This is a genomic window from Glaesserella sp. (genome assembly GCF_041817755.1).
GTDB lineage: Bacteria > Pseudomonadota > Gammaproteobacteria > Enterobacterales > Pasteurellaceae > Glaesserella.
Genome location: NZ_JBGYBX010000060.1, coordinates 1 through 54798, shown reverse-complemented (window position 1 = coordinate 54798; position 54798 = coordinate 1). Strand labels below are relative to the sequence as shown.

The 54798-nt window shown below is 44.5% G+C and carries 49 protein-coding genes and 1 pseudogene; 21 read left to right on the top strand and 29 right to left on the bottom strand.

Features of this window, described 5'->3' with window-relative positions; all coding sequences use genetic code 11:
* Nucleotides 1-356: 356 nt before the first annotated feature.
* The 4 genes from putP to ACEYKX_RS09675 all read left to right on the top strand — a co-directional run bounded on the left by putP (nt 357) and on the right by ACEYKX_RS09675 (nt 8546).
* Nucleotides 357-1865, top strand: coding sequence for a sodium/proline symporter PutP (gene putP / locus ACEYKX_RS09690; protein WP_373766757.1), 1509 nt, complete (start codon nt 357-359; stop codon nt 1863-1865).
* Nucleotides 1866-1981: 116 nt separating this feature from the next.
* Complete coding sequence (putA, locus tag ACEYKX_RS09685; RefSeq protein ID WP_373766758.1) at nt 1982-5593, top strand: bifunctional proline dehydrogenase/L-glutamate gamma-semialdehyde dehydrogenase PutA; 3612 nt, start codon at nt 1982-1984, stop codon at nt 5591-5593.
* A 279-nt stretch (nt 5594-5872) separates the two neighbouring features.
* Complete coding sequence (locus tag ACEYKX_RS09680; RefSeq protein ID WP_373766759.1) at nt 5873-6850, top strand: ribonucleotide-diphosphate reductase subunit beta; 978 nt, start codon at nt 5873-5875, stop codon at nt 6848-6850.
* Nucleotides 6837-8546 carry a ribonucleoside-diphosphate reductase subunit alpha gene (locus tag ACEYKX_RS09675; RefSeq protein ID WP_373766760.1) on the top strand — a complete coding sequence of 570 codons (1710 nt, stop codon included), beginning with the start codon at nt 6837-6839 and terminating at the stop codon, nt 8544-8546. The genes ACEYKX_RS09680 and ACEYKX_RS09675 overlap by 14 nt, the downstream gene beginning before the upstream one ends.
* An 81-nt stretch (nt 8547-8627) precedes the next feature.
* Here the strand turns inward: ACEYKX_RS09675 and ACEYKX_RS09670 are convergent, their stop codons facing one another.
* The 10 genes from ACEYKX_RS09670 to ACEYKX_RS09625 all read right to left on the bottom strand — a co-directional run bounded on the left by ACEYKX_RS09670 (nt 8628) and on the right by ACEYKX_RS09625 (nt 16165).
* Nucleotides 8628-9323 carry a VIT family protein gene (locus ACEYKX_RS09670; RefSeq protein ID WP_373766761.1) on the bottom strand — a complete coding sequence of 232 codons (696 nt, stop codon included), beginning with the start codon at nt 9321-9323 and terminating at the stop codon, nt 8628-8630.
* Between the two features lie 141 nt (nt 9324-9464).
* Entirely contained in the window at nt 9465-10046 is a 582-nt protein-coding gene (locus tag ACEYKX_RS09665; RefSeq protein WP_373766953.1) for a cytochrome c3 family protein, read from the bottom strand.
* A 17-nt stretch (nt 10047-10063) separates the two neighbouring features.
* Nucleotides 10064-10492: a nitrate reductase cytochrome c-type subunit gene (locus ACEYKX_RS09660; RefSeq protein ID WP_373766954.1), complete on the bottom strand. Its 429-nt coding sequence runs from the start codon at nt 10490-10492 to the stop codon at nt 10064-10066.
* A 21-nt stretch (nt 10493-10513) separates the two neighbouring features.
* A complete protein-coding gene (gene napH / locus ACEYKX_RS09655; RefSeq protein ID WP_373766762.1) occupies nt 10514-11392 on the bottom strand; it encodes a quinol dehydrogenase ferredoxin subunit NapH in 879 nt (292 codons plus the stop codon).
* Entirely contained in the window at nt 11392-12135 is a 744-nt protein-coding gene (gene napG / locus ACEYKX_RS09650) for a ferredoxin-type protein NapG (protein WP_373766763.1), read from the bottom strand. The genes napH and napG overlap by 1 nt, the downstream gene beginning before the upstream one ends.
* 92 nt (nt 12136-12227) lie before the next feature.
* Entirely contained in the window at nt 12228-14717 is a 2490-nt protein-coding gene (gene napA / locus ACEYKX_RS09645; RefSeq protein ID WP_373766764.1) for a nitrate reductase catalytic subunit NapA, read from the bottom strand.
* A 35-nt stretch (nt 14718-14752) separates the two neighbouring features.
* On the bottom strand, nt 14753-15040 hold the full coding sequence (locus tag ACEYKX_RS09640) for a chaperone NapD (protein ID WP_373766765.1): 288 nt from the start codon (nt 15038-15040) through the stop codon (nt 14753-14755).
* A 6-nt stretch (nt 15041-15046) separates the two neighbouring features.
* Entirely contained in the window at nt 15047-15583 is a 537-nt protein-coding gene (gene napF, locus ACEYKX_RS09635; protein WP_373766766.1) for a ferredoxin-type protein NapF, read from the bottom strand.
* Nucleotides 15584-15754: 171 nt separating this feature from the next.
* Nucleotides 15755-15880 carry a type B 50S ribosomal protein L36 gene (gene ykgO, locus ACEYKX_RS09630; RefSeq protein WP_005713329.1) on the bottom strand — a complete coding sequence of 42 codons (126 nt, stop codon included), beginning with the start codon at nt 15878-15880 and terminating at the stop codon, nt 15755-15757.
* An 18-nt stretch (nt 15881-15898) separates the two neighbouring features.
* Nucleotides 15899-16165, bottom strand: a complete 267-nt coding sequence (locus tag ACEYKX_RS09625) for a type B 50S ribosomal protein L31 (protein ID WP_373766767.1) — start codon at nt 16163-16165, stop codon at nt 15899-15901.
* A 213-nt stretch (nt 16166-16378) separates the two neighbouring features.
* On the opposite strand from ACEYKX_RS09625, the gene rpe reads away from it, so the two are divergent.
* The gene (gene rpe, locus ACEYKX_RS09620) at nt 16379-17053 is read left to right on the top strand and encodes a ribulose-phosphate 3-epimerase (protein WP_373766768.1); all 675 of its coding nucleotides are present in this window, start codon (nt 16379-16381) and stop codon (nt 17051-17053) included.
* Between the two features lie 58 nt (nt 17054-17111).
* On the opposite strand, the gene cysI is transcribed toward rpe, so the two are convergent.
* The 10 genes from cysI to ACEYKX_RS09570 form a co-directional block, all read right to left on the bottom strand.
* On the bottom strand, nt 17112-18890 hold the full coding sequence (gene cysI, locus ACEYKX_RS09615; protein WP_373766769.1) for an assimilatory sulfite reductase (NADPH) hemoprotein subunit: 1779 nt from the start codon (nt 18888-18890) through the stop codon (nt 17112-17114).
* Between the two features lie 70 nt (nt 18891-18960).
* Entirely contained in the window at nt 18961-20763 is a 1803-nt protein-coding gene (locus ACEYKX_RS09610) for an assimilatory sulfite reductase (NADPH) flavoprotein subunit (protein WP_373766770.1), read from the bottom strand.
* Between the two features lie 31 nt (nt 20764-20794).
* Nucleotides 20795-22090 carry a sulfate adenylyltransferase subunit 1 gene (locus ACEYKX_RS09605; protein WP_373766771.1) on the bottom strand — a complete coding sequence of 432 codons (1296 nt, stop codon included), beginning with the start codon at nt 22088-22090 and terminating at the stop codon, nt 20795-20797.
* 18 nt (nt 22091-22108) lie between these two features.
* On the bottom strand, nt 22109-23035 hold the full coding sequence (cysD, locus tag ACEYKX_RS09600; protein WP_373766772.1) for a sulfate adenylyltransferase subunit CysD: 927 nt from the start codon (nt 23033-23035) through the stop codon (nt 22109-22111).
* 9 nt (nt 23036-23044) lie between these two features.
* Nucleotides 23045-23779 carry a phosphoadenylyl-sulfate reductase gene (locus ACEYKX_RS09595; RefSeq protein WP_373766773.1) on the bottom strand — a complete coding sequence of 245 codons (735 nt, stop codon included), beginning with the start codon at nt 23777-23779 and terminating at the stop codon, nt 23045-23047.
* Between the two features lie 280 nt (nt 23780-24059).
* Entirely contained in the window at nt 24060-25523 is a 1464-nt protein-coding gene (gene cysG / locus ACEYKX_RS09590) for a siroheme synthase CysG (RefSeq protein WP_373766774.1), read from the bottom strand.
* A 175-nt stretch (nt 25524-25698) separates the two neighbouring features.
* Nucleotides 25699-26772 carry a sulfate/molybdate ABC transporter ATP-binding protein gene (locus ACEYKX_RS09585; RefSeq protein ID WP_373766775.1) on the bottom strand — a complete coding sequence of 358 codons (1074 nt, stop codon included), beginning with the start codon at nt 26770-26772 and terminating at the stop codon, nt 25699-25701.
* Nucleotides 26773-26780: 8 nt separating this feature from the next.
* Nucleotides 26781-27605 (bottom strand): sulfate ABC transporter permease subunit CysW, encoded by an 825-nt coding sequence (gene cysW / locus ACEYKX_RS09580; protein ID WP_373766776.1) that lies wholly within the window; start codon nt 27603-27605, stop codon nt 26781-26783.
* A gap of 9 nt (nt 27606-27614) precedes the next feature.
* Nucleotides 27615-28424 carry a sulfate ABC transporter permease subunit CysT gene (cysT, locus tag ACEYKX_RS09575; protein ID WP_373766955.1) on the bottom strand — a complete coding sequence of 270 codons (810 nt, stop codon included), beginning with the start codon at nt 28422-28424 and terminating at the stop codon, nt 27615-27617.
* A gap of 54 nt (nt 28425-28478) precedes the next feature.
* Nucleotides 28479-29450, bottom strand: coding sequence for a sulfate ABC transporter substrate-binding protein (locus ACEYKX_RS09570; protein WP_373766956.1), 972 nt, complete (start codon nt 29448-29450; stop codon nt 28479-28481).
* Nucleotides 29451-29943: 493 nt separating this feature from the next.
* Between ACEYKX_RS09570 and ACEYKX_RS09565 the strand changes: the two genes are divergently transcribed.
* On the top strand, nt 29944-31413 hold the full coding sequence (locus ACEYKX_RS09565) for a glycoside hydrolase family 1 protein (RefSeq protein WP_373766777.1): 1470 nt from the start codon (nt 29944-29946) through the stop codon (nt 31411-31413).
* A gap of 19 nt (nt 31414-31432) precedes the next feature.
* Here ACEYKX_RS09565 and ACEYKX_RS09560 read toward each other — a convergent pair whose 3' ends face one another.
* Nucleotides 31433-31903 carry a hypothetical protein gene (locus ACEYKX_RS09560; protein WP_373766778.1) on the bottom strand — a complete coding sequence of 157 codons (471 nt, stop codon included), beginning with the start codon at nt 31901-31903 and terminating at the stop codon, nt 31433-31435.
* Nucleotides 31904-32028: 125 nt separating this feature from the next.
* Here ACEYKX_RS09560 and ACEYKX_RS09555 point away from each other — a divergent pair, with 125 nt between their 5' ends.
* The 11 genes and pseudogenes from ACEYKX_RS09555 to ACEYKX_RS09505 all read left to right on the top strand — a co-directional run bounded on the left by ACEYKX_RS09555 (nt 32029) and on the right by ACEYKX_RS09505 (nt 41638).
* Complete coding sequence (locus ACEYKX_RS09555) at nt 32029-33537, top strand: subtype B tannase (RefSeq protein ID WP_373766957.1); 1509 nt, start codon at nt 32029-32031, stop codon at nt 33535-33537.
* 281 nt (nt 33538-33818) lie between these two features.
* Nucleotides 33819-34262 carry a DNA polymerase III subunit chi gene (locus ACEYKX_RS09550; protein WP_373766958.1) on the top strand — a complete coding sequence of 148 codons (444 nt, stop codon included), beginning with the start codon at nt 33819-33821 and terminating at the stop codon, nt 34260-34262.
* 29 nt (nt 34263-34291) lie between these two features.
* Nucleotides 34292-34774: a hypothetical protein gene (locus ACEYKX_RS09545; protein ID WP_373766779.1), complete on the top strand. Its 483-nt coding sequence runs from the start codon at nt 34292-34294 to the stop codon at nt 34772-34774.
* 106 nt (nt 34775-34880) lie between these two features.
* Nucleotides 34881-35333, top strand: coding sequence for a DIP1984 family protein (locus ACEYKX_RS09540; protein WP_373766780.1), 453 nt, complete (start codon nt 34881-34883; stop codon nt 35331-35333).
* 271 nt (nt 35334-35604) lie between these two features.
* Entirely contained in the window at nt 35605-36114 is a 510-nt protein-coding gene (locus ACEYKX_RS09535; RefSeq protein WP_373766781.1) for a hypothetical protein, read from the top strand.
* Between the two features lie 18 nt (nt 36115-36132).
* A pseudogene (locus ACEYKX_RS09530) lies at nt 36133-36237 on the top strand (GNAT family N-acetyltransferase); the annotation flags it as partial.
* A gap of 1 nt (nt 36238) precedes the next feature.
* Nucleotides 36239-36817, top strand: coding sequence for a UPF0149 family protein (locus ACEYKX_RS09525; protein ID WP_373766782.1), 579 nt, complete (start codon nt 36239-36241; stop codon nt 36815-36817).
* Between the two features lie 11 nt (nt 36818-36828).
* Nucleotides 36829-37575 carry a Fic family protein gene (locus ACEYKX_RS09520; RefSeq protein WP_373766783.1) on the top strand — a complete coding sequence of 249 codons (747 nt, stop codon included), beginning with the start codon at nt 36829-36831 and terminating at the stop codon, nt 37573-37575.
* 1 nt (nt 37576) lies between these two features.
* Nucleotides 37577-37747 carry a hypothetical protein gene (locus ACEYKX_RS09515; RefSeq protein WP_373766784.1) on the top strand — a complete coding sequence of 57 codons (171 nt, stop codon included), beginning with the start codon at nt 37577-37579 and terminating at the stop codon, nt 37745-37747.
* Between the two features lie 475 nt (nt 37748-38222).
* Nucleotides 38223-38753: a hypothetical protein gene (locus ACEYKX_RS09510; RefSeq protein ID WP_373780714.1), complete on the top strand. Its 531-nt coding sequence runs from the start codon at nt 38223-38225 to the stop codon at nt 38751-38753.
* A gap of 20 nt (nt 38754-38773) precedes the next feature.
* Nucleotides 38774-41638: a valine--tRNA ligase gene (locus ACEYKX_RS09505; RefSeq protein WP_373766786.1), complete on the top strand. Its 2865-nt coding sequence runs from the start codon at nt 38774-38776 to the stop codon at nt 41636-41638.
* 42 nt (nt 41639-41680) lie between these two features.
* Here ACEYKX_RS09505 and ACEYKX_RS09500 read toward each other — a convergent pair whose 3' ends face one another.
* Both ACEYKX_RS09500 and ACEYKX_RS09495 read right to left on the bottom strand, forming a co-directional pair.
* Nucleotides 41681-42427: a class I SAM-dependent methyltransferase gene (locus ACEYKX_RS09500; protein WP_373766787.1), complete on the bottom strand. Its 747-nt coding sequence runs from the start codon at nt 42425-42427 to the stop codon at nt 41681-41683.
* Nucleotides 42428-42523: 96 nt separating this feature from the next.
* Nucleotides 42524-43210: a M15 family metallopeptidase gene (locus ACEYKX_RS09495; protein WP_373766788.1), complete on the bottom strand. Its 687-nt coding sequence runs from the start codon at nt 43208-43210 to the stop codon at nt 42524-42526.
* Nucleotides 43211-43308: 98 nt separating this feature from the next.
* Here ACEYKX_RS09495 and ACEYKX_RS09490 point away from each other — a divergent pair, with 98 nt between their 5' ends.
* Nucleotides 43309-44709, top strand: a complete 1401-nt coding sequence (locus ACEYKX_RS09490) for a hypothetical protein (RefSeq protein ID WP_373766789.1) — start codon at nt 43309-43311, stop codon at nt 44707-44709.
* 50 nt (nt 44710-44759) lie between these two features.
* On the opposite strand, the gene ACEYKX_RS09485 is transcribed toward ACEYKX_RS09490, so the two are convergent.
* The 4 genes from ACEYKX_RS09485 to ACEYKX_RS09470 form a co-directional block, all read right to left on the bottom strand.
* Complete coding sequence (locus ACEYKX_RS09485; protein WP_373766790.1) at nt 44760-46076, bottom strand: hypothetical protein; 1317 nt, start codon at nt 46074-46076, stop codon at nt 44760-44762.
* A gap of 148 nt (nt 46077-46224) precedes the next feature.
* The gene (locus ACEYKX_RS09480) at nt 46225-47625 is read right to left on the bottom strand and encodes a cytochrome-c peroxidase (RefSeq protein ID WP_373766791.1); all 1401 of its coding nucleotides are present in this window, start codon (nt 47623-47625) and stop codon (nt 46225-46227) included.
* A 186-nt stretch (nt 47626-47811) separates the two neighbouring features.
* The gene (gene dapE, locus ACEYKX_RS09475) at nt 47812-48945 is read right to left on the bottom strand and encodes a succinyl-diaminopimelate desuccinylase (protein WP_373766792.1); all 1134 of its coding nucleotides are present in this window, start codon (nt 48943-48945) and stop codon (nt 47812-47814) included.
* 1 nt (nt 48946) lies between these two features.
* A complete protein-coding gene (locus ACEYKX_RS09470) occupies nt 48947-49294 on the bottom strand; it encodes an ArsC family reductase (protein ID WP_373766793.1) in 348 nt (115 codons plus the stop codon).
* A 233-nt stretch (nt 49295-49527) separates the two neighbouring features.
* Between ACEYKX_RS09470 and ACEYKX_RS09465 the strand changes: the two genes are divergently transcribed.
* Complete coding sequence (locus tag ACEYKX_RS09465; RefSeq protein ID WP_373766794.1) at nt 49528-50181, top strand: DUF5358 family protein; 654 nt, start codon at nt 49528-49530, stop codon at nt 50179-50181.
* A gap of 64 nt (nt 50182-50245) precedes the next feature.
* On the opposite strand, the gene folP is transcribed toward ACEYKX_RS09465, so the two are convergent.
* The gene (gene folP / locus ACEYKX_RS09460) at nt 50246-51088 is read right to left on the bottom strand and encodes a dihydropteroate synthase (RefSeq protein WP_373766959.1); all 843 of its coding nucleotides are present in this window, start codon (nt 51086-51088) and stop codon (nt 50246-50248) included.
* 199 nt (nt 51089-51287) lie between these two features.
* On the bottom strand, nt 51288-52250 hold the full coding sequence (gene rluC / locus ACEYKX_RS09455) for a 23S rRNA pseudouridine(955/2504/2580) synthase RluC (RefSeq protein ID WP_373766795.1): 963 nt from the start codon (nt 52248-52250) through the stop codon (nt 51288-51290).
* A 107-nt stretch (nt 52251-52357) separates the two neighbouring features.
* Between rluC and ACEYKX_RS09450 the strand changes: the two genes are divergently transcribed.
* Together ACEYKX_RS09450 and ACEYKX_RS09445 are read left to right on the top strand one after the other, a co-directional pair.
* Nucleotides 52358-53224 carry a mechanosensitive ion channel family protein gene (locus tag ACEYKX_RS09450; protein ID WP_373766796.1) on the top strand — a complete coding sequence of 289 codons (867 nt, stop codon included), beginning with the start codon at nt 52358-52360 and terminating at the stop codon, nt 53222-53224.
* 427 nt (nt 53225-53651) lie between these two features.
* Nucleotides 53652-54798, top strand: a 1147-nt coding sequence (locus ACEYKX_RS09445) for an Rne/Rng family ribonuclease (protein WP_373780713.1), incomplete at its 3' end; no start/stop codon positions are given.

The window sequence follows — 54798 nt, the reverse complement described above, 5'->3', positions numbered from 1 at the left end:
GGCACCATCAGGGTTTTAATACGAGAGAAACCGCAAGTTAGAGATAGCTTGCGGTTTTTTTTATTTTGCGGAAGTAATGAACAGAAGAAGAAAAGAAGAGAAGAATGAGGCTGACAAGCGGTCGGATTGCGGGGGAATTTTGCAAATTTTTAGTGATATCCGACTGCTTTTAGAATAATAAATGTTATCTTCATCACAGAATTATTACGAAAATGTTACAAAATGATATTGTTTGTTTTATACTCAAATTATCAAAAATAGGGTGCAAATAGTAGTCAGTTGATAACAAGTTACGTTAAGAGGCTGTAATTTCTGCTATATTGAGGTCATTCAACATTTTATTAGGGAGAAACCTTATGTTTGGCTTTGATCCGACGACAACGACATTTCTGATTTATATTATAGGAATGGTCTTGATTGGTTTTATTGCTTATCGTTTTACGCATAATTTATCCGACTATATTTTAGGCGGGCGTCGATTAGGTAGTTTTGTAACAGGCTTATCTGCCGGTGCTTCAGATATGTCGGGTTGGCTATTGATGGGATTGCCGGGAGCCGTATATGCCGCAGGTTTGGTCGAAGGTTGGATTGCTATCGGTTTGACGATCGGCGCTTACTTTAACTGGTTATTTGTAGCTGGTCGTTTGCGTATGCACACGGAATACAACGCGAATGCTTTAACTTTGCCTGACTATTTCCATCATCGTTTTGGTGATAACACAAAAATTCTCAAAATTGTGTCTGCTACCATTATTCTATTCTTCTTTGCCATTTATTGTGCTTCGGGTGTAGTTGCTGGAGCAAGATTATTCGAAAACCTCTTTGGCGTTCCCTATGCGACGGCATTATGGTATGGTGCATTAGCTACTATTATCTATACATTTATTGGTGGTTTTTTAGCAGTAAGCTGGACGGATACTATTCAAGCTAGTTTGATGTTATTTGCGCTCTTCTTAACCCCTATTTTTGTGTTAATTCATCTAGGTGGCTTTGCGGATACACATAATGTGATTGTGGCAGCAGGGCAATCTGTTGGTAAAGATTTTACTGATATGTTTACAGGCACAACCTTTGTCGGTCTATTAAGTTTAGCAGCTTGGGGATTGGGGTATTTTGGTCAGCCGCATATTTTAGCGCGTTTTATGGCAGCTGATAGTGTCAAATCAATGCCAAATGCTCGTCGTATTAGTATGACTTGGATGATTATCTGTTTATTTGGCGCGGTAGGTATCGGCTTCTTCGGACAAGCCTATTTTTTTGCAAATCCTGAACAGGCGGCAGTGGTTAATCAAAATAATGAACAAGTCTTTATTGAATTATCTAAGTTACTTTTTAATCCTTGGATTGCCGGGATTTTATTATCGGCAATTTTAGCGGCAGTAATGAGTACATTAAGTTGTCAGTTGTTGATCTGTTCAAGTGCAATTACCGAAGATTTTTATAAAGGTATGATTAGACCAAATGCAAGTCAAAAAGAGCTAGTTTGGTTAGGTCGTATGATGGTGCTCGTGATTTCAGTGATTGCTATTGTCATTGCTCAAGATCCAACAAGCCAAGTATTAAAATTAGTTGAAAATGCGTGGGCAGGTTTTGGCTGTGCCTTTGGGCCTGTGGTTATTCTTTCGCTCTTTTGGAAACGAATGAATGCAGCTGGTGCAATGGCCGGAATGTTAGTCGGGGCTTTAGTTGTAGTATTCTGGGATAAATTATTACCACATAGCGCTATTTACGAGATGATCCCTGGTTTTATTCTTTCTTTTATAGCGATTATTATCGTTTCACTGATTACTCCTGTGCCTCGGACGGAATTGGTTGAAACATTCGAAAAAGCGGAAAAAGCGTATATAGAAGAAATGAAACGCTGATAAAAAAAACGGTTTACCATGTGGTGAGCCGTTTTTTGCATTTGGAAATGCGATACAAGCGGTGCGATCACCAATATTTTTTGCAAACATTTTAATTACATAAACGGGAGAGAATTATGTCAACCATATCTCATTATCAAATCTTACCTCGTGGAACAGGTATTCGTTCCGTTTTAAGTGAACATTATCGCTATGATGAAGAAACATTAGTGAAGCAGTTAATGGCACAAGCATGTGTGGATGAACAGGCTAATGAAATAAAAGTGCTAACGAAAAAATTAGTCGAGAAAGTCCGTGCGGCACGTAAAAAAGCCAGTGGTGTGGATGCATTAATGCATGAGTTTTCTTTATCGAGTGAAGAAGGTGTGGCGTTAATGTGTTTGGCTGAAGCCTTATTGCGTATCCCGGACAACACGACAGCCGATAAATTAATTCGTGATAAAATTGCTAAAGGAGATTGGCGTTCACATGTTGGTAACAGCCCTTCTTTATTTGTTAATGCGGCAGCGTGGGGATTAGTCGTTACAGGTAAGCTGGTGGCTACTCACAGTGAAAGTAGTTTAGCTTCTTCGCTTTCTCGTCTTATTTCCAAAGGCGGTGAGCCATTAATCCGTAAAGGTGTGGATGTGGCAATGCGTTTACTCGGAAAACAGTTTGTGACGGGGGAAACGATTCAAGAAGCGATTAAAAACGGTGAAAAGCGTTTCGCCGTGGGCTATCGTTATAGTTACGATATGTTAGGTGAGGCTGCATTCACCGAAGAAGATGCCAAACGTTATTATGATGATTATGTCGCATCCATTCATGCGGTAGGTGCAACTTCTCGTGGTTTAGGCGTTTATAAGTCATCGGGTGTGTCTGTTAAACTTTCTGCGATTCACCCTCGTTATAGCCTTGCTCAACATAAGCGAGTTATTGATGAACTTTATCCACGTTTAAAACAGCTCTTCTTATTAGCCAAACAATACGATATTGGCCTAAATATTGATGCGGAAGAAGCCGATCGTTTAGAGATTTCTTTAGACTTAATGGACAGATTGCTAACCGATCCCGATTTAGCCGGTTTTAACGGTGTAGGCTTTGTTGTTCAGGCGTATCAGAAACGTTGCCCTTATGTGATTGAGTATTTAATCGAAAAAGCTCGGGCGAATAATCGTAAGCTGATGATTCGTTTAGTAAAAGGCGCTTATTGGGATACAGAAATCAAACGTGCCCAAACCGATGGTGCGGAAGGCTATCCGGTATTCTCCCGTAAAGTGCATACGGATTTAAACTACATTGTCTGTGCGAAAAAATTATTGTCGGCACAAGATGTCATTTACCCGCAATTTGCTACCCACAATGCACAAACACTTTCAACGATTTATCACTTGGCACAAGGTAAGCAATTTGAATTCCAATGTTTACACGGCATGGGCGAGACTTTATATGACCAAGTGGTCGGTACGAATAATCTGAATGTACAGTGCCGTATTTATGCGCCTGTGGGGTCTTATCAAACGTTATTGGCGTACTTGGTTCGTCGCTTATTAGAAAACGGGGCAAACAGCTCGTTTGTGAACCAAATTGTCGATGAAAATCTAAGTATTGATGATTTAGCTCGTGATCCGGTCGATAAAGCGAAAGAGACTGATGGCACGATGCATCCGAAAATTCCATTGCCGGTGAAACTTTTTGGCGAGCAGCGTCAAAATTCTAAAGGTTATGATTTAACTGATGCGGTTCATTTAAAAGCATTAGAACAACAGCTCAATCAACTGGCAACACAGCAATATCGCGCTGTTCCGCAAGTGTCAGGTGTTACCGGGTTTAACGGAGAAGTCAGACATATTCATAACCCGGCAAATGTGTTTGAGATTGTCGGCGAAGTGGTAGATGCCACAGGAGCGGACATTACAACCGCCTTTAATGTTGCAGAACAATTTAAATCCGAGTGGCAAAATACGTCTCCGATTGTACGAGCGGAAGCGTTAGAGAAAATGGCGGATTTAATGGAAGCCAATATGCCACAGCTCTTCGATTTAGCGGTGCGAGAAGCAGGCAAAACCTTAAACAATGCGATTGCAGAAGTGCGTGAAGCAGTTGATTTCTGTCGTTATTATGCGAAAGAAGTCCGTCAAAATCCGGAAGGGTATCGTAATCCGCGTGGCATAGTGGTGGCGATTAGCCCGTGGAACTTCCCATTGGCGATTTTTGTCGGCGAAGTCTCTTCAGCATTGGTTGCGGGAAATGTGGTGTTGGCAAAACCGGCGGAACAAACATCGTTAATGGCACACTATGCGGTCAGCTTATTCTATCAAGCGGGTATCCCAACCCAAGCGTTACAATGCTTACCGGGTAGCGGAAAAATGGTCGGTACGGCATTAGTGACTGATCCGAGAGTCAATGGGGTGATTTTCACCGGTTCAACGGAGACGGCGAAAAACATCAATCGCAATTTGCAAAAAAATGAGACGATCGTACCGCTTGTCGCTGAAACGGGTGGACAAAATGCGATGATTGTTGATAGTTCTGCATTAGGTGAGCAAGTGGTGGCGGATGTCTTGAACTCTGCCTTTGACTCTGCCGGACAACGTTGTTCTGCTTTACGTGTGCTTTATTTACAACGGGATGTCGCCGATCATATTCTTACAATGCTCAAAGGCGCAATGGCAGAATTAAAAGTCGGCAGACCGCAAAATCTCAATACGGATGTGGGGCCTGTAATTGACAAAGTGGCTCAAACGCGTTTGCTGAATCATATTGCTGAAATTAAAAAAGTGGCGAAGTTATGCTATCAAGTTCCGATTGATGCGGAAATTGAAAGAACGGGTATTTTCGTTCCGCCGACGGTACTGGAAATTGACAATATCAGTCAATTAAAACACGAAGTCTTCGGCCCGGTATTACACGTTATTCGCTTTGATGCGGACAGATTACCGCAAATCATGGCGGATATTAATTCGACCGGCTTCGGTTTAACCAGCGGTTTGCATAGCCGTATTGACGAAACCGTTGATTTGTGGCTCGACAGCGTTCATGCGGGTAACCTTTACGTGAACCGCAATACAGTTGGTGCAGTCGTCGGTGTTCAACCGTTTGGCGGTATGGGCTTATCCGGTACAGGGCCAAAAGCGGGCGGACCGCTTTATTTGCAACGTTTAGCTAATCGAAGTGCATGGACACTGCCGAACTTAGAGGGCGGTAAAACGGTGGATACGGCAACATTGGTCAATGGCATTAACGTGGTGTTATTCGGAACGGAACAGCAAAATGCCCGTGATTTAGTGACCAGCTTATCTCGCCAATCGCCGTTAGGCAAAATCTTCAACATGCAGGGTATTACGGGCGAAAGCAACTTTATGCGTTTAGAAGCCCGACCGGTGATTGCAATCGGTAAAGGCTCACTCTATCAACAAGCGCAAGCGTTGATTGCGATTACGGTTTGCGGTGCTAAAGCGGTAGTTGAACGTGAAAGTGAATTGGCAAAACATGCGGTGCATTTTGAAGGGCTGTTAATGGTCGTGGAAGATTTCAACAGTTTGGCAAATTTAAGTGTGTTGATTGCTTTAGACCCGATTTCAGTTGCTGAGAAACAACACCATGCGGAACGTTCAGGGGCGATTCTGACGTACATCGACAATTTGGATTTAGCTCTATCGCTTTTCCCGTTAGTCCATGAAAAAGCGATCAGCATTAACACCGCAGCCGCGGGCGGAAATGCCAGCTTAATGAGTGAGATGGACTAACCTCTCTGTTGACAAGCGGTCGGATTTCCTTCTTTTTTTGCAAAAAATCTTAGGTATCCGACCGCTTGCAAAACACAATATCTTGTGCTTATAAATTTTAAAACCACAATATATTGATTTAAAGACGAGATTTTTACAAAAAAATTTTTCCGTTTAAAATCAATCACTCCCTACGAACGAATCACGTTCCGAGCGGATGTTCGCATTTGTCAAGATCTTGAAGAGTTCGAAATTTTCACTAGAATACACACCAATTTCAACCTTCTAATTGGACCACTTATGTCGCGTAATATCTTTCAAAAACGTATTCAGATTAAGCCTTACGAATACCCGGAGCTGCTTGAATTTAAAGATGCCATTCGCCACTCTTATTGGTTACATACTGAATTTAACTTTACCGGGGATATTCAGGATTACCGCACCAACATCAACGATCACGAACGCCATGTATTAACGCGGGCAATGCTTGCGATTTCACAAGTGGAAGTGAATGTAAAACGTTTCTGGGGCGAGTTGTACCGCTATTTCCCGAAACCGGAAATGGATGATGTGGGCGGTACGTTTGCCGAAAGTGAAGTGCGTCATAAAGATGCCTATTCCTTCTTACTGGAAAAGTTAGGGTTAAATGACATGTTCACGCAAATCACGGCGATCGAACCGTTGATGAATCGTATCCGTTATATGGAAGATTTTATGCGTGAGAAAGATACGGGTAAAGGGCAGTTCGTGTTGTCTTTAGTGCTGTTTTCTTTATTCGTAGAACATATTTCGCTATTTGGACAGTTCCTTATCATGATGTCGTTTAATAAACATAAAAATTTATTTAAGGGCATTTCCAATGCGGTAGAGGCAACATCCAAAGAAGAAGAAATTCACGGACGTTTCGGTATTGCGCTTTATGAAATCTTACGGGATGAACATAGTGAGCTGTTTACGCCGGCGTTTTTTGAAGAACTGAAAACATTATCCAGCCAAGCATTTGAAGCGGAAAGAAGTATTTTAGACTGGATTTTTGAGGAAGGGGACTTGAGCTTTATTACGCGTGCGACCGTTGAAAATTACATCATGAATCGTTACAACAATTCGTTAATGACATTAGGATTGGAGCCGCCTTACGACGTTGATCCGGCGTTATTAAAAGAAACCGAATGGTTTGATATTGAAATTCTTTCCACCAAAGAAACCGATTTCTTTAACAAACGTAGTACCGATTACAGCAAAAAAATGAAACAGATTACTGCCGATGACTTATTCTAATCCTTTTTATCAACCGAAGTTATTTGAACTCGGTTATACGGACGATAAACGTCCTGATTTTGAGTGGCTTAATGATGATAGCCGCTTGTTTTTACAACGCGGCTACCTGCTTGAAGGTACAACCGCATTAGATCGCATCCGTTTTATTGCCGAACACGCAGAACGTCGACTTGGTATTGAAGGTTACGCGGATAAATTCTATTACTACATGGGACGCGGGTACTTTTCGCTTTCTTCACCGATTTGGTCAAATTTCGGTTTGGATCGCGGTTTACCGATTTCCTGTTTCGGTAGCTATATCGGCGATTCGATCCACGAGATTATGGTGACGACGGCGGAAGTCGGTATGATGAGTAAAATCGGCGGCGGGACTTCAGCCTATTTCGGCGGTATTCGTCCACGCGGTAGTGCGATTAAAAATAACGGGAAATCGGACGGTTCCTTTAACTTCAGTAAGTTGTTTGATACAGTGATTGACGTTATTTCACAAGGTACGTCACGTAAAGGGCAGTTTGCCGGTTATATCGACATTGAACACGGCGATATTGATGAATGGTTGGATATTCATACTGAAGGAAACCCGATTCAATTGATGTATTACGGCGTGTGTGTCGGTCGTGAATGGCTTGAGTCGATGAAAGCGGGCGATCCGTATAAGCGTCAGCTTTGGGCAAAATTGTTGCAACGTAAAACCGAAACCGGTATCCCGTATTTATTCTTTAAAGATAATGCGAACGCCGGTCGCCCGGATGTGTATAAAGATAAAAACATGACGGTTCACGCCTCTAATCTTTGTACTGAAATTATGCTGCCGTCCAGTAGTGACGAAAGCTTCGTTTGCTGTTTGTCATCCATGAATTTATTGTATTTTGATGAGTGGAAAGATACGGATGCACCAGAAGTATTGACATATTTCTTGGATGTCGTGATGAGCGAATTCATCGAGAAAAGTGCTGAAATTCCGTTCTTAGAACGAGCAAACCGTTTTGCCAGACGCCATCGTGCACTCGGATTAGGCGTATTGGGTTGGCACAGCTATTTGCAGGCAAACAATATTGCCTTTGACAGCTTTGAAGCCATGCAAAAAAACAACCTGATTTTCAAAACGTTGCAAGAGAAAACCTTACGCGCTTCCCAAGAGTTGGCAAAACGTTTCGGAGAGCCGGAGCTTTTACAGGGATACGGTCGTCGTAATACCACCTTAATGAGTATTGCCCCGACAAAATCGAGCAGTTTCATTTTAGGTAGCGTATCACCGTCGGTAGAGCCGTTTAAGTCGAATTATTATGTCAAAGATTTGGCGAAGATTAAGACGGTTTACAAAAATCCGTTTTTAGAAAAATTGCTTCGTGAAAGAGGCATTGACACGGAAGAGACCTGGGAAAGTATTTTGTTAAATGACGGTTCGGTGCAACATTTACCGGAATTATCCGATCATGAAAAGGAAGTATTTAAAACCTTTTCCGAAATCAGTCAATTGAGTGTAATTCAGCAAGCGGCGCAACGTCAAAAATATATTGACCAAGGGCAAAGTATTAACATTATGGTACATCCAGCAACGCCGGCACGTGATTTGAACCAGCTATACTTAACGGCGGAAGAGCTGGGCTTGAAATCCATTTACTATCAGTATTCTATGAGTGCGGCACAGGTCTTTAACCGCAACTTATTGAGCTGTAGTAGTTGTGAAGGTTAAGTCCTCACAACCGTGAATAACAAGAGGTCTGATCTTTGCAAAATTTTGCAGATATCAGACCGCTTGTTTTATTGGGGAAGATTAAACCGTGACACCAATAATTTTACCGATTATTCCGGTGGTGCCCATAGCGATGATCCCCCAGACCACAATGCGGGTGATTGCCGGAAGAACCGGCGCACCGCCCAATTTGGCTGAGACATAACCTAATGTGGCAAGACCGATCAATGTTGAGATGATGAGTGCAACCAACATAAGATTTGCCGGAAATAATAGAATTACCAATAATGGGATCGTCGCCCCTATCGCAAAAGCACCAGCCGAGGAAAATGCCGCTTGCAACGGATTGGCAAACGAGTCTTCGGAAATACCAATCTCATCTCTCATATGGGCGTCCAATGCATTACATGCGGTAAGTTGTTTGGCAACCTCCATGGAAAGTTCGGGAGTTAATCCGCGTTGTTGATAAATATTGGCAAGCTCTTGTAATTCTTCTTCTGGGTGAGTTTCCAATTCACGTTTCTCCATTTCCATATCGGCTTTTTCCGTATCAGCCTGGCTGTAAACCGATACGTATTCACCTGCTGCCATCGAAATAGCACCACCAACCAATGCAGCGATGCCGGTTAACAGCAATGTGTGAAATTCTGGTTGGGCGGCAACCATACCGGTCATTAAGCTTGCCGTTGAAATCAAGCCGTCGTTTGCACCAAGCACACCGGCACGTAACCAATTACTGCGGTGGCTTAAGTGATGTTCCCCATGTTTAATGTGCATAATGAATCCCGATAAAAATGAATACTTCGCATTGGTCTAATGTGTTGGGTAAAATGTAGCAGTGGTTTAAAAAATAACGGTGAGATTTTGCAAGAAATACGCCAAATCTCACCGCTTGTCATGTATTGAGTGTCTTATTTACTACTCTTTATTTAAATATCCCGGTTTTACTCCGTGCATACTTGGCAGCTGGTGAGCAATTCCTTTGTGACAATCGATACAGGTCTTGCCTTCCTGTTCTGCCATCGCATGCATTTTGGCCGCAACGGTTTTTTGTTGGGTAAAGTCCATATCGGAGAAATTATGACAGTTGCGACATTCTTGTGAATTATTGGCTTTCATCCGAGCCCATTCACGTTCCGCCATTTCCAAGCGGTGTGCTTCAAATTTTTCTTTGGTATCTACTTTACCTGTGAGGTGAGCAAATACTTCTCGAGAAGCCACAATTTTACGTGTCCATTTTGGGATGAATTCGTGAGGTAAGTGACAGTCCGCACAATCTGCTTTCACGCCGCTGCGGTTTGAATAGTGAACGGAGGCACGATATTCGGGTACCACGTCATTCATATGACAGTCGGAGCAAAATTCTTCGGTATTGGTTTGTTCTAAGGCTGTATTGAAACCACCCCAAAATAAGATACCACCAATCGCAGAAACTAAAATGAGAAAACCGATGCCGATTTTGCTTGGAGTCTTGAACCAAGCCCAAAACTTTTTAATCAATTTAATCATAACGACTCCTAGTTATTACCGTAGCCTTTCATCGGCTGGAATTCGTTCGGTACGATCGGTTTCACATCCGCCATCGGCACATGACAAGATAAGCAGAAATAACGGCGCGGTGCGGTTGTTCCCGCCACGACATTGCCGTCACGATCGGTAAAATGGGTCGGGCTGATACGGGTTGCGCCTGTGACGCGTGAAGCCTCAACACTATGACAGTTTAAACATTGGTTAACGTTTTTCGTCACTTGATAGCCGGTAACTGCGTGCGGAATCATCGGTGGCTGGTTAACATAACTTAATGCCGCCAGCGGTGTTTCTTTCGGCTCATTATGGAACGCCGGTGCGACATTTTCGGCCGCCGCTTGAAAATTATTGCCCACAGGTTCGTTGGCTAAGGTTGATGCCGCAAAGCAAGCCATTAACATCACAAAGGTTTTTTTCATCATTTGGTTCACTCCAACAAATTAATTGACCGTTTTCACCGGAATATCCCGTGTAAAACGGTGAGTAAAAGTAAATACTTTTTCTGCGCAGACATCAATGCAACGTCCGCAACTAATACAATCTTTTGAAAGCACAAGCAGGCTTTCATTATTTTTTCCGTGTAGCGGGGCGCGTAGAACTTGCGGCTCCGGACAAACGTTATAGCAGTCCATGCAGTTGTCGCATAAGCTGCGATCTTTGACTTTAATGCGTAATACGCTTTTTGCCCCGATAATGCCGTAGGTTGCCCCCACCGGGCAAAGATGTCCGCACCAACCGTGTTCGGCAATCAGTAAATCGAATAAAAAGACCGCTAACACCAGCCACAGGGTTGCCCCAAAACCATAAATTAACGCCCGACCGAAGGCTGCAACGGGGTTAAGCCATTCCCACAACAGTAAGCCACTTACCGCACTGCCTATCAGGATCATCACTAAAATGCCGTAACGTAAATTACGTGAAATCTTGGCACTTTGGCGAATACCCAATTTGCGTCTCAACCAAGCGGCACAGTCGGTCACGATATTGAGCGGGCAGACCCAGCCGCAAAACACTTTGCTGCCGAGTAACGCATAACTACCTACGACCACTAAAGCACCTATCAATGTTGTCATTTCAGGTAAATAGCCGGTAGCTAAACTTTCCGCCACAATCAGCGGATCCGACATCGGTATCACATCAAATAACAGGCTGCCGGAATAGTTGCCTTTTAAAATCCAGTAACCCCAATACGGACCAGACCAAAACATGAACAAGATCGCCAGCTGGCTGACTCGCCGCCAAAACAGAAAACGGTTGGCGTACCAAAAACCCCATTTTTCACGGGCTTCTTTTCCTGCGTATTTCGGTGAATTTGCCATTAGTTACCCTCCGGTCTACGTGTCGGTAAGGTAATCAAGCCTTCCGGTGCAAGAGACTTGCCAGCTTTTTCCGCTTCTTGCCAACCGAAGCGGTAATGTCCGCCAAGGATACCTTTCGCCAACGACATTGGTAAGACTTTGATTGCCGCTTCTTCCAAGACACAACCTTGTTCGCATTTTCCGCAGCCGGTGCACGCCTCGGAATGTACCGTCGGGATAAATACCGTATGCAGTTTAGTCCGCTCGTTTTGATGTCTTTCTAAGGTAATCGCTTTATCAATCAGCGGACAAACACGATAACAAACATCGCAACGCAATCCTTGCCAGTTAAGGCAAGTTTCGTGGTCAAGCAGTACCGCCAAGCCCATTCTTGCATCATCAATATTCTCTTGTGTCGCATCTAATGCACCGCTCGGGCATGCTTTTGCACAAGGGATATCGGGACACATTTCACAAGGCTTATCACGGGCAATAAAGTAGGGGGTTCCTGCTTCCATCGGCGATATGAGTGAAGCCAAATGCAACATGTCATGCGGGCAAGCTTGGACGCATTGTCCGCAGCGAATGCAAGCCGCAGAGAAGTCGTCATCGTTTTCCAACGCAAAAGGCGGACGAATCGCCACGCCTTCGCGCGCAAGGCTTTGTTTTTGCTGTAAAGCTAAAATTAAACCGATACCGCATACGCCGGCAGCGGTTCTGGTCGCGTTTTTAAAAAATTGGCGACGATTTTGATCAATTTTCACAACGCCCCCTTTTTGCAAAATTTCAGTGAAATCCGACCGCTTGTCAGGTCATTTTCGGAACTATTCCCCCAACTAGGGGGAATATATAAGTCCTAGATTTTTTCCACTTTCACCGCACATTTTTTAAAGTCGGTTTCTTTTGAAATCGGATCCGTTGCGTCAAGGGTTAGCATGTTTGCCATCTGACCGGCGTCGAAGAATGTGGTATACACTAATCCTTCCGGTACTTTGTTGCGGCCACGGGTATCAATATGCGAAATCATCTCACCGCGACGGGATGAAATCTTAATTTTATCGCCGTGACGTAAACCACGTTTTTTCGCATCGGTTGGGTGCATCCATACTAAGTTGTTCGGGAATGAACGGTGTAATTCAGGTACGCGACGTGTCATTGAGCCGGTATGCCAGTGCTCTAAAATACGACCGGTACAGAGCCATAAATCATATTCCGAATCCGGGGATTCTGCAGGTGGCTCATACGGTGCGGCTAAAATAACCGCTTTACCGTCCGGGTTGCCGTAGAAACGTACGCCTTCGCCGGCTTTGACATACGGGTCATAGCCTTCACGGTAGCGCCATAAAGTTTCTTTACCGTCGACGACCGGCCAACGTAAACCACGAGAATTATGATAGAGATCGAAAGGTCCTAAATCGTGACCGTGACCACGCCCGAACTCAGCGTACTCTTCAAATAAGCCTTTGTGTAAGTAGAAGCCGAAGTGATGAGATTCATCGTTTAGCTGACCTTCTGCTAAATCACTTAGTGGGAATTTGTCAACTTGACCGTTTTTATAGAGCACTTCATATAAGGTTTTGCCTTTATATTCAGGGTTTGCCGCTAAAATCTCAGCCGGCCACATCTCATCGGTGGTGAAATATTTAGAAAATTCCACTAATTGCCAAATATCGGATTTAGATTCGCCCGGTGCTTTCACTTGTTGACGCCAGAACTGAGTACGACGTTCCGCATTACCATAAGAACCTTCTTTTTCTACCCACATTGCCGTTGGTAAAATTAAGTCGGCAGAGAGTGCTGAGGCAGTCGGGTACGGATCGGAAACCACAATAAAGTTACCTTCTTTACGCCAGCCCGGTAAGCGCTCTTGGTTCACGTTCGGACCTGCCTGAATGTTATTAGTACACATTGTCCAAAGTACGTTCATTTTGCCGTCTTTTAATGCGCGGTCTTGTGCAATGGTGTCATAGCCCATTACATCAGAGATAAGCCCTGCCGGAAGTTTCCAAATTTTCTCCGCCATTTCACGGTGTTTCGGATTGGTAATCACCATATCCGCAGGTAAACGATGTGGGAAACATCCTACTTCACGAGCAGTACCACACGCAGACGGTTGACCGGTTAATGAGAACGGTCCGTTGCCCGGTAAAGCAATTTTGCCGGTGAGCAAATGCAAGTTGTAGATTAAGTGGTTTGCCCATACGCCGCGGGTATGTTGGTTAATTCCCATTGTCCAGAGCGACATTACTTTACGATCTTTATTCGCAAACTCTTTTGCAATTGCTTCTAATTGATCGACAGGAACACCTGAAAGCTCGGATACATATTCAGCAGTGTAAGGTTTAACTAACTCTTTGAACTCTTCAAAAGAAGAATCGTGCATTTTGCCTGCGGTTTTCACGTTTTTAGCCGCTTGTTGCAGCGGGTGTTCAGGGCGTAAGCCATAGCCGATATCGGTTTCGGCACGCTTGAATTTGGTGTGTTTGTTGACGAAGTCCCAATCGATAGCATCATTTTGAATTAAGTAATTCAACACGTAGTTAAGAATTGCAAGATCGGTATTTGGCTTGAAGATGACCGGAACATCGGCTAATTCGAATGAACGGTGTTCATAAGTAGAAAGTACGATCACTTTGGTATTCGGGTTAGACAAACGACGATCGGATACACGAGACCATAAGATCGGGTGCATTTCCGCCATATTTGAACCCCAAAGAATAAAGGTTTCGGCTTGTTCAAAGTCATCATAGCAACCCATCGGCTCATCCATACCGAAAGTACGCATAAAGGCGACTGCGGCGGATGCCATACAGTGACGGGCATTTGGGTCGATATTGTTAGAACGGAAACCGGCTTTCCAAAGTTTAACTTTCGCATAGCCTTCAAAAATCGTCGTTTGACCGGAGCTATACATACCGACGGCATTTTTGCCGTTTTTCGCCATAGCTTCTTTAAATTTTTCTGCCATAGTCTTAAAGGCGACATCCCAAGAAACCGGGGTAAATTCGCCGTTTTTATCGTACTTACCGTCTTTCATTCGTAGCATCGGGCTTAACACACGGTCTTTACCGTACATGATTTTCGGTAAGAAATAGCCTTTGATACAGTTTAAGCCGCGGTTGACGAACGCTTCCGGGTCGCCTTGCGATGCCACCACACGACCGTCTTTGGTACCGACTAACACGCCACAGCCCGTACCACAGAAACGGCAAATGGCTTTATCCCATTTGATGGTGTTGTCCGATGCTTCGACGTTTCTGACCGGAATCGCCATGCCGGCAGCAACTGCCGCAGCCGCCACCGCATTTGCTTTCATAAAGTCGCGACGACTTAGATTTAAACTCATAAGATTGTCCCCACAATTTAAGGCGTTAATATAACTTAGTTAGACACTAATTCATCTTGCTCGTGATAGATTAAAGAGAGATCCAGTACTCCTTCGATATCACGCGCTTTTTCCATATTATTCAGCAAAATCTGTTGGTCATGGGATTGCATCACCACCACCAATTTGCCTTTATTTTCTTCAATCATTGGAATTTCTGTTTCCGGAATAGATAACAATGCGGCTTTCACTTGTTCAATTTTGGTGAGCTCCGCTTGTATAACCAAACCGCATACATGCCAATTCGGTGCAACGTCCATTCCAAGATATTGGTTTTCACTCATTATTTTTTAATACTCTTGGTACATCACTTTAATCACGGAGACAGGACAGCTTGAAATACACGCCCCGCAACCGTTACAACTCGCTAAATTCAAATAAGGCGTTGCCGTACCGCCGATTTCCCGTTTAAAACGAATCGCTCGGTTTTCGCAACTGTCCTCACAACGACGGCATTCCACGCCGTGAAAAGCAACACAACTTTCCTTAATCTCTACTTTATGTTCCCATGGTGTTTCGGTGGTGAGACGGAATACCGTTTCTTCACATGCGTTTACGCAAGCTTGGCAGAAGGTACATTCTCCCCGACCGTGCATAAAGTCGACTTCCGGATACCCTCCGGCACCTTTGACTAAAATTTGCGTTTCACAAGCCGTCACGCATTTATCACAAGCGGTGCATTTATCGAAAAAATTTGCAAGATCCGTCCAAGGCGGGCGAATGGCATGATGCCCTTGTTGAACGGTTTTTTTATCTTGCAGGGATTTCAAAAAATGCCCACACAAAAAGCTACGGCGTGGTAAAGAACGTTCGGCTAAATCAGTCAAAAATAGTTTACTAAAAGGATAGGTTATTTATGCTATAAATTGTAACATTTCTAAAACATAAAAATGCAATTGGAATACATTTTATGAACTTTGTTTGACAATAATCAACAAAAAAGCGATGAAAATCGTCAAATTCTCATCGCTATATAATTGATTTTATAAAGTTTTTATTTACCGCTGTCTTGCCTTAAAGCGAGGGTTCGTTTTGCAAATCACATATAGCTTGCCCTTTCGACGAACGACTTGGCAATCCGGATGGCGGGACTTTGCCGATTTAAGCGAATTTAAAATTTTCATATTGTCTCCTTTTATTTTTTACTTTTTCGTCAGGCTTGAAATACCTTTAAAGCGTTCGTTGAATTTACTTGCGCGTCCTTCGGTATTGGCTTCACGGCGTTTACCGGTGTAAACGGGATGTGAGGCTGAAGACGTATCTAATGGATAAAACGGATATTCTTTACCGTCTTCCCATACCATTGTTTTGTTCGTTGCGGCACAAGAACGAATAATCCAGCCTTGCTGTACGCTTCCGTCATAAAACAGCACTTCACGATAATTATCAGGATGAATCCCTTTTTTCATATATTCTCCTACTTAAAAACTCGGCTTTAAAACCATAAATTAAATATGGAATTATTTTGCCTGAAAGAAAGCTAAAAAGCTATAATTTTTTTATGGTTTTTATTGTTTTTTTCGACCCTAAACAAACGGAATCACGAAATTGCGAAGCGGATCGACGTTTTAGCGGGTAAAATATGTTAGGCTATGCCGATTTTGTAAGCAGGAGGATTTACCATGGCAAAACAACCTTACCTTATCGCACCGTCCATTTTATCCGCCGATCTCGCCCGCTTAGGCGATGATGTGGCTGAAGTCTTAAAAGCAGGTGCGGACTTAATTCACTTTGATGTAATGGACAATCACTATGTACCGAATTTAACCTTCGGTCCGGCAATTTGTAAGGCGTTGAGAGATTACGGCATTGGCTGCCCGATCGACGTACATTTAATGACAAAACCGGTCGATCGTTTGATTCCCGATTTCGCCAAAGCAGGCGCGGACATCATCACGTTCCATCCGGAAGCGACGGAACATATCGATCGCACGTTACAATTAGTTCGTGATCACGGTTGTAAATCCGGCTTGGTGTTTAATCCGGCTACGCCGCTGAGTTATTTGGATTATGTGATGGATAAAGTCGATGTGATTTTACTGATGTCGGTTAACCCCGGATTCGGCGGACAGGCGTTTATTCCCGCAACATTGAATAAATTAAGAGAAGTGCGTCGCCGTATTGATGCCAGTGGATTTAATATTCGCTTGGAAGTGGACGGCGGAGTAAAGGTCAATAATATTGCGGAGATTGCGGAAGCCGGTGCGGATATGTTTGTTGCCGGTTCGGCCATTTTTGACCAACCGGATTACAAGGCAGTGATCGCACAAATGCGGGCGGAATTGGCGGAGGTATAATGAAAAACGGCACATACCGAACAGGTTGTGCCGTTTTGTTATTTGCAAATTTTAACGGTTAACCGACCGCTTGTACGGAAATGACTTTACTTGCATCCCAAAAATCGACCGGTGCATTGACGACCGGTCGGATAATCCCCGCTCGAATGACATAATCGCCGAATGCTTCATTGGTTTCCCGTTCGAGCGCCCAGCGTCCGATTAACGTATCCAATTCCCGAATAATCTCATCTAACGTAATGTTTTCTTTGTATAAGCGCGGAATTCTCACGCCTTCGCGATCGCCGCCGATATGCAAGTTATAACGTCCGACGGCTTTGCCGACCAAGCCGATTTCCGACAACATAGCCCGTCCGCAACCGTTCGGGCAGCCGGTAATGCGGGTAATGATGTAGTCGTTCGACAGATGGTGTTTTGCCATCACTTTATCAAGTTCGCTGATGAAGTCCGGCAATGCACGCTCCGCTTCCGCCATGGCCAACGGGCAAGTCGGAAACGCTACGCAAGACATGGAATATTCGCGCTGTTTGGTGACATCGGGGCGAATTAAACCGTATTGACGCGCCAAAGCTTCGATTTGTGCTTTATCGTCTTCCGCCACATTGGCGATGATGATGTTTTGGTTGGCGGTAATACGGAAATCGCCTTTATGGACTTTTGCCAATTCCAACATGCCGGTCATTAGCGGTTTGCCCGGTTGATCGGTAATCCGACCGCTTTCAATAAAACAAGTCAAATGCCATTTATTGTCAATGCCTTTCACCCAACCGATACGGTCGCCGCGTTCGGTAAATTTAAACGGACGGGTCGGTTCGAATGTTGATCCCATGCGTTTCTCGACTTCTTCGCGGAAACCGTCCAAGGTCATATTTTGAATGGTATAACGGGTGCGGGCATTTTTGCGGTCATGGCGGTTACCGAAATCCCGTTGGGTTTTAACCACGGCTTCCGCCGCCGCCAAGGTTTTATCGAGTGGGACGTAACCTAATTCCAACGAGATGTTCGGGTACGTTTTGGTATTACCGTGTTCGAACGAAAGCCCGCCGCCGACCAACACGTTAAAACCGCACAGTTGCCCGTTTTCATCTTGAATGGCGATAAAGTTCATGTCGTTACCGTACACATCGACGTCATTTAACGGCGGAATGGCAACGGCGGTTTTGAATTTACGCGGTAAGAAGGTTTTACCTAAAATCGGCTCGTCTTCTTGTTTAAACAAATCGTCCGAACTCTCAATTTTTTTACCGTCAATCCAGACGTCCAAATAGCCGCGTGAGCGCGGTAATAAATGCTCGGAAATTTTCTTGGCGAATTCGTAAGCCTGTTGATGCAGTTCCGATTCAATCGGGTTTGAGGTACACAACACGTTACGGTTCATATCGGCGGCGGTGGCGATCGAATCCAAACCGATACTGTGCAATAAGCGGTGCATCGGCTGCAACTTGCCTTTCGGTACGCCGTGATATTGGAAGGTTTGGCGGTTGGTCAAACGGATGGACTGATAATAAGTATGCTCACGGGCAAATTTGTCAATTTCAATCCATTGATACGGCTGAATAATCCCGCCCGGCAAGCGGCAGCGCAGAAGCATGAATTTTAACGGCTCGAGTTTTTCTTCCAAACGTTCGGCGCGAATGTCCCGATCGTCTTGCTCGTACATACCGTGAAAGCGGATAAGTTGGAAATTATCGCCGGTAAACCCGCCGGTCAATGGGTTTTCCAAATCGTCTAAAATGGTGCCGCGCAGGAAGTTGCTTTCTGTTTTTAAGCGTTCATTGTCGGAGAGCGGTTTATTTTGCCACGCTAATTTTTTTTCATCATTGTTGTCGTTACTCATTATTCACTCCATCTGTGTTGCTATGCTGTGTTTTATTGTTAGGCGTTTGTTTTACGCCGTGCGGGATGCCTTAATACACGTCACGTTGATAACGTTGGTTTTCCCTTAACTCACTGAGATACTCTTCCGCCTCGTCCTGACTGAGCTTGCCTTGTTGTGCAATCACCTCAAGCAGGGCGTGTTCCACATCTTTCGCCATGCGGGCGGCGTCACCGCATACATAAATATAAGCGCCCTCTTGCAGCCATTGCCAAAGTGCGGTCGCTTTTTGGCGAATTTTGTGCTGTACATAGACTTTTTCTTCTTGATCGCGTGACCAAGCGAAGTCGTATTGATGTAAAAAGCCGTCTTTGGCGAATTGCTGCCATTCCGTTTGATACAAGAAGTCTTGCGTGAAGCGTTGATTGCCGAAGATCAACCAGTTTTTCCCTTCGGCTTGTTCGGCGGCGCGTTGTTGAACAAAGGCGCGGAACGGTGCAATACCCGTGCCGGATCCGATCATAATAATCGGTTTGCGGTTATCGGCGGGCAGACGGAAACCGTCGTTATGTTCGATAAAAACCCGCACCGTGCCGTCTTCTTCCACGCGATCGGCTAAAAAGCTTGATGCGGCGCCGGCTCTCGCTTTGCCGTTGTGCTCGAAACGCACGACGCCGACGCTTAAGTGAACCTCGTCACCGACTTCCGCTTGGGAAGAGGCGATGGAATATAAACGGGGCGCAAGCGGACGTAATAAGGCGACAAAGCGTTCGGCGCTCAGCGTGGTCGGGAAGTCGCGTAATACGTCAACAAGCGGTGTGTTTTGCACGTAATTTTGCAAATTTTCCGCATGACCTGCTAATGCCGTCAAGGCATCATGGTTTGCCGATTCGGCATAACCTTTCACAAAGGCAGGGGTATTTTGCGTCAGTTCAAGATGCGAAAGCATGGCTTGGCGTAACGGTATCGGTTGCCCGTTGACGTTGACCGTTTCCTCACCGTTCAAGCCGATGTATGAAAGCATTTCCGCGACCAATGCAGGGTCATTGTCGAACCATACGCCCAACGCATCACCGGCTTGATACTGCAAGCCCGAATCGGTTAAATCCAATTCGATATGGCGAACGTCTTTTTCCGCTTGGCGGGCGGTGATTTTTTGGTTGGTCAGCAGGGTGGCGGGAAACGGATTCTGTTTGTCATAACGTGAAGTCGTCCCACCTTGGCTTACGGTTTGGGCGGTCGTTTGGCTTGCCGTTGCGACATTTGACGCAGTTTTGGTTTTGAGCAATGCGACCACTTGTTCCGTCCACTGTTCTGCGGCGGCGTTAAAATCCAAATCGGCGTCAACCCTGTCCAATAACCGTTTAGCGCCCAATTCGGCAAAACGGCTGTCGAAATCTTTACCGGCTTGGCAGAAATTCGGATAAGAACTGTCGCCCAGCCCGAGGACGGCAAATTCAAGCTGATCCAATTTCGGCGCTTTTTTACCGTATAACAGTTTATATAACACCACACCTTCTTCCGGCGGTTCGCCTTCACCTTGGGTGGAGGTGACGAAGATCAGTGTCCGTTCATCGGCAATCTGTTTGGCTTTGTAGTCCTTGGCGGAAAACAACTTGACCTGAACGCCTTCCGCTTTTAAGCGTTCGGCAAGCCGGTTTGCCACGCTTTTCGCATTGCCGGTTTGCGACGCGGACAGAACGGTGACGGACAGCGGTTCGGCGCTTACGTGACAAGCGGTCGGTTCCGTCGTATTTTTTGCAAATCCGTTTTCCCCCTTGGCTTTTGCCCAGCAGTAACCTGACAGCCATGCCAGTTGAAGGTTGTCTAAATTGGCAAGCAGTGCTGCCGTCTCGGGCGGAAAGGGAAAATCCCTGGTGTTTTCAATGCTCATTTTATTTCCCACATAAAAAATCAAGAAAGTGTCATGCTTCCGTCGTCAAAATCATGCCGGCGGCAACGGTGTGATACGTCGCTTCATCAATCAAAATAAACGACCCCGTGGCGATATTGTGTTGATACGTCGTGGCGGTAATCGGTTTTTGTAAGCTGAGTTCTACTTCTCCGATATCATTGAGTTTCAACGTATCCGCTTCAGTGAATTTCGTTAATGTTTGTACGTCCAGCAGATGATCGATACGGCTGACTTTGGCGAACACCGTTTGCGTGGTGTGTTTGAGTAAGTATTTACGCGCCGGGTTGAGCGGGCGCTGATCAAACCAACAGACGGTGGCGCGAAGTCGTTTGGTCGGCGAAACGGCAGCGTCGGCGGCGACAAAGGTATCACCGCGCGAAACATCAATATCATCCGTCAAACGGAGGGTTACTTGTTCGCCGGCGGCAGCTTGAGTCACGATACCTTTCGGCGTGATGATTTCACGAACGTGAGAAATCAGCCCCGCAGGTTCAATCCGAATTTTGTCGCCGACAGAGATACTACCGGCTTCAATGCGTCCTTGATAGCCGCGAAAATCGTCTTGTTTATCGCTGTCTAAACGGATAACCAGTTGTACCGGGAAGTGGAAATCTTCTGCGCGCTCCGAAACATATTCGTTACTCGGCAGATTTTCCAATACGGTTAACAGCGGTTCGCCTTGATACCACGGCGTGCGTTCGCTGTGATGCACGATGTTGTCGCCTTGCAGTGCGGAAACCGGGATGAAATGCACGTCTTTCAAACCGAGTTGTTCCGCTAATCGGCGGTAAGCCTGCGTAATGCGATCGAATTTACTTTGATCAAAATCGAGTAAATCCATTTTATTGACGGCAACCAACACATGCGGGCAATTAAGGTGCTTTAAAATCGCCGAATGGCGTTTGGTTTGCGGTAACAATTCCAACGACGCTTGGTCGAAATCCAGCTGGGAGGCATCAATTAACACCACGGCGGCGTGGGCGGTGGACGCGCCCGTTACCATGTTGCGGGTGTATTGCTCGTGCCCCGGGGTGTCGGCGATGATAAATTTACGTTTTGCCGTTGAAAAATAGCGGTAAGCGACGTCGATGGTAATGCCTTGCTCCCGCTCAGCTTCCAAGCCGTCGGTTAAAATGGAAAAATCGATTACTTCCCCTTGGTTTTTGGATTTGTTGAGGCTTAACAGTTGATCGCTTAGTAGAGCTTTGCTGTCGTACAGCAAACGTCCGATAAGCGTGCTTTTACCGTCGTCTACACTCCCGGCGGTGATAAAACGCAGCGGTGCATATTGATTTAACTTACTCATGATGTTGTCCTGTCAAAATTAAAAATAGCCCTGTTTTTTACGTTGCTCCATGGCGGCTTCACTGACTTGATCGTCCATTCGCGTCGCACTGCGTTCGGAAATTTCGGTCACAGCGGTCTCTTTGATGATATCGAACGGATCTTTCGCCCGACTGGCGACAGGGCAAGTGCAGCTGATGTCACCGACGGTGCGGAAGCGAACCGAGAGGATTTCACTCTGTTCGTTCGGTGTTTTCGGTGTGATCGGTGTGACCGGCACCAACAAACCGTTGCGGCGGACAACTTCACGTTCATGGGCGTAATAAATCGGCGGAAGTTCGAGTTTTTCACGGGCGATATATTGCCAAATATCCAGTTCGGTCCAGTTGGAAATCGGGAATACCCGCATGTTTTCGCCTTTATGTAATTTGGCGTTGTAAAGCGACCATAATTCAGGGCGTTGCGCTTTCGGATCCCATTGCCCGAATTCGTCACGGAATGAAAAAATCCGCTCTTTGGCGCGGGCTTTTTCTTCATCGCGACGGGCACCGCCCATCAGTGCATCAAACCCGTTTTCTGCAATGGTTTCGAGCAAAGTGACCGCTTGTGCGGCATTACGGGAATCGGTTTCTTTGCGTAATACGACTGTGCCTTTCGCAATGGAATCTTCCACATGCCCGACAACCAATTTAGCGTTTAATTTTTTGACCTGTTCGTCACGAAAGGTGATGACTTCCGGGTAGTTATGACCGGTGTCGATATGGACGAGCGGAAACGGCAGCACGAAATCACGTCCTTCCAATTGGAACGCTTTGCGTGCCAAGGCGAGTAATACGACGGAATCTTTCCCGCCGGAAAACAGTAACGCCGGGTTGCTACATTCGGCAACGACTTCGCGAATAATATGAATGGATTCGGCTTCTAACCAGTCTAAATGACCGTCTTGAATGTGATGTTGTGTTGTCATATGTTCTTCCTATTTATGTAATCCGCACTCTTTGCTGTCTTTATTTTCCCACCACCAACGTCCGGCACGAATATCTTCACCAAGACGAACCGGCTTAGTACAAGGCTCGCACCCAATACTCGGAAAACCTTGATTATACAAATCGTTATACGGAATGTGATGATGCAAGATATAAGCCCACACCTCTTGCTCCGACCAATCGAAAATCGGGTTGTATTTATCGATGTGGCGTGCATTGTCTTGTTCGTGAAACGCCAGCTCGGTGCGGGTAACGGATTGTTCGCGGCGCTGTCCGGTTAACCATGCGTCGGCATCGGCGAGCGCACGGTTGAGCGGTTCGATTTTACGGATAAAGCAGCATTCCCGACGCAATTCGACGCTGTCGTAAAAGGCAAATTTACCGTGCTCGGTTTCATACTTTTTAGCGGCAGCGGCATTGGGATAAAACAGTTGCAGTTGCAGTGTCGGATAGGTACGCTGAATCGTTTTGATTAATGCCAGCGTTTCCGGGTTTAATTTGCCGGTTTCAAGGGTAAAAACCGTTATGTTCGCCCCGCTTTTGACGATAGCGTCGGTGATGACCAAATCTTCTACGGCTAAACTGCTGGCAAATTTTGCATTATGGTGTTGGTCGGCAATCTGTCGAATCCGTGAAATCAATGTACGTTGTTTATCGGCAAGGTTTGCCGCAACGTGCTGATCCGGTTGCGGAATCGTCCATAATTGCGGTCGTAAAAAACTCATTGTGTTTGTCCTGCATGGTGATTCGTAATGCTAGTTATAAATCGTAATTTTTATTCTTAAAAATAATAAGAGAATATGGTTTAGAGTTTTTTAGAATATGAATAGCAAAAGAATAAGAGAAATCAACATTATGCTGTTCCAAATAAGAACGGCTTTTATTTGGCTGCATTTTTTATACCTTTCCGGTATATCATGAACTTTTTAATTCTTTTGCGAAAACCCGATAAAAAAGGCTTTTGCAAAATAATTTGCAAAAGCCACCGCTTGTATTATGTCTTTTTTAAGACGCTAAGGGTAATTTTTCGATCGGCGCAAGGTAGGGTTGCGGCGGTGTCCAAAGGGTTTCTTGGGTTGAGATAAATTGCCCTGCCTGTTGGCCGAACCAAGCCAATTCGGATTGCAATTTAACGACTTCACCAATAACGATTAACGCCGGTGTCTCGGCTTGTTCGGCTAATCGGGCTAATTCCCGTAGTTCTCCCGTTTGGACCTGCTGATTCGCCAGTGTACCGTGGCTGATGATTGCCACCGGGGTGTCCGCCGCCCTCCCGTGTTGTTGAAGCCGTTCGCTTAATTCTTTTGCGTTAATCGTCCCCATATACACCACTAAGGTTTGATTACCCTGCGCAAGGGTTTCCCATTTTAAAGCGGTGCCGTTCGGTTTAAGATGCCCCGTAATAAACATGGCGGTTTGAGCATGATCTCGATGGGTCAGCGGAATACCGGCATAGGCGGCGGCGCCGAGTGCCGCGGTAATGCCCGGTACAACGGTAAACGGAATGCCGGCGGATTTCAGGGTTTCCAGTTCTTCGCCGCCACGTCCGAAAACAAAGGGATCACCGCCTTTTAAGCGTACTACCCGTTTCCCCTGTTTGGCGTATTTGACTAACAGTTGGTTGGTCTCTTCCTGTGCCACACTGTGTTTACCCGCCCGTTTGCCGACGAATACTTTATCTGCATCGCGTCGTACCAATTCCAATACAGCTTCGGAGACCAACGCATCGTATAACACGACATCCGCTTGTTGGATCGTTTGCAATCCTTTCAAGGTTAATAAACCGGCATCACCGGGACCTGCGCCGACTAACGACACCTCGCCGATGATCGGGTTTTCTGCTTCTAATTCACGTTGGAGCAAGGCTTCCGCCTGTTCGATTTGATGGTTTTCGGTGAAACGCTGAAACGCCTGGTTGGTAAACAGCTTTTCCCAAAAACGGCGACGTTGGGTCAGATGGGCAAATTGATTTTTTACCGCATTCCGCCAACGGGCTGAAATGTCGGACATTATCCCGACATTTTGCGGAATCAGGGTTTCCAATTTTTCCCGTAATAGTCGGATTAACACCGGTGAAGCGCCGCCGCTGGAAATCGCAATTTGAACCGGCGAGCGATCCACTATCGACGGAAAGATATAACTGCATAAAGATTGTTCGTCTACCACATTGACCAAACGTTGTTGTGATTCTGCGGCATGGAAAACCCGCTGATTCAGGGCGTTGTCGTCGGTAGCGGCAATAATTAAATACGCTTGGTTGACTTGTTCATCCTGAAACGTTGTGGCATACCATTCGATTTTTCCTTCATCCGCTAATTTTTGGAGTGAGCGGTGGAGCTTTTCCGCGACGACTTTGACGATGGCTTGGGCTTTCAATAACGCATCAATTTTACGTGCGGCAACATGTCCGCCCCCGACGACCAACACCGGTCGCTGTTTTAAATCCACAAAAATAGGTAAATAATTCATTCCATACTCCCAAATAACGGACTGGTCGATAATATTGAAATCGCCGTCGTGTAAAACAGTATTGCGGTAATCTCACTGTTGCCGGTGTTATACGGCAAAACGTTTATTCTTAAAAAGAATAAGAAAATATAATGTAGAGAATTTAGGAATAATAAACGCGCTCGGTGAGTGTCGTTTAAATCATAAATTCGATTAATTCGTCACGTAAAAAGACATTCACTAAAGCGGGAATCAATGAAACGGGTTCGCCGATCTTAAAATCTTCTTGTTCGAATTGTGTGTGGTTAACGGAGACTTCAATCGGTTTTTCATTATGTTTCACCGCAACTTCAACAAAAATTGTCGGACCTGCCGTATGGATCCGAATAATTTCTCCGCGAATGGCGTTATCAATCGCTTTTTTCGTCAAGGTAATTTCATGCGGGCGTACATAGGCGATGGCGGATTGCGAAATATAATGTTGATTTAATGTTTGCGAGAATTGACCGATTTTTAACATATTTCGTTCTACAAAGCCGTGCAGTGCATTTACTTCGCCTAAAAAATGCGCCACAAACGCGGTTTTCGGTTGTTTATAGACTTGATCGGGCGTGCCGATTTGCTCTATTTGTCCTTTATTCATCACGATGATTTTATCGGCAACTTCCAATGCTTCATCTTGATCATGCGTTACAAACAGGCTAGTGACATTGATTTCATGATGAAAATCCCGCAGCCAGCGACGAAGTTCTTTCCGTACCGTTGCATCCAATGCGCTGAACGGTTCATCAAGTAGCAGTACTTTCGGTTGAATGGCCAATGCCCGAGCCAAGGCGACACGTTGACGCTGTCCGCCGGAAAGCTGATCGGGGTAATGGCTTGAAAAACGGTTAAGCTGAACTAAATCCAATAATTCGCGTACTTTACGATCAATTTCCGCATCACTTAAACGCTGAGCTCTCGGTTTAACTTTTAAGCCGAATGCTACATTTTGTGCGACGGTCATATGTCGAAACAATGCGTAACTTTGAAAAACAAAGCCGATATCGCGATCTTTGGCGCTGAGTGCGCTGACATTGCAATTTTCAAAGAAGATCTGACCGCTTGTAGGCTGTTCCAATCCGGCAATAATACGCAAAAGCGTCGTTTTACCGCAACCGGACGGTCCGAGTAATGCCGCCAGTTCACCTTTGTTTACGGTAAAGTTGATGTCTTTTAAGGCGGTGAAGTGATCAAAGGTTTTTTGAATATGTTCAATGGTAATGCTCATGAATCCCCCTAGGCCAATTCGCGGCTCAATTTACTTTCCGTCCATTGACGGGCTAATAATAAAACGAGTGAAAGAAGTAATAATAAAATCGCCACGCTGAATGCCGCGACAATGTTGTATTCGTTGTACAAAATTTCGATATGTAACGGTAACGTGTTGGTGTAACCGCGGATGTGCCCCGAAATAACCGAAACGGCGCCGAATTCCCCTAACGCGCGGGCGGTACATAGTACGACACCGTGTAATAATGCCCATTTGATATTCGGTAAAGTGACATGCCAAAAGATTTGCCAGCCGTTTGCGCCGAGTACCGTTGCCGCTTCTTCTTCACCGGTTCCCTGTGCCTCCATAATCGGAATAAGCTCGCGTGCGACAAACGGTACGGAAACAAATATCGTGGCAAGTATGATGCCGGGAACGGCGTAAACGATCTGGATATCCCATTCGGTCAAATACGGATATAACCAGCTTTGTGCGCCGAACAGCAAGACATAAATCAAACCGGCGACAATCGGTGAGACGGAGAAAGGCAAATCAATTAAGGTAATCAGAAATTGCCGTCCTTTGAACTGATATTTAGTGACTAACCACGCCGCAGAGATACCGAATATGATGTTTAACGGCACCGCAATAGCGGCGGCAAGCAAGGTCAGCTTTAACGCAGAAATGGTATCCGGTTCAAGAATATTTTCCCAAAAAACGGGAAAGCCTTCACTCAATCCTTGTGAAACAACCACATACAACGGAAGTACCAATAAGACGGCAAAAATAATGAAAGAGAGGATAATTAAAGCATAATCCGTCACAGTGTATTTAGATGTAGTTACTGACATCTTTGCTCCTTAAGACGCAAAATCGGCTAATCGACGTTGAATCAGGTTAATTGCGAATAACAACGTGAACGAGATAAGTAACATTAAAATTCCTAAGGCGGCGGCACCGACATAATTATATTGATCCAGTTTTGACACAATCAGTAACGGTAAGATCTCGGTTTTAAACGGAATGTTACCGGCAATAAAGACGACGGAACCGTATTCGCCGATGGCGCGGGCAAATGCCAGCGTAAAACCGGTAATCCAAGCGGGCAAAATGGCGGGTAAAATCACGTGAAAGAAAATCTGTAGTCGGTTTGCCCCCAAAATGCCGGCGGCTTCTTCCACGTCTTTCGGTAAATCTTGTAATACCGGTTGCAGTGTTCTGACGACAAACGGCAAGGTGACAAACAGTAACGCTAAGGTAATGCCGATTGGGGTATAAGCGATTTTTATCGAAAACCACTGCCCGATAACACCGTTTTGCGCATAAATTGCCGTTAAAGCGATCCCGGCGACGGCAGTCGGTAAGGCAAACGGCATATCGATAAAAGTATCGATAAATTTACGTCCGACAAAACGGTAACGCACCAATGTCCACGCTAAAATACCGCCCAACAGGGCATTTAATAGTGCGGCGGTAAAGGCTGTACGTAAAGAGAGCCATAACGACAGTAGCAGTTGCTTACCGGTCAGTAATTCGACTAATTCCGCCCAAGTAATTTGAGTGGAAAATAAAAACAATCCGAATAACGGAATCAACACAATAATGCTTAAAAAACTCACGGTATAACCCAGCGTCAATCCGAACCCCGGGATAATACGGGAGGAAACGATAGCCATAAATCACTCCTTATTTTGGCGCCCGAATCCGATTCGAACGCCCGCCGATTATTTATTCAGTTCGGCAAAAATTTTGTCGAAAATCCCACCGTCGGCAAAATAGGTGTTTTGTGCGTTTTCCCAGCCGTTAAAATAGTGATCGACGGTCACCAGTTTTAATGTCGGAAATTGTTGACGATATTGTTCAAGAATGGTCGGATTGCTCGGACGATAAAAACTTTTGGCAATGATATGCTGCGCTTCGTCACTATAGAGATATTCCAAATATGCCGTTGCTTGTCGGCGGGTTCCTTTCTTATCCACGACTTTATCAACGATCGCTACGGGTGGTTCGGCAAGAATGGAGAGAGAGGGCGTCACAATTTCAAATTCACTACCGCCTTGTTCGTTTAATGCCAAATGCGCTTCGTTTTCCCAAGCAATCAATACATCCCCCAATCCCCGTTGGACAAAGCTGGTGGTCGCCCCTCGCGCACCGGTATCCAGTACGGGAGCATGTTTGTAAATGGTCGTGACGAATTCCAAGGCTTTATCGTCCGAACCGAATTTTTCTTTAGCAAACGCCCATGCCGCTAAAAAGTTCCAACGTGCACCGCCCGAGGTTTTCGGATTCGGTGTAATGACTTCTACGCCCTCACGGGTTAAATCGTCCCAATCGCGGATATTTTTCGGATTTCCTTTCCTTACTAAAAAAACAATAGTAGAAGTGTAAGGCGTACTGTTGTTGGCAAACTCTTTTTGCCAACCCGGTTCAATAAGCGTTTGGTTGCGATTTATCGCATCAATATCGCCCGCTAAAGCCAATGTCACGACATCGGCTTGCAAGCCGTCAATAACGGAACGCGCTTGTTTGCCGGAACCACCGTGGGAGGTTTTAATTCGAACGGTTTCCCCTTGCGTGGCTTTCCAATGTTCGGCAAACACTTGGTTATAGCTTTTATATAATTCTCTAGTCGGATCGTAAGAGACGTTTAATAATTCATTGGCGTGGGAAACCGATGTCATCATTACGGTCAGCATGCCGGCAAATAAAGGAATGTGTTTAATGGCATTCAGGGTATGGCGAAGGTTATTTTTCGATAGACTGTTTTTCATCAGGATCTCCTTGAGTGTCATCCGTGGCGCTCCGCTGGGAAGATCAGCCACTGTTTTTGCAAGTCGGCAGCATTAAAACATCCCCGATTTCGCGTGAGAAATACGAAAACCGAATGTGATATATGAAATAAGAATGGGAAAGAGGACTCTCGGCGGTGTTTTTCGGATAATTTTTGCCAAAAACAACTTAAATTCACTTAGCGCGGTTAAATAAACATTTTTTGTGATCTCATTCACATTTTCACGGTATCGACTTTGAAATCATTTTTCATTCGGCGTATAGTCGGGCGTATTAATAACCCTTAGGGTGTTACGTTAATTCGGCAAGCCTAAGCAAATCGGGAGACAAAACCCGGTTTGCTTAGGCTTTTTTATTGCCCTGCTAACAGAACATTCACTCAACACAGGAGACGTTTCTATGAGTAATTTAAAACCTTTCCCGCAACACTTTTTATGGGGCGGAGCCACGGCGGCAAACCAAATCGAAGGCGGTTTCGACCAAGGCGGCAAAGGCTTATCCAGTGCGGATATGGTGGCTTTCGTGCCGAAAGCGGAACGGGGGGCGCACAGTGCATCTATTGAAGTGTCTTCACAACGTATTGAAGAGATTCTTTCCGGTAAATTTAATGCGCGTTTTCCGAAACGTGACGGGATTGATTTCTATCACACTTATAAAGACGACATTGCACTGTTGGCGGAAATGGGCTTTAAAATGTTCCGTATCTCGATTCACTGGGCGCGTATTTTCCCGAACGGTTATGATGAACAACCGAACGAGGAAGGCTTGGCGTTTTACGATCGCATCTTTGACGAATTACTCAAACACGGTATTCAACCGATGGTTACGCTCTGCCACTATGAGATTCCGCTTGGCTTGGTTCAACGCTATAACGGCTTCTTAGACCGAGCCGTTGTCGGGCATTTTGTCCGTTATGCCGAAACCGTGTTCCGTCGCTATAAAGATAAAGTGAAATATTGGTTAACCTTCAATGAAATCAATATGGTCACCATGCATAGCCCGTATACCGGCGCCGGTTTAGTGATCGATCGCGTACCTGAAGCCGAACGTGAGAACGCCAAATACCAAGCGCTACATCACCAGTTTGTTGCCAGCGCCCTTGCCACCAAAGCGTTGCATGAGATCATTCCTGACGGAAAAATGGGATGCATGTTGGCAAGAATGTTGCATTACGCGCTGACGGCGGATCCGTTGGATCAACGCAAAGCGCAATGGGGCAATCAGCAAAATCTGTTCTATACGGATGTTCATGCCCGCGGAGAATACCCGAAATATATGCTGCGTCATTGGGCGGAAAATAATGTTCACATTCAAAAAGAAGCGGGGGATGATGCAATTCTCAAACAATATCCGGTCGACTTCATTTCATTCAGTTATTACATGTCAGTCTGCGTTACCACCCATGAAGATCAGGGCGAACGTGTTGGTGGTAACTTGATTGAAGGGGTGAAAAATCCGTATTTACAAGCGTCCGATTGGGGTTGGCAAATCGATCCGATCGGGTTGCGTTTAACCTTAAACGAAATGTACGACCGTTATCAAAAACCGCTGTTTATTGTCGAGAACGGCTTGGGCGCTTATGATAAAGTTGAAGACGGTAAAGTCCACGACAGCTACCGTATCGATTACCTACGCGCTCATATTCGCCAAATGCAGGAAGCGATTACCGATGGCGTAGAATTGTGGGGCTATCTTGAATGGGGACCGATTGATTTGGTCAGTATGTCAACGTCCGAGATGTCGAAACGCTACGGCTTTATTTTCGTCGATATCGATGATGACGGCAACGGCTCCCGCCAACGTATCCGTAAAGATTCGTTCTTTTGGTATAAGAAAGTTATTGCGAGCAACGGCGCGGATTTAGCCTAATCATCAGCCTTACAAGCGGTCAGATTTGCGCAATATTTTGCAAAATATCGTGTGAAACAGACCGCTTGTCATCGCGTATCCAGATTTCTTTATAGCCGAAATGCCGTGTGTTATCGGTAAATTTCACGTTATCCAATCGAATACGCCATACGTCCGTTTGGTGCAAACGGGCAATCGGGTGTTTTGCTATGTATAACGCAAGCGCTTGCTTACGGGCTTCTCCGTCCAACAAAATCGCCTGAGCGGCAAATTGAATTCCCTGAATTTGACGGATGTTTGTCGCTTGATCGGAAATGGTTCCGACAACCGCAGCGGATTTGAGCATTAATTGACCGTGCCGAGTGTCGCGTGAAGTCAACACGATCAAACCGACGTTCGTTAAATCAAACGCATAAAAACAACTCGCCGCCCACATCTCGCCGAGGTATTGTGCGGTAATGCCGACGACGTGGCGACGGTTCAAATAGTCAATCATGGTTTGAGGCAACATGGCATGTTCCTTTTTATTTTTCAGGATATTCGGAACATAATAGCATGTTCTTTTTCTAAATGAGCAGACGTGTATATCTATCAATTTTAGGAGTATTTATGAACCACTCTTCTTTTACCGCGCTAATGAGCGTAGCGCTCAGTACAAGTGCGTTTGCCGCACCGCCTATTCAACAAGATCCGCTTGCCGATCTGCCCTATTTCAATAAAACCGACAGGGGCTATCAACTTGAATTCAATGATAAACACTACCGAAGTCTGGAGACAACGGTAAATGGCGAAAAAGTGAAATTCCGTGCCTTTGAAAAAATCGTGTATGTACAAAATCCGTTAGAGCCAGATTACCAAACCATCAATTTCTATGTGCCGGAAGCCTATTTCAATAACGGTGAAATCAATGGCTTTAACGCACAAACCGCACCGATTTTCCTACCGAACGCCGTTGGCGGTTATATGCCGGCGAAAGCGGCAACCTATGACAAAAAAGGGGTTGATGCCAGCGATAAACCGAATGCAATTCAAACCGCTCTCGCCAAAGGTTATGTTGTTGCCAGTGTCGGCGCTCGCGGGCGAACTTTAGAGCAAGGCGGGAAATACACCGGCAAAGCCCCTGCTGTCATTATCGATTTAAAATCCGCAGTTCGTTATTTACATTTTAATGACGGTAGAATGCCTGGCGATGCGAACAAAATTATTTCCAACGGTACCAGTGCGGGCGGCGCGCTGTCGGCGTTACTCGGCGCAAGCGGAGATAACCCGGATTATGCGGACTATTTCAAACAAATCGGTGCAGCGGAAGCCAGTGATGCGATTTTTGCCGTTTCTGCCTATTGCCCGATTACCAATCTTGAACATGCCGATAGCGCGTATGAATGGGAGTTTAACGGCTTAAACGACTATAGCCGTATGGATATGAGTAAACTGAATGCCGCTACGTTTAATGATCGTTCAAAACCGATGCCGAAACTTGAAGGTACATTAACCACGGCGGAAATACAAACGTCGAACGAATTGAAAGCCTTATTCCCTGCCTATTTAAACGGGTTGAACTTAAAAGATGAAAAAGGAAATGCGCTGACTCTTGATGCACAAGGCAACGGCTCATTCAAAGACTATGTGAAAAAAGTGATTGTTCGAGCGGCGGATAAAGCCCGTAAAAACGGTAGCGATTTAAGTGATAAAACATGGTTGACATTCAGTCAAGACGGTGTGACCGATATGGATTGGAACGGCTACATTCATTCGGAAAAACGGATGAAATCGCCACCGGCATTCGATGCTTTTGACTTAAGTAGGGGGGAAAATAATCTGTTCGGTACGGAGACCGTCAACAACCGTCACTTTACCGAGTATTCGCTCAAGCGCAGTACGGCTCAAGGCGGTATGGCGGATGCGGAAACTGTCAAACTGATGAACGCCATGCGCTATGTGGATAATCCGAAAGCTGCGGAACATTGGCGGATTCGCGTCGGTACGTCCGATCGCGATACGTCGCACGCTATTAGTGCGATGTTGGCAATCAAATTACAGATGCAAGGTAAAAAAGTTGATTACGAAACACCGTGGGCGGTGCCGCATTCGGGCGACTACGATCTGGACGAGCTGTTTCAATGGATGGACGGTATTTCAAAATAATCGTGACGGTTATATTTTCAGATAAACGTCCCGAAAATGAATGAAAACATATCTTAGATTTCAGCCCCGCTTGGGGCTGTTTTTTTAATTCCTTTTCCGATAATTAAAATAAACGACATATCGCCGAATAGTGCGTTTAATTATTGCCGATATTACAAACGAACATATTCGGCGGACGGATATATTTAAATTTGTGCAAATTTAAGGACTGAATTTTCCATTTTTAAGCATATTCCGTTAGAATGACCGCCTTTCTCTTCCAACTATGTTTAGGACAAACCGTGAAACAAGTCACTTTTTATCTGCTCAATCAAACCGTTCAAGGAGACGTTTCCGCCACCGACATGCTGGCATGTTCCCTTGCGGCGAAAGCTTGGCGGGCGGGTAAACGGGTGCTGATCACGTGCGAAACGGAACAACAAGCGCTGCAAATCGACGAACTGCTTTGGGCAAGAGACCCGGAGGATTTCGTTCCGCATAACCTTTCCGGCGAAGTCACCGCTTATGCCACGCCGATTGAAATCAGCTGGAAAGGCAGACGCAATGCACAGCGTCGGGATATTCTGATTTCCCTTCAAACGCAATTGCCGGACTTTATTGAAAGCTTTACGCACATTATTGATTTCGTACCTGCGGATGAAACGGAAAAGGCGCTTGCCCGTGAGCGTTATAAGCAATATCGCCAACTCGGCTGGCAATTAACGACGGAACAAGCAGACAATTAAAAAAACACGTTCTTTTTTCTTTTTACATTATGGATATTTGGTTTTACCTTCTTCTGACGTTGACTTTTTTATCAGCGGTCGTGTGTTTTATTACCTATATGTTCCCGGATAAAGAGGCCCTGTATTTTCGGTTTCATTGTGATAATCCGTTAACGATTGATTTGTATGATTATGTACAGGCGAGGGAATTTTTTACCTTGTTTAATGATCGTTTAAGTGAGTATTTAACATGGTATGTTCAAGATCATTTTTATACCCTCGGTGTGGCGTATGACGACTTAAAATTACACGTTGATGTGGATTTTTATACGATCAGCGCCGTCTGTTACGTCAAAGCGGATTTGAAACAGCGAAAAAGCCTGCCTCAAAAAATCATCAACGGTGTCGAGCTCAGTAAGAAAACTGCAGAGTTTTACACTTTTTATCAACAAGCCGAACACACAGAGAAACGGCGCTTGCTGAAATTTACCCTGCCTGACAGCACTGCAAACACCGCCGTTCAATCCGCTTGAAAGACAATTGCCATCATTTTATGACAAACGGTTCGAACAATGCGATAATTCGCAAAATTTAGCGACAATCGTACCGCTTGTCACCCAATAAGATGAAGGAGAGGCAATGAAACTGGCAGAAGCTTTGATTGAACGCTCGGACTTACAACGCCGACTTGAGCAATTAAACCAACGTTTACACCAAAACGCACAATATCAGGAAGGTGAGCATCCGACGGAAAACCCATTGGAATTGCTGGAAGAATACCATCACACGGCGGATCAATTAAAGAAAATCGTCGTGGCAATCAACCAAGCCAACAACCGCATTCAACTTGAAAACGGCATGCCGATGGTCGAAGCCCTTGCCTTGCGTGATTTGCTCAAAGCCAAACATGCCATGTTGATCAACCTTGCCAACGCCGCGACTCCGGAGCAATCCCGTTACAGTCGCAGCGAAATAAAAATACTGGCGGCGGTGAACGTCCGAGGCATCCGCAAACAAGCCGACGACATCGCTAAACAACACCGCGAATTGGATACGCTCATTCAGCAAGCCAACTGGTTGAACGAACTCTAATTTTACGATTCGGGTAGTTTTACGTTAAGGCGAATACAACCTTCGCTTAAGGCAAAAAGCACATTAACAGACGGAAACGAAGGGCAGTTTCACCAAATTACCGTGTAGCCCGAAACAAGTTAATCCGTATTGAAAAAGCGTATGCCGTACCACCATGTATTGATTAACGTAAAACGAGGGAGGGATTGGGGAATACAAGCGGTCGAAAACGGGCAAAATTTTGCAAATTCAAACAAACCGACACAGATAACACCCGTGCAGGAGACATTTTATGAAATGTATTGTGAAAATAATCTGTTTGGCACTATTATTGAGCGTGCTCAACGCGTGTTCAACAGCGACATATCCGCCACCGGAGCCTTACGTCGCTGTGAAAGGCAAGCCGTATTATTGGTATCCTACAGCAAGCAAACACAATATGTATGATTGCTCTGCCCTGCCTATTTTAAAAGAAGGGGAAGAGCACGGATACACCATAGAACATGCCGGCTGTCGTGTGACACATGACGGTAATTTTTCCCCGACAGATTTAAAAGGCGTATCGTTTTACATACGGGGACTTGTGCCGGTGGACTACGTCATTCCGAGTTTCGGACCTTTTGGGTTTTCCAGCCACGGTCTTGCTGAAAGAACATATAAAGTCACGATTAAAGTGTTGGAGGAAAACGATCCGGCGTTAGCCAAATGTAAACGGGTCAATTATCAAGAACTAGAAAATAGCTATTATCGTTATGAGGAATATGTCAAAAATGCCGTGGCGTATGATTGCTACGAGCGGTAGGATTTAGGCGGAAATTTGCAAATATCTTTGCAAGATTTTTACCAATCGCTTGGGTTTAAACCGATTTCCGAGGTTTATTTGGAAGATGGGATACCGCATTTGGATATGGTAAAGCGTGAGTAATATGATGAAAATGATGGATTTTAAACCGCTATCTGAAGACGAATTAGAGGAATTAGATCAACTTATTCTAGAGTACGCAAGTGAAGAAGATGATAGGGGAATTTATTCTCTCGTAGAGTTAGACGGTTTCCTGACTGCTATTCTTTCCTCACCAACCTTAATTCAACCAAGCCAATGGCTGCCAAGATTATGGGGTTATCAAGAACCCCAATGGAAAAATAAGAAGGCTTTAGAACGCTATTTAGATCTTATTTTTCGATATTACAATGAGCTGATTGATCGTTTAAATCGAGGTAAAGGTATTTACTATGCTCAATTTGAAATTCGTGATTTGGGTGATGGTGAATTTTTTATTTCTGAGGATTGGTGCGTAACGTATATGTATGGTATTGAACTTGCAGGAATACAGCAATTACCAAAAGATATTCAACCTGAATTAGATTTAATTAAGTATTATTCTACTTTAGTTGAACAGCCGGATGAAATTACTAATGAAGAATTAAATAGGCAAGCAGAAAAAATTGAAAATGCCGCTTTGAAGATTTATCAATATGTTAAAAATAATTTATATAAACCTTAATAAGTAGATAAATGCACAATCATAAACTAAACCAAATTGAATACTTAAAAAATCAGCTGACTCAATATCGCCCGCTTTCCACTGCGGAAGTGCAACGCTTGCGAGAAGAATTTATTATTGAGAGTAGTTATAACTCTAATGCGATTGAAGGAAATACAATCACATTGCGAGAAACCGTGCTGATTTTAAAAGAAGGTATCACCATTGCGGAAAAACCGATTCGTGAACATTTGGATATTATCGGTTTTAAAGACGCGTTTAATTATATTTATGAATTAGTGGTAAATAATGAGCCATTAACCGAACGCACGATTAAAGATATTCATTCTTTGGTATTAATGGGGAGTGCAGAAAATCGCGGTGTTTATCGTAAAATTCCTGTGCGTATTTTAGGGGCTGAAAACGAACCGACTGCACCTTATTTAATTGCGGAAGAAATGCAACGCTTAATTGAAAAATATCAGCAGAAATTGACCGGACTTCACCCGATTGAAGCCATTAGCTGGTTACATTTGGCGTTTGAGAGTATTCATCCTTTTATTGATGGTAACGGACGAACTGGGCGATTGCTGATTAATTTTGAATTGCTTAAACAAGGTTATTTACCGATTGATATTAAATTTACGAACCGAGCAAAATATTATCAATGTTTTGATGATTTTCATAAGAATCAGCAAAGTACGGTGACTTTAACGGAATTAATTGCGGATTATGAAATTCAAGAGTTAGATCGGTATTTGAGAATTTTGGAGAAATAAAATGACCAAAATCGAACAAATTAGAGAACAACAACGCCAGTTGCAGATTCAATTTAAAGCGTGGATGGATGATAAGAAGAAGCGTGAAGTCGTGACTTATCGACGTGAAAACGGGGATTTGATTGAGCATCATCCAAATGGTTTTATTCGAGTGATTGAATATGCGCAATAATATTGAGATTTTTTTACTTAGTTATTGTGTTTGACAAATCTCCCCTAACCCCTCTTTACTAAAGAGGGGGATCAGATCGAAGAAAATAATCGCTCATCTAAAAAATTGAGCCTCTTTTTGAAGTACTTCGATTTTATATTTTCGTTTGAGCCAGTTCCCCTCTTTAGCAAAGAGGGGTTAGGGGAGATTTGGCAGCGGTAAAAACGAAGTCGGTGAGTAAAATTTGCTTTATCCCTAGCACGGCAAAGCCGTACTAGGTTACGCATAATTCAGCCCCGTTGGGGCTAGGGATTGGAAAAAGAGCCACAGCGTGGCTCATTCAGCCGAAGGCTGATCGTAACCACGTACGGCTTGCTGTATGTGGATTGCAAGCAATTGGGTTTTAGTAAAATCTTGCAAATAAGCGATTACGATAAATTATACTGTAAATACTATCAAGTTAATTTTATTTTAAGGATATATAATGGAAAGATTTATGTCATATTTACTATTGATAATGATAATTTTGGCAATTGTTGCTATTGTTCTTTATATCAAACATAAAGATGAACAGGAATTTTATATATCGTTAGAAAATGTCTTATCTAAACTAGGTGATAATGAAAGTAATAAAACAACAATAATAAGTACTATAGCAAAAGCACTCAAAGATGGAGAGAAAGATGGTACAGCTAAAATTTCTTATAAAAACACAAAAACTATAAAAACAGTTATTACAGAAATTAGTAATGATCAATATGAGCTAGCTAGCCGAAAAATAATAGTTTCGAATCAATTTCTATTTATGATGATATTAATCATATTTTTATGTTTATGTTGTGTATTTGTTTCTTTTTACAGTACTATTTCACCGATAGAATTTTTTGGAATTAATATTCAAGAAGAGTTGGCAATTAAGGTAACTACAATATCTATCACATTATTAGTTATAAATTTTTTATGGACTGGAATAAAAATCAGAATTAAAGATATGTGGATTTCATTAAAAAACAAATTTAAAAGGTAGCTAAATTTAAGAGAAACAAAATGACCCAAAAATTCGAAATGGCAGATCGTTTCGACTCATCGGCAGTCGAACAAGCACTTTATAAACACTGGGAAGAACAAGGCTATTTTAAGCCGAATGAAAACCCGAATGTTCCAAGTTACTGTATCGCAATTCCACCGCCAAATGTGACGGGGAGTTTGCATATGGGGCACGCATTCCAGCAAACTTTAATGGATACTTTAATCCGTTTTAACCGTATGGAAGGTAATAACACCCTATGGCAAGCGGGTACAGACCACGCAGGGATTGCGACCCAAATGGTGGTGGAACGCAAAATTGCGGCAGAAGAAGGCAAAACTCGTCACGATTACGGGCGTGAAGCGTTCATCAATAAAATCTGGGAGTGGAAAGCCTATTCAGGTGGCACGATCGGACAACAAATGCGTCGTTTAGGTAACTCGATCGACTGGGATCGTGAGCGTTTTACGATGGACGAAGGCTTGTCCAATGCGGTAAAAGAAGTGTTCGTACGTTTACACGAAGAAGGCTTGATTTATCGTGGTAAACGCTTGGTAAACTGGGATCCGAAATTACATACGGCGATTTCCGATCTTGAAGTGGAAAACAAAGAGAGCAAAGGCTCGCTGTGGCATTTCCGTTATCCGTTAGCCAACGGTGCGAAAACGGCGGACGGTAAAGATTATTTGGTGGTGGCGACTACTCGTCCTGAAACGATGTTAGGCGATACGGCAGTGGCGGTTCATCCTGAAGATGAGCGTTACCAGTCTTTGATCGGCAAAACCGTGATCCTACCGCTTGCAAACCGTGAAATCCCGATTATTGCGGACGATTATGTAGATCGTGAGTTCGGTACGGGCGTGGTGAAAATTACCCCTGCTCACGACTTCAACGACTATGAAGTAGGTAAGCGTCATCAGTTGCCAATGGTGAACGTGATGACCTTAAATGCGGACATTCGTGATGAAGCGGAAATTATCGGCTCGGACGGCAAACCATTGCAAAATTATGTCGCAATTATCCCGGCTGATTATCAAGGTTTAGAGCGTTTTGCGGCTCGTAAGAAAATCGTGGCAGACTTTGAAGCCCTTGGCTTGTTAGAGGAAATCAAACCACACGACTTAAAAGTGCCTTATGGTGACCGTGGTGGCGTGCCGATTGAGCCGATGCTGACAGACCAATGGTATGTGAGCGTGAAACCGCTTGCCGAAGTAGCAACCAAAGCGGTGGAAGACGGCGAAATTCAATTCGTGCCGAAACAGTATGAAAACCTGTACTTCTCTTGGATGCGTGATATTCAAGACTGGTGTATTTCTCGCCAATTATGGTGGGGACACCGTATCCCTGCGTGGTACGATGCGGAAGGCAACGTTTATGTGGCACGCGATGAAGCTGAAGTGCGTACAAAATACAACTTACCGGCAGATTTAGCCTTAAAACAAGATGAAGACGTGTTGGATACTTGGTTCTCATCAGGCTTATGGACATTCTCAACCTTGGGCTGGCCGGAGCAAACCAAAGAACTCAAAATGTATCACCCGACTGATGTGTTAATCACAGGCTTTGACATCATCTTCTTCTGGGTGGCTCGTATGATTATGTTTACGATGCACTTCATCAAAGATGAAAACGGTAAACCGCAAGTACCGTTCAAAACTGTGTATGTAACAGGTTTGATCCGTGATGAACAAGGGCAAAAAATGTCGAAATCAAAAGGGAACGTATTAGACCCGATTGATATGATTGACGGTATCAGCCTTGAAGATCTGCTTGAAAAACGCACGGGCAATATGATGCAACCGCAGTTGGCAGAAAAAATTGCCAAAGCGACCCGTAAAGAGTTTGAAAATGGTATCGCTCCACACGGAACAGACGCCTTGCGTTTCACCTTGGCGGCATTAGCGAGCAACGGGCGTGACATCAACTGGGATATGAAACGTTTGGAAGGCTACCGCAATTTCTGTAACAAATTATGGAATGCGAGCCGTTTCGTACTCACCAACGATAAATTAGATTTATCGGCAGGTGAAGTGGAATACAGTTTGGCGGATCGTTGGATCGAATCCACATTCAACCGCACTGTGGGCGAGTTCCGTGATGCCTTAAGCCAATACCGTTTCGACTTGGCGGCAAATACCATTTACGAGTTCACTTGGAACCAATTCTGTGACTGGTACTTAGAACTCACCAAACCGGTCCTTGCAAACGGTACGGAAGCTCAAAAACGGGGTGCAAGCCAAACCCTTGTGCGTGTATTAGAAAAACTGTTACGTTTAGCCCACCCGATTATTCCGTTTATCACGGAAGAAATCTGGCAGAAAGTCAAAGGCTTTGCAGGGGTAGAAGGTGACACCATTATGCTGCAACCTTTCCCGAAAGTGGAAGAAAACCAAATTGACGAAGCGGCGGAAATGCAAATCAACTGGTTGAAAGAGTTGATTGTTGCGGTGCGTAATATCCGTGCAGAATGTAACATCGCCCCAAGTAAAGGCTTGGATTTCTTAGTGCGTAACCTGTCTGACGAACATTGCAAAATGTTAGCGGAAAACGACCGCTTGTTAAAAGCAATGGCGAAGTTAGACAGCGTACAAGTGCTTGCCCAAGGCGAAGAAGCTCCGCTTTCAGTGGCGAAATTAGTTGGTAATGCGGAAGTATTAGTGCCAATGGCTGGCTTTATCAACAAAGATGCCGAGCTTGCTCGTTTGACCAAAGAGATCGAAAAATTGAACGGCGAAGTGAAACGTATCGAAGGCAAACTCAGCAACGAAGCCTTTGTAGCAAAAGCACCAGAACAAGTTATTGCGAAAGAGCGTGAAAAAATGCAAGAGTACCAAGACGGACTTGAGAAATTGCAAGCGCAGTATAAGGCGATTGAAGTGCTTTAGTGAGAGAGAAGCCGTCGGATCATATCCGGCGGTTTTTTTATATTATTTATGTGATAAATACACATCAAAACGGTGATTTTTAGTTTCTTGGCTGAAGTCGGGTTTTTGTTCGGCAAGGAACGGGGCGTAATCGGGGCGTTTTACCACAACACGTTTACGCGCCAATTGTGTGGCGGGAAAGAAAAAATCATCCGAGTCCGAATCTGCACCGACCAATTGTTGGAATACCCGCATTTCTTTTTTGACTAAGGCGCTTTTCTGCTTGTGCGGATACATCGGATCGAGATAAACGACATCGGCAGCATCTTTTATCGGATCGAGTTCGGCAATGGAATGTACGGGTAACAACACCATGCGTTCTTGCATAAATTTGCCGATTTCCGCATCTTGGTAAGCGCGATTTAAACCGTCTTCCAATAATGCGCTGACCACCGGATTGCGCTCAACCAAGTTGACCTTGCAACCGACACAAGCCAAGACAAAGGCATCACGTCCCAACCCTGCCGTTGCGTCAATGACGGTCGGCAAATAATCGCCTTTAATACCGACGGCTTTGGCTACCGCTTCACCGCGCCCGCCACCGAATTTACGCCGATGAGCCATGGTGCCGTCGACAAAATCCACGGCAATCGCTCCTAATTTCGGTTCATCGAGTTTACGCAATTCCAAACGTTCGTTGGTTTGGACTAAGGCTAATGCGGCATCAGGCTGATGACATAGCCGCCATTTTTCGCAGAGGAGTTGGAATTTATCGGTGGCATCGCTTTCGTTAATTAATTGAATATTCATTGTTATTAAATTTTTTGTGTAGGAGGAATGACATTCGCCCCATTATTTTCAATTTATCATTTCATTTGGATGGGCAAATGTCATTTGCCCCTGCGGTCATAAAATGTAATGTTTGAATAAATCATCAATATGTCGGCACAAACTCTCACTACCACTAACCTCTTCTCCTTGCCACGCCGTTTGCAAAATATCAGGCGAAAGTGACCGCTCGTAATGTTCGGCGATCGGGAAGTAGCTGATATGCCAAGGCTCCATGCCGATTTGTTTGCCGTGATCTTGCATAAACGGAAAGTAGAAGCCGAATTGCTCCGCATTCACTAAAAGCCAATTGGTTAAACGTTGGAAATAACCGCCTGTCAGATATTCCCACGGTTCAAGCATGAGTTGTCGTCCTTCGGGAAGTAAATCCGGATCGAAAATATCGATTTCGGTTCCCCAATGATGGCGGCTTGCCCCCGGTACGGCAGACCAGCGTAAAATCGCTTGGCATTTTTGCCAATCGTCTAAGCAAGTCAAATCTAACGCACAGCCATTGTCATCGTGGACTTTACGTTCACCGTTAAATTTAGCATTCCAAATCCATTTTTGTCGTTCAAAATCACGATAAGTACTTGCTGGTTGCAAGTTAAAGCCCGCCTGTTTTGCCGCTTGTTGCAATTGTAAAAAAGCCTCAACCGTTTCGGCTTGCAAGGCATGTTTATCGGATAAGGCATTCGGCAGTGCGATTAAGTGAGCACGGCTTTTGCCGGTAAGAATATTAGGTAAATTTGCAAAATATTTCATGAAAGTGACCGCTTGTAGAATGCCGGTGGAATTATAGATCAAATCGGTTATTATGCCTAAAGATGAGCAATATTATTTGTGAAGTTATAGGAAAGAAAATGGAACATGTTGTGGAAGAAAATTGTTCGTGGATTGACTGGAAAGCGACGGTCGGCGACGCCGAATGTGCGTTAAGGCATTGCTTTCCGGCTTATGAATCAGTGTTTGAGCGGGCGACATTTCGGCAATTGGTTGAAAATTATAGTACGACGGATGCCGATACGTTTTTGCCGGCATTAGGGCAGGAGTTAAGCGGTGATGATTTAGTCTTGTATCAGGTGGATTCGGGTGATGACGGTTATGCACTCTACCTTTGCCGTAAGGATGAGTCGGACGCTTTTGAGCAACGTATGAAGGCGGAAAATATACCGCTATCGGCATTGAAACAACCCCATAAAAAGTGGGGAACGCCAGCAAAGAGATTAGATTGGGGGCAGCGTTTACCTTACCAGTGTCATAACGTATACGATATTTTGCTTGATTTTACTTATCCTTATACGTTTGCGCACAGTGTCGATGAGATTTATGACGGTTATTATCCGTCGGGGCGTTATTACACCTTCTTGGATTTAACCGTTTTTCCGCCGAAAGAAGAGGAGATTGAAATGCAGTATACCCCAGCATATTTGTGGGGGCATGACTATTCCGACGAACACGGTTTGTATTGTGCGGAATTCATTCATCTTGTGCAGGAAAAACGAAAACGTCATAAGCAGACTGTGATAAAGGTCGGGGCTGATCCGCTGAATTTCCGAGCTTGGGAGGAGATCTCTGTGCCGGAAACAATAAAAAGTGTTTTGGTTGACTGGATTGGTGATGACATTCTTTTAAGGGGCAATGAGGGCAAGTCGGGATGGATTCCTAACGCCGCAAAAGGTGGGCGCATATGTTATCCGTTCGAGTTGCCGTATGAGAAACAACCCTCGGCGTTGATTAGGATGGCGGACGGCAAAACGTATCTTGCCAACGACCGTTATGTGTTTGCAGCGGAATACGGTGGCGACGTGCTGCCCGAATGGAAAATTATTACCGAGTCGGACGACCCGATAGGCGGTTCGGATTGTGTTTCGTTGGAGCCTAATCGCTTTTTCTATGTTACGGCACAAGGATTCCGTGATAGCCCTATCATTAGTGAATTTGATATTCTTGCCGGTAAAGTGATTCGAACTTTCCGACCGGAACGCATGGATCATCAAACCCGACTTCAAAAATTGGATAACGAATGGTTGGTGGTTTATCGCATTGGGGACGGAGAAAAAGAATACGATATGGCGCAGTTTTGGAATATGAAAAGCGGTGAGCGTATTGCAATGCCTTTCGGCAGATTAGGGAAATATATTTTGTCCAAGGTATTGCCGCATCCGGACGGTTCTACATTGCTTTATGTCAATGACGCTGACTTTAACGGCTATATTTTACGCGTAGAAAATATGCTGGAAAGATTGAGGGCTATGCAGTGATATTGTCGAAGCTGCGGCGGTTTTTCAATAAAATTCCACCGCATTTGTTATCAACGGAAGCCCGGATCCATCGGGATGACTTTTTTTCCGGTGAGCTGCTCAATGCGCTCGGCGTAGCGGTTAAAGAAGCCGAATTCGTTGTGTACGATACAGACATCATTATGCTTAAAGGTATGATAATCGGCAGCACCTTGTTTATCCTGCGTGATGACGCCTAATGTACTTGAGCCGCTGCCTTTTGAGGAATACGCATTTCCGAGCGGGAAATAGGCAATGTCATTCAGATCAAAGATTAACGAATAGTCATCAACGGCAATGCCGATTTTTTGATTAACATCATCGCGCCAAATGACGGAGTCGTCTCGAAATTGTCGGCTGATTTCCAGCGGGCGGCGTCTTACGTAAGTTTGTTTGGGATGGTCGCGCATAATACCGATCGGTTCTTTAATAATCAGATAATCGCTGACAACTAATGCATTTTCATCGGGTGAATCGATTAAGTGTTGAGAATGGCGCTGGTTCATTGCTTTAAACAAGGTATAACCGCGTTCGGCGGAGAGTTGGGAGCCGTAAAAATAGGTGATTTCCAGTGCGATGTCGCCAAAATAGAACGTACCTTCAATGAACGGCGCATTTTCCTCTTCAAGTAGGGTAAATGACGAGGCGGAGCGCATTAATTCATGCTTTATTTGCTGATAGCTGATGTCCGTTAAAGAATCGTGGTAGCAGTAGCCGATCAAGCAGGTAATCGGGGCGTCTTGACGCGGCCAATTGAAGCGGTGGGTTAAACCGTTCAACAAAAGGTTGCCGAAACGAAGGGGATAAGTAAAGGTTGCGGTTCGATACGGATCATTGTCGAACTGCAAATGCGGGTTACGGGCGAGTTCTTCATAGGTGATGCCCCAACGGATAAACTGTTTTTGCGGCGCTTGAATTTCGAATCCAAGTGCGTAATCGTCATACCCGTTTAAGAGGGTGTAGTTGGTTTGCTGTTTTTTCCGCCATAGTACCAGTTTAATCGGCTTTTTATTGTTAAGGCAGGTAAAAAATACGCTATCGTCAAAGCCGAGTCGCCCGGAAAGCATCCGATACACTTTGGCGAAACCTTCGGAAGCCGAGTGGATAAACATCTCTTCATTTAAGCACAAATAAAGTATGTCAGCGAGCGCCTCACTTTCGTTGCGATAAAGATAAATATATTGCAGCGTATTCAAATCGAAATGCTGGCTGTCATCGTCCGTCTCTCTGATAATCGTATCACCTTCCAAACTGACTCTCGTGTTGTTTTTCCAAGAATAGTGTATGTCACCTCGGGTTATATCGAATTTATTAAAGAAGGATAGGAGCGTGGTAAATAGGTTTTTCATCGCAGACCTCAGATAATTTGTAATATTTTTGACGGAACCGACCGCTTGTTTAATGTAGTGTGAATTATAAAGTAAAAATCACCTGTGAGGAGGGGGGGGAGGATAAAATGAGGCCGCACGGACAGTGAGCCGTGCGGATTGTCGAGGTTTACTTCGTTTCAGAGGTTAATAATTTGCCTTTATATTCGCCGGTCAGTGCTTCTAAGAATGACGTTAATTCAGCCAATTCTTTATCGCTAAAGGTGACATTACTTTGGTATTTGCCCATAATGCGTACGGCTTCTTTCAGGTCGGTGATTGTGCCGTCATGCATATAAGGTGCGGTTAAGGCGACGTTACGTAACGTCGGCACTTTAAAGCGATGCATATCGTACGGATCTTTGGTTTGGGCAAAACGTCCGTGATCCGCTTCCGTGATGTTTCCGCCGCGATCTTTAAAGTAATCGCCGTATAAGCCCATGTATTCGTATGAGCGACCGCCCATGGCAATACCGGTATGGCAAGTATCGCATTTGGCGGATTTGAACAGTTCATAACCACGCTTTTGTTCGTCGCTTAAGGCATGTTGATCGCCTTTTAAGAATTTGTCGAACGCGCTGTTCGGTGTAATTAACGTTTTCTCAAATTCACCGATGGCATCGGTAATATTTGCCGTCGTTAATTCGGGGTAGAGTTCGGCGAATTCTTTCATGAAGGCGTCATCTTGAGCAAATTTGGCTAAAATGTCGTCCCAATGTTTTGAGCCCATTTCAACCGGGTTGGTCGGCGGACCGGCGGCTTGATCCGCTAAGGTTGCGGCGCGACCGTCCCAAAACTGGACAAAGTTGAATGCAGCGTTATACACCGTCGGCGCATTAATGCCGCCTTTTAAGCCGTCAATACCGGTGGAAAACTGTAAGCCGTCGACACCGCCGTTTGCCAATTGGTGACAAGTATGACATTGAATGGTGCCGTCGGCGGATAAGCGACCGTCGTGGTAAAGTTTATCTCCCAGTGCGACTTTGCGCGGATCCGTATCTAAGGCATCAGGAATAGGTTGGACGAGGCGGGTAGGATCCGTGCCCTGCGTATTTTTCGGGATAAAATGGGCGGTGCGTTGTTGATGAATCCAATCTAACACCGTTTTCTTCTCTTGTTCGTCAGGGCGTGATCCCCAGTGAACATGAATGAAACTGGCGATTGGCATGGTGTCGTTGCGTAGTACCGTTTCTAATTTTGCCAAATCGGTTTCAGAGAGTTTGGACGGATCGCGCATACCTTCTAACATTTTGTCCAAGCGGAAGAAGCGGTTACCCGTGGCAATGTCGTTTTTCATGATCTCACTGACAACAGGCACTTTGGCATAGAACGGCATGTCCACATTTGGGGTATGGCAATATTGGCAGCCGTTTTCGAAAAGCACTTTGGCTACGTCTTTTTGCGCACCGTTAAAGTTCGTCTGAGCCAGCAATTTTGTCGCCTGCTCTTGATCGAACGTATGCACATACCCCACCACGCCTAAAAAACCTGCCACGCCGAGGGCGATGGCAGAAAGTAGTAATTTTTTCATCGGTAATACTCCTGTGTAATAACTCAGGTGTATTATCCGTATAAAAATATAAGGTTATTTTGATCTGGTTCAATGGTTTTGATTTATAAATACTATTTGAACAATCGTTAAAAACGTTCAGTAATGACTCATTGTGTTGCAAGAGATGTATTTCAGTAACATACAGGGCGCATACTGTGTGTATTGCTAGCGGGTTAAAAGCTGCTGTGCAATCCGGTAATACACTTCGCCACATTTGCCCAAATCATTCACGTTCACACATTCGTTCACTTTATGAATGGTTTGGTTGATTGGACCGAACTCAACCACTTCCGCGCCCATTAATGCGATAAAACGCCCGTCTGATGTGCCACCGCCAGTATCTAGTTTAGGTATAATTTGTGTCACGTTTTCGACCGCTTGTATCGTGGCTTGAACCAGTTTTCCGTTGCCTGCTAAAAACGGTTTTCCCGACAAATTCCACTCAATTCGATGTTTTAAACCGTGTTTTTGCAACATTTCGGCAACTTTAGCTTTGATGATTTCATCATTCACTTCGGTGCAATAACGTAAATTAAACTGTACATAAAGCTCACCCGGGATCACGTTATTACTGCCTGTGCCAGCTTTGATATTGGCAATTTGCAGGCTTGTCGGTGGGAAAAATTCGTTGCCGTTATCCCATTGGTAAGCGGTCAGTTCGCTTAAAAACGGCAGAGCCGTATGAACAGGGTTTTCAGCTAAATGGGGATAGGCAACGTGCCCTTGAATGCCTTCAATATAAAGATTGGCGGTAATTGAGCCACGGCGACCGTTTTTCACCACATCGCCCAGCTGTTTGGTGCTGGACGGCTCGCCCACTACGCAATAGTGGATCGGCTCTTGGCGTTGCATTAGGGTTTCCACCACTTTCACCGTACCGTCTTTGGCTGCAGCTTCTTCATCTGATGTAATGAGCAAGGCAATTTTACCTTGATGGTTCGGGTTGTTCTTCACAAAGGTTTCACAAGCGATCACCATTGCCGCTAAAGACCCTTTCATATCCGCCGCACCACGCCCATAAAGCATATCATCGACAATCTCAGCGGAAAACGGCGGATAAGTCCATTGACTTTCATCGCCTTCAGGGACCACATCGGTATGCCCTGCAAACGTAAGGCAAGGCTCGCCTTCGCCGTGGGTTGCCCATAAATTTAAGGTGTCGCCAAAAGGCAACCATTCCAACTTAAATCCGACCGCTTGTAGCCGTTCGGCAATCAGTTGTTGGCAGCCTTCATCGTTCGGGCTGATAGATTTACGTTGGATAAGGGCTTGGGCGAGTGAAATAATTTGATTTTTCATCTTATTTTCTAAATGCTTTCTTATATTCTGCTTCATTAAACCCAATCAACGCCACATTATCGGCAATCACAATCGGGCGCTTAATTAAGGTTGGCTGTTCGTTTAACACTTTTAATGCCAGCTCTTTGTTGAGATTATTTTTGATTTCATCATCAAGCCCACGCCAAGTGGTGCTACGTTTATTGACTAAATTTTCCCAGCCAAATTCCTCTGCCATTTCAGCCAGCCATGCAGAGTCTAAGCCATCAACACGGTAGTCGTGCAGTTGTGGGTTTAAGTTGTTATCCGCAAGCCATTTGATTGCTTTTTTCACGGTATCACAGTTTTTAATGCCGTAGATTGTAGTCATAAATTTCTCTCAAAATAGGGGATAAGAATATGTGAAAATAATGTAAATACTCTAGTCTTTTTTAGCCGCTTAAACAAGGAAAGAGTGAGAAATTTTCTTAAAGCACGGATGATGGCAAGCTACTGTCAAAAAGTTAAATTTTTGTGATAAACAGCATTCGAATGCAAATATCTTTAACTGAGAATCGAAATTTTTGTACAATGTTACCCTATTCTTTCACATAACATGTTTTTATGAAAAAGCAGATTTTTAAAGCTATTCTTCTCGGGTCTTCTTTCGTTATCACGGCGTGCGGTAGCCTTTTCGGTACGAATAACAGTTCAACACCGCAGTATAAAATGTCGGATGACGAAATAAAGAAATGGGTAATTGAACGAAACAAAATCGAGCAATGCTTGTATCCGAGGGATATTCGGGCTACAAGAAGCTCTTTGTCTGAAGAACAGGATTTCCTATACCATATGACGGTGTACAGTCGTACGTTGTATCAGGTGATTGGTCCGATTCGTTACAACACGTTAATGAATGATTTGGCGTCTCAGCAATATTTGGCAACACGATTAGGTCAATTTGATCACACCAAACAGATGTATTTCGATAAAAAATGGTGCGATGACTTGAAGAAAGTGTATAGCCAGGCGATTAAACAAACAAAAGCGACGATAAAAAAAGAGCAGTCGATTGCCAAAGCAAAACAAGAGCAAGAGAAAAAATTGCAAGCGGAAAAAGAAAATCGGATCAGAAAAGAAGCCTATCGAAAAGGAGTAGAGGCTACTCAACAGGAGGCACAGCAGCAACAGCAAGGTAAGGAAACTCAACCGAAAATCCATTTAAACCGAACTAAAATCAGTTGGGAGCCGGCAACTCACGATAACTACTCATTTTAAAATTTAAACTCAAACACCTGAACGATAAATTCAGGTGTTTGAGTTTTTGGTAAACGCAGGGAAATCAGCTTTGTATCATCACCTGCCAAACTTTTAACGCATCCGCCGTTTCCGCCACATCGTGAACTCGCACGATCTTCGCCCCATTCTGCACTGCGAGCAATGCCCCTGCGATACTGCCTGCGACACGTTGATCAACAGGTTTATTGACCACATTGCCGATCATCGACTTACGGGAAAGCCCTGCCAACACAGGGTAGCCTGAAGCAACAAAGGCGTTTAGATGTTTTAGCAGTTGATAATTATGTTGCACCGTTTTACCAAAACCAAAGCCGACATCTAAAATAATATGCTCTTTGGGAATGCCAGCCATTGTGCAAACAAAAATACGTTGATTGAGAAAATCTGCAACTTCTTCCACCACATCATCATACTCAGGATGTTGTTGCATATTTTGCGGTGTGCCTTGCATATGCATTAAACAAACAGGCAAGCCTAATTCTACGGCAGTTTCTAAGGCGTTCGGCTCTTGTAACGCACGAATATCATTGAGAATATCCGCCCCAACTAAAGCTGATTGACGAAACACTTCCGCCTTTGAGCTATCCACCGAAATTAAGCAATCAAACCGCTTGCGAACCGCTTCAACCAATGGCACAACCCGTTCCAACTCTTGCTCAAGGGTAACGATTTCCGCATTCGGGCGAGTGGACTCACCGCCAATATCAATAATATCCGCTCCGTCATTGAGCATTTTCTCCACTTGAAACAGGGCTTTATCAAGGGTAAAAAATTTGCCCGAATCGGAGAACGAATCAGGCGTAAAATTCAAAATCCCCATAATTTTCGGGGAAGTGAGATCTAACAAGCGGTCAGATCCTTGGAAATTTTTGTAATGGATTTTTATCATATATCATTAATTAAATAGTCATCGAATTACTCCCCTCTTTAGCAAAGAGGGGCAGGGGGAGATTTGTGAAAAATCTTAACTTTACACAAAAGATAATTCTTCCAATAAATCTAATTTTTTGACTATTTACTCTCTCACGTTGCTATCTACTTCTGCCAAATCTCCCCTAACCCCTCTTTGCTAAAGAGGGGAATTTTTATTTCTCTGCCCTCAACTTCGCCAACACAGCTTTTAGTTGTTTATCCAACGGTGCTGTCACGACCATTTCTTCACCCGTTTTGGGGTGAACAAATCGAATAGAATGGGCGTGTAAAAATAGGCGGTTTAAACCTGCTTGTTGCATTTTTTGGTCAAATTCACGGTCGCCGTATTTATCATCAAGGGCAATCGGGTGTCCTGCGTATTGAGTATGTACACGAATTTGGTGCGTTCTACCTGTCACAGGCGAAGCCTTGACTAAGGTCGCTGTCGGATAACGTTCTTCAATTACAAATCGGGTTTCTGACGGTTTGCCTTCTTCACTCACTCGCACAATACGTTCGCCACTGGCTAATTCGTTTTTCAATAGCGGTGCTTTAATCACTTTAACGTGCGATTGCCACTGCCCACGCACGAGGGCGAGATAATCTTTCTGTACCACTTTTTCACGCAACTGTTCGTGCAAACTACGCAATGCGGAACGTTTTTTCGCCACTAATAATAGCCCCGATGTATCTCGGTCGATACGGTGAACTAGCTCTAAAAAACGGGCTTGTGGGCGTAACGCTCGCAAGGCTTCAATCACACCGAAACTTAAACCGCTACCGCCGTGAACGGCAATACCTGACGGTTTGTTAATCACTAACATCACATCATCTTCATAAAGAATTTGATGTTCAAGCTCTGCAACTTTGTTGAGTTTGGTTGAAATCGGTGCTTCATTTTTTTCTGCCACACGCACAGGTGGAACTCGCACAATATCGTCCGCTTGCAACTTATATTCGGGTTTAATCCGCCCTTTGTTCACTCGCACTTCGCCTTTACGCACAATGCGGTAAATCAGGCTTTTTGGCACGCCTTTGAGCTTGGTGAGTAAAAAGTTATCCAAACGTTGCCCGGCTTCATCATCGCTGATGGTAAAAAATTGAACGCCGGCACTGATGATTTTTTCGGTAGTCATATGATTTTAAGTATAAAAAAATTTGAGCGGATTCTAGCATAAATTCCCTCAAGGGGACTTTAGCCCATGTTAGAATAATATCGTTTTATTGATTATCGGAGTATAAAATGACAACAACCTCTGAAAAAACCAAAGATACCGCTTCTGAAATAGTCTTGCCGCAGGAAGCGAAAGAGATTATCAGTGAAGTGAAAAACCTGCAGTTTCAAAGCTTGCTGGATAATTGGATTATTCCTTACGGCACGAAAGTGCTTATTGCAATAACCATTTTTATTGTCGGTCGCTATTTGGCGCGCATTTTAAGCGGTTTGATCGGCAAAGCGGTGTTAGCCTCAAGTAAAGACGAAATGTTGCAGAGCTTTGTGACCTCGATTGCTTATTTTCTTTTTTTGCTGATTACCATCATTGCTTCCCTTTCACAACTTGGGATCAATACCAGCTCGTTAGTCGCGTTAATCGGAGCGGCAGGTTTGGCTATCGGTTTGGCGTTACAGAATTCATTACAAAACTTTGCGGCGGGTGTAATGTTGCTGATCTTTAAACCGTTTAAAAAAGGTGATTTTATTGAAGCGGGCGGTAAATCCGGTAAAGTGGAACAAATGGGGATTTTGATGTTGGAGCTGAGAACGGGCGATAATAAAACGGTGCTGATCCCAAACGGTAAGGTATTTGCCGACAGCATTACCAACTATTCCCGCAATGAAATCCGCCGTATCGATTTTATTTTTGATATCAGCTACGAGTCCGATATTGAGAAAGCCAAAGAGATTATCGCTCAAATTCTGTTTGAAGATGAAAATGTCTTGAACTACCCGGAACCTACGGTTGCGGTCGGTAATTTAGCGGCAAGCAGTGTGCAGTTATTTGTACGCCCTTGGGTTCAAACGAATCATTATTCAAGTACGCAATTTGCGATTTTGGAAAAAGTGAAAACAGCGTTTGATAAAGCGGGGATTTCCATTCCGCACGGTTAATTCGATTTGAATTTACCTGAGTGGGCGTGTATTCACGCCGTCTAAACCTGAAATATCATTACAAGCGGTCGGATTGGTGTTGTTTTTTGCAAAATGATTCAAACTAACCGCTTGATTTTTTTATCCTAAATTCCCCTACTTTTACCTTTCTATTTCTCTCTTAAAATGCCATAATGATTCGCTTTTTCCGTCTATGAGAACCGCACGGCGCTTTTGCTAAAAATAGCGAAAATCGCACCGCTTGTTATACAAGCTAAGTGATTGATTATGCAGTCAAAACTTGAGTGTAAGACATAAAACAGATCACATTAGAACATACGGCTTCAGTCAGTTTGTCCTCAGACAGTCGGGAGATTGACGTGCAAGCAAAAACACGAACCTAAGCCGTATGAGCAGAATGATATGAAAAATAAAATGAGAAAACACAATGAAAAGAATGTTAATCAATGCAACTCAAAAAGAAGAGTTGCGTGTTGCTCTTGTTGACGGGCAACGACTGTTCGACTTGGACATTGAAAGTCCGGGACACGAACAAAAGAAAGCGAATATCTACAAAGGTAAAATTACCCGTGTCGAACCGAGTCTTGAAGCGGCATTTGTCGATTATGGTGCCGAGCGTCACGGTTTCCTTCCGTTAAAAGAAATTTCCCGTGAGTACTTCCCCGAAGGCTATGTGTTCCAAGGTCGCCCGAATATCAAGGATATTATTCAAGAAGGGACGGAAGTCATCGTTCAAGTCAGCAAAGAAGAACGCGGTAACAAAGGTGCGGCGTTAACCACATTTATTTCGCTTGCCGGCAGTTACCTCGTGTTAATGCCGAATAACCCGCGTGCCGGTGGTATTTCCCGTCGTATTGAGGGGGACGAGCGTTTAGAGCTGAAAGAAGCGCTGGATTGCTTGGAAGTACCTGAAGATGTCGGTTTAATTGTGCGTACTGCTGGGGTGGGGAAATCCCCTGAAGAGCTACAATGGGACTTAAAAGTCTTATTACACCATTGGGAAGCAATCAAAAAAGCGGCGGAATCCCGCCCTGCACCGTTCTTAATTCATCAGGAAAGTGATGTGATTGTGCGTGCAATCCGTGATTACCTTCGCCGTGATATTGGTGAGATTTTGATCGACAACCGTAAGGTATTTGAGAAAGCGAAAAATCATATCCGCCTTGTCCGTCCTGATTTTATCAATCGTGTTCGCCTATATGAAGGCGAAGTACCGTTGTTCAGTCACTATCAAATCGAATCTCAAATCGAATCGGCGTTCCAACGTGAAGTGCGTTTGCCGTCAGGCGGTTCTATTGTGATTGATGTGACCGAAGCACTGACGGCTATCGACATCAACTCGTCCCGCGCAACTCGTGGCGGTGATATTGAAGAAACCGCATTAAATACCAACTTGGAAGCGGCAGACGAAATTGCTCGTCAGTTACGTTTGCGTGACTTGGGCGGTTTAATCGTGATCGACTTTATTGATATGACCCCGGTTCGTCATCAGCGTGAAGTGGAAAACCGTATCCGTGAAGCAACGCGTCAAGACCGTGCGAGAATCCAGTTTGGACGCATTTCTCGTTTCGGCT

Coding starts and splice junctions, on each gene's coding strand:
- napA (WP_373766764.1), bottom strand. CDS start 14,717: ATGAGTTTAAATCTAAGTCGTCGCGACTTTATGAAAGCAAATGCGGTG.
- ACEYKX_RS09535 (WP_373766781.1), top strand. CDS start 35,605: ATGAAATGTATTGTGAAAATAATCTGTTTGGCACTATTATTGAGCGTG.
- ACEYKX_RS09495 (WP_373766788.1), bottom strand. CDS start 43,210: ATGAAATATTTTGCAAATTTACCTAATATTCTTACCGGCAAAAGCCGT.
- ACEYKX_RS09490 (WP_373766789.1), top strand. CDS start 43,309: ATGGAACATGTTGTGGAAGAAAATTGTTCGTGGATTGACTGGAAAGCG.
- ykgO (WP_005713329.1), bottom strand. CDS start 15,880: ATGAAAATTTTAAATTCGCTTAAATCGGCAAAGTCCCGCCATCCGGAT.
- rluC (WP_373766795.1), bottom strand. CDS start 52,250: ATGACTACCGAAAAAATCATCAGTGCCGGCGTTCAATTTTTTACCATC.
- ACEYKX_RS09560 (WP_373766778.1), bottom strand. CDS start 31,903: ATGTTGCCTCAAACCATGATTGACTATTTGAACCGTCGCCACGTCGTC.
- cysG (WP_373766774.1), bottom strand. CDS start 25,523: ATGAATTATTTACCTATTTTTGTGGATTTAAAACAGCGACCGGTGTTG.
- ACEYKX_RS09505 (WP_373766786.1), top strand. CDS start 38,774: ATGACCCAAAAATTCGAAATGGCAGATCGTTTCGACTCATCGGCAGTC.
- ACEYKX_RS09500 (WP_373766787.1), bottom strand. CDS start 42,427: ATGAATATTCAATTAATTAACGAAAGCGATGCCACCGATAAATTCCAA.
- ACEYKX_RS09585 (WP_373766775.1), bottom strand. CDS start 26,772: ATGAGCATTACCATTGAACATATTCAAAAAACCTTTGATCACTTCACC.
- ACEYKX_RS09610 (WP_373766770.1), bottom strand. CDS start 20,763: ATGAGCATTGAAAACACCAGGGATTTTCCCTTTCCGCCCGAGACGGCA.
- ACEYKX_RS09595 (WP_373766773.1), bottom strand. CDS start 23,779: ATGAGTTTTTTACGACCGCAATTATGGACGATTCCGCAACCGGATCAG.
- ACEYKX_RS09625 (WP_373766767.1), bottom strand. CDS start 16,165: ATGAAAAAAGGGATTCATCCTGATAATTATCGTGAAGTGCTGTTTTAT.
- ACEYKX_RS09470 (WP_373766793.1), bottom strand. CDS start 49,294: ATGACTACAATCTACGGCATTAAAAACTGTGATACCGTGAAAAAAGCA.
- ACEYKX_RS09570 (WP_373766956.1), bottom strand. CDS start 29,450: ATGCTGACCGTAATGATGACATCGGTTTCCCACGCCAATGAATTATTA.
- putA (WP_373766758.1), top strand. CDS start 1,982: ATGTCAACCATATCTCATTATCAAATCTTACCTCGTGGAACAGGTATT.
- ACEYKX_RS09520 (WP_373766783.1), top strand. CDS start 36,829: ATGCACAATCATAAACTAAACCAAATTGAATACTTAAAAAATCAGCTG.
- ACEYKX_RS09480 (WP_373766791.1), bottom strand. CDS start 47,625: ATGAAAAAATTACTACTTTCTGCCATCGCCCTCGGCGTGGCAGGTTTT.
- ACEYKX_RS09450 (WP_373766796.1), top strand. CDS start 52,358: ATGACAACAACCTCTGAAAAAACCAAAGATACCGCTTCTGAAATAGTC.
- putP (WP_373766757.1), top strand. CDS start 357: ATGTTTGGCTTTGATCCGACGACAACGACATTTCTGATTTATATTATA.
- ACEYKX_RS09565 (WP_373766777.1), top strand. CDS start 29,944: ATGAGTAATTTAAAACCTTTCCCGCAACACTTTTTATGGGGCGGAGCC.
- cysD (WP_373766772.1), bottom strand. CDS start 23,035: ATGACAACACAACATCACATTCAAGACGGTCATTTAGACTGGTTAGAA.
- ACEYKX_RS09605 (WP_373766771.1), bottom strand. CDS start 22,090: ATGAGTAAGTTAAATCAATATGCACCGCTGCGTTTTATCACCGCCGGG.
- ACEYKX_RS09465 (WP_373766794.1), top strand. CDS start 49,528: ATGAAAAAGCAGATTTTTAAAGCTATTCTTCTCGGGTCTTCTTTCGTT.
- cysI (WP_373766769.1), bottom strand. CDS start 18,890: ATGAGTAACGACAACAATGATGAAAAAAAATTAGCGTGGCAAAATAAA.
- ACEYKX_RS09660 (WP_373766954.1), bottom strand. CDS start 10,492: ATGAAAAAAACCTTTGTGATGTTAATGGCTTGCTTTGCGGCATCAACC.
- ACEYKX_RS09510 (WP_373780714.1), top strand. CDS start 38,223: ATGTCATATTTACTATTGATAATGATAATTTTGGCAATTGTTGCTATT.
- ACEYKX_RS09485 (WP_373766790.1), bottom strand. CDS start 46,076: ATGAAAAACCTATTTACCACGCTCCTATCCTTCTTTAATAAATTCGAT.
- napH (WP_373766762.1), bottom strand. CDS start 11,392: ATGGCAAATTCACCGAAATACGCAGGAAAAGAAGCCCGTGAAAAATGG.
- ACEYKX_RS09525 (WP_373766782.1), top strand. CDS start 36,239: ATGATGAAAATGATGGATTTTAAACCGCTATCTGAAGACGAATTAGAG.
- ACEYKX_RS09545 (WP_373766779.1), top strand. CDS start 34,292: ATGGATATTTGGTTTTACCTTCTTCTGACGTTGACTTTTTTATCAGCG.
- ACEYKX_RS09680 (WP_373766759.1), top strand. CDS start 5,873: ATGTCGCGTAATATCTTTCAAAAACGTATTCAGATTAAGCCTTACGAA.
- ACEYKX_RS09555 (WP_373766957.1), top strand. CDS start 32,029: ATGAGCGTAGCGCTCAGTACAAGTGCGTTTGCCGCACCGCCTATTCAA.
- ACEYKX_RS09670 (WP_373766761.1), bottom strand. CDS start 9,323: ATGCACATTAAACATGGGGAACATCACTTAAGCCACCGCAGTAATTGG.
- ACEYKX_RS09675 (WP_373766760.1), top strand. CDS start 6,837: ATGACTTATTCTAATCCTTTTTATCAACCGAAGTTATTTGAACTCGGT.
- ACEYKX_RS09515 (WP_373766784.1), top strand. CDS start 37,577: ATGACCAAAATCGAACAAATTAGAGAACAACAACGCCAGTTGCAGATT.
- ACEYKX_RS09540 (WP_373766780.1), top strand. CDS start 34,881: ATGAAACTGGCAGAAGCTTTGATTGAACGCTCGGACTTACAACGCCGA.
- dapE (WP_373766792.1), bottom strand. CDS start 48,945: ATGAAAAATCAAATTATTTCACTCGCCCAAGCCCTTATCCAACGTAAA.
- ACEYKX_RS09640 (WP_373766765.1), bottom strand. CDS start 15,040: ATGAGTGAAAACCAATATCTTGGAATGGACGTTGCACCGAATTGGCAT.
- rpe (WP_373766768.1), top strand. CDS start 16,379: ATGGCAAAACAACCTTACCTTATCGCACCGTCCATTTTATCCGCCGAT.
- cysW (WP_373766776.1), bottom strand. CDS start 27,605: ATGTCAGTAACTACATCTAAATACACTGTGACGGATTATGCTTTAATT.